The sequence below is a fragment of the Flavitalea sp. genome (assembly GCF_035489435.1).
In the GTDB taxonomy this organism is placed as follows: Bacteria; Bacteroidota; Bacteroidia; order Chitinophagales; family Chitinophagaceae; genus DATHKG01.
On sequence record NZ_DATHKG010000005.1, the window covers coordinates 1 to 57,671 of the forward strand.

43 protein-coding genes (1 of these 43 running past the window's edge) are annotated in these 57,671 nt (G+C 42.3%); 23 read left to right on the forward strand and 20 right to left on the reverse strand.

Annotated features, from left to right (window positions below; genetic code table 11):
- The 10 genes from vgrG to VK664_RS00140 form a co-directional block, all read right to left on the reverse strand.
- On the reverse strand, positions 1-1,505 hold a 1,505-nt coding region (vgrG, locus tag VK664_RS00095), incomplete at its 3' end, for a type VI secretion system tip protein VgrG (protein WP_461396547.1).
- Positions 1,505-2,245: a CIS tube protein gene (locus tag VK664_RS00100; protein WP_461396548.1), complete on the reverse strand. Its 741-nt coding sequence runs from the start codon at positions 2,243-2,245 to the stop codon at positions 1,505-1,507. The genes vgrG and VK664_RS00100, both read right to left, overlap by 1 nt.
- Positions 2,246-2,419, reverse strand: coding sequence for a DUF5908 family protein (locus VK664_RS00105; RefSeq protein ID WP_461396549.1), 174 nt, complete (start codon positions 2,417-2,419; stop codon positions 2,246-2,248).
- Between the two features lie 3 nt (positions 2,420-2,422).
- A complete protein-coding gene (locus tag VK664_RS00110; RefSeq protein ID WP_461396550.1) occupies positions 2,423-2,896 on the reverse strand; it encodes a phage tail protein in 474 nt (157 codons plus the stop codon).
- Between the two features lie 10 nt (positions 2,897-2,906).
- A complete protein-coding gene (locus VK664_RS00115) occupies positions 2,907-3,389 on the reverse strand; it encodes a phage tail protein (RefSeq protein ID WP_461396551.1) in 483 nt (160 codons plus the stop codon).
- A gap of 32 nt (positions 3,390-3,421) precedes the next feature.
- On the reverse strand, positions 3,422-4,495 hold the full coding sequence (locus tag VK664_RS00120) for a hypothetical protein (protein WP_461396552.1): 1,074 nt from the start codon (positions 4,493-4,495) through the stop codon (positions 3,422-3,424).
- Positions 4,496-4,536: 41 nt separating this feature from the next.
- A complete protein-coding gene (locus tag VK664_RS00125; protein WP_461396553.1) occupies positions 4,537-5,565 on the reverse strand; it encodes a hypothetical protein in 1,029 nt (342 codons plus the stop codon).
- A 39-nt stretch (positions 5,566-5,604) separates the two neighbouring features.
- Entirely contained in the window at positions 5,605-6,999 is a 1,395-nt protein-coding gene (locus VK664_RS00130) for a phage tail sheath family protein (RefSeq protein WP_461396554.1), read from the reverse strand.
- A 53-nt stretch (positions 7,000-7,052) separates the two neighbouring features.
- On the reverse strand, positions 7,053-8,366 hold the full coding sequence (locus VK664_RS00135) for a hypothetical protein (protein ID WP_461396555.1): 1,314 nt from the start codon (positions 8,364-8,366) through the stop codon (positions 7,053-7,055).
- Between the two features lie 2 nt (positions 8,367-8,368).
- The gene (locus VK664_RS00140; protein WP_461396556.1) at positions 8,369-9,001 is read right to left on the reverse strand and encodes a Pvc16 family protein; all 633 of its coding nucleotides are present in this window, start codon (positions 8,999-9,001) and stop codon (positions 8,369-8,371) included.
- A gap of 425 nt (positions 9,002-9,426) precedes the next feature.
- Here VK664_RS00140 and VK664_RS00145 point away from each other — a divergent pair, with 425 nt between their 5' ends.
- The 4 genes from VK664_RS00145 to VK664_RS00160 all read left to right on the forward strand — a co-directional run bounded on the left by VK664_RS00145 (position 9,427) and on the right by VK664_RS00160 (position 16,265).
- Complete coding sequence (locus VK664_RS00145; protein WP_461396557.1) at positions 9,427-9,711, forward strand: hypothetical protein; 285 nt, start codon at positions 9,427-9,429, stop codon at positions 9,709-9,711.
- 5 nt (positions 9,712-9,716) lie between these two features.
- Positions 9,717-9,947, forward strand: a complete 231-nt coding sequence (locus VK664_RS00150) for a hypothetical protein (RefSeq protein ID WP_461396558.1) — start codon at positions 9,717-9,719, stop codon at positions 9,945-9,947.
- Positions 9,908-10,309 (forward strand): hypothetical protein, encoded by a 402-nt coding sequence (locus VK664_RS00155; RefSeq protein ID WP_461396559.1) that lies wholly within the window; start codon positions 9,908-9,910, stop codon positions 10,307-10,309. The genes VK664_RS00150 and VK664_RS00155 overlap by 40 nt, the downstream gene beginning before the upstream one ends.
- A 571-nt stretch (positions 10,310-10,880) precedes the next feature.
- Positions 10,881-16,265: a DUF7379 domain-containing protein gene (locus tag VK664_RS00160; RefSeq protein WP_461396560.1), complete on the forward strand. Its 5,385-nt coding sequence runs from the start codon at positions 10,881-10,883 to the stop codon at positions 16,263-16,265.
- A gap of 131 nt (positions 16,266-16,396) precedes the next feature.
- Here VK664_RS00160 and VK664_RS00165 read toward each other — a convergent pair whose 3' ends face one another.
- The 6 genes from VK664_RS00165 to VK664_RS00190 all read right to left on the reverse strand — a co-directional run bounded on the left by VK664_RS00165 (position 16,397) and on the right by VK664_RS00190 (position 27,916).
- Positions 16,397-17,710 (reverse strand): pentapeptide repeat-containing protein, encoded by a 1,314-nt coding sequence (locus VK664_RS00165; RefSeq protein ID WP_461396561.1) that lies wholly within the window; start codon positions 17,708-17,710, stop codon positions 16,397-16,399.
- 601 nt (positions 17,711-18,311) lie between these two features.
- Entirely contained in the window at positions 18,312-23,504 is a 5,193-nt protein-coding gene (locus VK664_RS00170) for a DNA repair ATPase (RefSeq protein WP_461396562.1), read from the reverse strand.
- 277 nt (positions 23,505-23,781) lie between these two features.
- Entirely contained in the window at positions 23,782-25,824 is a 2,043-nt protein-coding gene (locus VK664_RS00175) for a flotillin family protein (protein WP_461396563.1), read from the reverse strand.
- A 195-nt stretch (positions 25,825-26,019) separates the two neighbouring features.
- Complete coding sequence (locus VK664_RS00180; RefSeq protein WP_461396564.1) at positions 26,020-26,700, reverse strand: hypothetical protein; 681 nt, start codon at positions 26,698-26,700, stop codon at positions 26,020-26,022.
- Between the two features lie 111 nt (positions 26,701-26,811).
- A complete protein-coding gene (locus tag VK664_RS00185) occupies positions 26,812-27,528 on the reverse strand; it encodes a PspA/IM30 family protein (protein ID WP_461396565.1) in 717 nt (238 codons plus the stop codon).
- A 4-nt stretch (positions 27,529-27,532) separates the two neighbouring features.
- Positions 27,533-27,916 (reverse strand): YbjN domain-containing protein, encoded by a 384-nt coding sequence (locus VK664_RS00190; protein ID WP_461396566.1) that lies wholly within the window; start codon positions 27,914-27,916, stop codon positions 27,533-27,535.
- Between the two features lie 108 nt (positions 27,917-28,024).
- Here VK664_RS00190 and VK664_RS00195 point away from each other — a divergent pair, with 108 nt between their 5' ends.
- Positions 28,025-28,711 carry a helix-turn-helix domain-containing protein gene (locus VK664_RS00195; protein WP_461396567.1) on the forward strand — a complete coding sequence of 229 codons (687 nt, stop codon included), beginning with the start codon at positions 28,025-28,027 and terminating at the stop codon, positions 28,709-28,711.
- Between the two features lie 287 nt (positions 28,712-28,998).
- On the opposite strand, the gene VK664_RS00200 is transcribed toward VK664_RS00195, so the two are convergent.
- Positions 28,999-29,871, reverse strand: a complete 873-nt coding sequence (locus VK664_RS00200) for an AraC family transcriptional regulator (protein WP_461396568.1) — start codon at positions 29,869-29,871, stop codon at positions 28,999-29,001.
- A gap of 204 nt (positions 29,872-30,075) precedes the next feature.
- On the opposite strand from VK664_RS00200, the gene VK664_RS00205 reads away from it, so the two are divergent.
- The 18 genes from VK664_RS00205 (at position 30,076) to VK664_RS00290 (ending at position 53,816) form a co-directional block, all read left to right on the forward strand.
- The gene (locus VK664_RS00205; protein ID WP_461396569.1) at positions 30,076-33,171 is read left to right on the forward strand and encodes a SusC/RagA family TonB-linked outer membrane protein; all 3,096 of its coding nucleotides are present in this window, start codon (positions 30,076-30,078) and stop codon (positions 33,169-33,171) included.
- A gap of 21 nt (positions 33,172-33,192) precedes the next feature.
- Positions 33,193-34,836, forward strand: coding sequence for a RagB/SusD family nutrient uptake outer membrane protein (locus tag VK664_RS00210; RefSeq protein ID WP_461396570.1), 1,644 nt, complete (start codon positions 33,193-33,195; stop codon positions 34,834-34,836).
- A 131-nt stretch (positions 34,837-34,967) separates the two neighbouring features.
- Positions 34,968-37,781, forward strand: a complete 2,814-nt coding sequence (locus VK664_RS00215; protein WP_461396571.1) for a hypothetical protein — start codon at positions 34,968-34,970, stop codon at positions 37,779-37,781.
- Positions 37,782-37,831: 50 nt separating this feature from the next.
- Positions 37,832-39,214 (forward strand): GH39 family glycosyl hydrolase, encoded by a 1,383-nt coding sequence (locus VK664_RS00220; RefSeq protein WP_461396572.1) that lies wholly within the window; start codon positions 37,832-37,834, stop codon positions 39,212-39,214.
- 29 nt (positions 39,215-39,243) lie between these two features.
- The gene (locus VK664_RS00225; RefSeq protein ID WP_461396573.1) at positions 39,244-40,107 is read left to right on the forward strand and encodes an amidohydrolase family protein; all 864 of its coding nucleotides are present in this window, start codon (positions 39,244-39,246) and stop codon (positions 40,105-40,107) included.
- Entirely contained in the window at positions 40,104-41,096 is a 993-nt protein-coding gene (locus VK664_RS00230) for a zinc-dependent alcohol dehydrogenase (RefSeq protein ID WP_461396574.1), read from the forward strand. The genes VK664_RS00225 and VK664_RS00230 overlap by 4 nt, the downstream gene beginning before the upstream one ends.
- Positions 41,097-41,162: 66 nt before the next feature.
- Positions 41,163-42,314, forward strand: coding sequence for a mandelate racemase/muconate lactonizing enzyme family protein (locus VK664_RS00235; RefSeq protein ID WP_461396575.1), 1,152 nt, complete (start codon positions 41,163-41,165; stop codon positions 42,312-42,314).
- Between the two features lie 22 nt (positions 42,315-42,336).
- The gene (locus VK664_RS00240; protein ID WP_461396576.1) at positions 42,337-43,095 is read left to right on the forward strand and encodes an MBL fold metallo-hydrolase; all 759 of its coding nucleotides are present in this window, start codon (positions 42,337-42,339) and stop codon (positions 43,093-43,095) included.
- 84 nt (positions 43,096-43,179) lie between these two features.
- On the forward strand, positions 43,180-43,857 hold the full coding sequence (locus tag VK664_RS00245; protein WP_461396577.1) for an RraA family protein: 678 nt from the start codon (positions 43,180-43,182) through the stop codon (positions 43,855-43,857).
- 12 nt (positions 43,858-43,869) lie between these two features.
- Positions 43,870-44,577 carry a PIG-L deacetylase family protein gene (locus VK664_RS00250; protein WP_461396578.1) on the forward strand — a complete coding sequence of 236 codons (708 nt, stop codon included), beginning with the start codon at positions 43,870-43,872 and terminating at the stop codon, positions 44,575-44,577.
- Positions 44,574-45,377 (forward strand): hypothetical protein, encoded by an 804-nt coding sequence (locus VK664_RS00255; RefSeq protein WP_461396579.1) that lies wholly within the window; start codon positions 44,574-44,576, stop codon positions 45,375-45,377. Before VK664_RS00250 ends, VK664_RS00255 begins: the two co-directional genes overlap by 4 nt.
- A gap of 25 nt (positions 45,378-45,402) precedes the next feature.
- Entirely contained in the window at positions 45,403-47,007 is a 1,605-nt protein-coding gene (locus VK664_RS00260; protein WP_461396580.1) for a sodium:solute symporter family transporter, read from the forward strand.
- A gap of 35 nt (positions 47,008-47,042) precedes the next feature.
- Positions 47,043-49,439 (forward strand): alpha-L-rhamnosidase-related protein, encoded by a 2,397-nt coding sequence (locus VK664_RS00265; RefSeq protein ID WP_461396581.1) that lies wholly within the window; start codon positions 47,043-47,045, stop codon positions 49,437-49,439.
- A gap of 267 nt (positions 49,440-49,706) precedes the next feature.
- Entirely contained in the window at positions 49,707-51,320 is a 1,614-nt protein-coding gene (locus tag VK664_RS00270; RefSeq protein ID WP_461396582.1) for a hypothetical protein, read from the forward strand.
- Between the two features lie 5 nt (positions 51,321-51,325).
- A complete protein-coding gene (locus VK664_RS00275; RefSeq protein WP_461396583.1) occupies positions 51,326-51,892 on the forward strand; it encodes a toll/interleukin-1 receptor domain-containing protein in 567 nt (188 codons plus the stop codon).
- A 55-nt stretch (positions 51,893-51,947) separates the two neighbouring features.
- Positions 51,948-52,271 (forward strand): DUF4143 domain-containing protein, encoded by a 324-nt coding sequence (locus tag VK664_RS00280; RefSeq protein ID WP_461396610.1) that lies wholly within the window; start codon positions 51,948-51,950, stop codon positions 52,269-52,271.
- Positions 52,272-52,476: 205 nt separating this feature from the next.
- On the forward strand, positions 52,477-53,094 hold the full coding sequence (locus VK664_RS00285) for a response regulator transcription factor (RefSeq protein ID WP_461396584.1): 618 nt from the start codon (positions 52,477-52,479) through the stop codon (positions 53,092-53,094).
- Positions 53,091-53,816, forward strand: a complete 726-nt coding sequence (locus VK664_RS00290; RefSeq protein ID WP_461396585.1) for a helix-turn-helix domain-containing protein — start codon at positions 53,091-53,093, stop codon at positions 53,814-53,816. Before VK664_RS00285 ends, VK664_RS00290 begins: the two co-directional genes overlap by 4 nt.
- 10 nt (positions 53,817-53,826) lie before the next feature.
- Here VK664_RS00290 and VK664_RS00295 read toward each other — a convergent pair whose 3' ends face one another.
- From VK664_RS00295 to VK664_RS00305, 3 genes are all read right to left on the reverse strand, one after another.
- Positions 53,827-55,830: a hypothetical protein gene (locus tag VK664_RS00295; protein WP_461396586.1), complete on the reverse strand. Its 2,004-nt coding sequence runs from the start codon at positions 55,828-55,830 to the stop codon at positions 53,827-53,829.
- Positions 55,831-56,087: 257 nt separating this feature from the next.
- Entirely contained in the window at positions 56,088-57,011 is a 924-nt protein-coding gene (locus tag VK664_RS00300; RefSeq protein ID WP_461396587.1) for a PLP-dependent cysteine synthase family protein, read from the reverse strand.
- 43 nt (positions 57,012-57,054) lie between these two features.
- A protein-coding gene (locus VK664_RS00305) for a HipA domain-containing protein (protein ID WP_461396588.1) crosses the window boundary here: on the reverse strand, positions 57,055-57,671 show its 3' portion. It continues 289 nt past the right edge of the window; only the last 617 of its 906 coding nucleotides appear in the window; its start codon lies beyond the right edge, outside the window — the gene reads right to left on this strand; it ends in the stop codon at positions 57,055-57,057.

The following is a 57,671-nucleotide window of genomic DNA, read 5'->3' on the forward strand; positions in this document are numbered from 1 at the left end:
ATCTTATTGCCTCCAGGTGTATCAATGGTGATTGTTTTAGTATCATCTTTAAAACTTATGTGCATTTTACTTCGTGTAGTAAATCCCTTCTCATGATTCGTGTCCTTTGCTTTTATGGGAGCAGGTTTTGCACTACTGTGCAACATTCCCAGTACAACAGCATCACGCGGATCATCATTGATGAATCCAACGATAACCTCATCGCCTATCTCCGGACGAAAAAAAGCACCGCGATCGGATCCCGCATCGAGGCTTGCAACCCTGGTCCAGATTCCCTGCGCGGTATTATCTATGATCGGGATTTTTACCAATATCCTGTCTTCACCATCCGGATCATTCTCCAATTGCACCACCTTTCCCGTATGCAATCCATGGATACCGCCGGAAAGTCCAGCGGCAAGTCCATCATTCAAATCGTCGTGCTCAAATACATAACGCGCCGGATCCAAACCGAACTGGATATGTGAATCCCACATTCCGTTACCCATTTCATGTCTAACAGCAGTAACGAATGCTTTCCCTTTGAAACGATCACCAACTCCTTCGAGAGTAACAAGATCTCCTGGCTTTACTCCAGAAAAACCGGTGAATTTAGCCCGGCCCCGGATCTTCGCCATCCTGCTTCTCAACATCACACTATCCGCCCATTCCTTTAATTCCTGTTCGAGCACATGTCCGCTATGCCGGATCTCAAATTTTTCGAGGTCTATAGTGTTTGCCAGTTCGGTTGCTGTTAAGTTCCCATGCTCACCAAAAGGAGCTTTTGAAGACTCAGCATCAAAAAGATCCTGATTTTTATAGTCCCATGAATAAGCCTGCACATTTTTCCATTGCGTACGCGCATCCATCTCTGCTTCAAATTCCAGAATCGAGGACCCATAATTCAGATTCAGGACGGCGTTAGCGGAACTATCCGGCTTTGCTATTTTAATAACACCATCACTAACGTTCACCAACATACTATTTGCCTCAGCCCGGAGCAACATGAAATCCCAATCGCTGATATGATGCTGTACCAGTTCTTTATGTTTCGTTTTTGTAGATGACACGTCAGCCTTAAGAGAATACTTCGCATACTTCTTTATCAATTCATCAAAAACATCGCTGTCTTTTACATTTTCGAAATAATGGCTATGACGTCCCACCGCCATCCTGATAGAATCATCCCTGCATTCGATCACCAGTTCGCCATTGCCATTTTCTTTCACTTTGATCGCATGCTTTATGATGATTCCTTTGAACAGCTGCGCGTTCTCCCCATCAAGACCGATTTTGATCATGATCTTTTTACCCGGAATGAATTCGTCTGTATTGCTTAATTCAAAAGTTCTCTCGGATGCTTCGCCATCACGGAAAACGATTCTTGCCGAAGGGATTCGATTGATCTCCTTTGTAACAAGAATGGATAGAACCTGGTAAGCAGGGCTGACAGCTTTATCATTGATCATGATCGTGTAAGTGACCATGTCATGACGCGAAGTATTTGGTATCAGTAAATCTCCCATTATATTTCTTTTTGATCAAAGGGTGGAAAATAGAGATCGCTGCCAGACCTGATCCGCCGAATAGTTGTCAAATGATTTACCTTGCCGACCTGGAGCAGGTATTTCGGATCGTTATAGATACGGTAAGTCAGGTAATCCAGACGGTCGCCTTCTTTAACCCGCCGGTAATGCGTTAGATCCGGTGAACTGGGTTTATCTTCAGCAATCCTTTGTTCCCGCGTTTTATAATCAACAAAAGTGCAACTAAGCTTTGCCCGCAGCGGCTTGCCATCAGGGTTGAACAATGTATAGTTGATATCGAGGCTGGACAATACACACCTGAATCGTATTTCAGAGCCCCAAATGAGCAGTAAGAATTTCGGACGATGGATCTTCTTCGACATCTTGTATACACAGTCCAGGAAATTCTTCAACTGTTGTTCAACAGGCAATACTTCATTGACGATCTTTCTGTCTTCCAGTTTCGCTTCGACATTGACCCGCCGGTATCCTTCCATTGTTGCGGTGCCATCGAGAATAAAATCCAGTTTTAATTCTTCAGGTGCAACAGATTTGAACCGTACATCCGTCCCCCGGCCACCGTGCCCTCTCCGAACATCCACATCGATCTTGAGGGTCTTGGTGAACGATTCCGGATTGATCGGAGTAACGAATGTAGGTGTCTTCTTATCCAACTCTTCTCCCGGATCTGTAAACTCCTTATCCTCGAAGGAATATATCCTTACTTTTTGTAATTCCATTTAGCGTTCGTTTTTATCTTTCAGAATTTCCATAATCCGTTGAATGCATATGTTGACAATTTCTTCGTTTGGTGATACTGAGTTATTCTCTGCGCCCGCAGGCGTCGCTCCTCCGGCAGCATCATCCTGAACTACCGTGGCTTTAATAATGAGTTCACGAATTTCAATAGGCATAGTTTATCTGTTTACAAAAGAGATATAATTGTAATTCAGTTCGAGTGTTTCGATCAATACCTCACCGCGTTCAGCATTCAATTCACCGATCTTCCAACTCCTCGGCCATACATTATTCACTGTCCATTGTAAAAGCGGATTGTGTTCCTCATCAAGTAATTGTATATCCACGATTCCAATTGGAATTACGATCTGATCCTGGAATGCAAGATTCAGCCATTTCGTCACACCCGATTCCGAAGAAAGCAGTACACCTCTCTTAAGGATTAATGGTCCATACTTTCTTCTTACCGGGATAACATGCTCAAAACGATTTTCACCTCCCTCCTTGACCGTCTCTGTTTCGATCGTCGAATCGAGGCCGGTTACAGATTGAAAACGTGTATCGAAAGACTCCGTATCATCCGGAGAAAAGCAAACCCTGAAATGAAAACCGGGTAGCTGGTAAAACTCGTCCTGACTTTTACGTTTTTCCATTTACTCAGTTTTATTTTAATAGGATATCCAATCCCTCGTGCACGAGTTCCATAGTTTCAATCGCCACCTCATTCGCATCCGCTTTCAGATCGGTTGATTGAATTTTTGAGGGCCATGCATTTTGAAGCGTCCAGGTTATGATCGCATTGTGTTCTTCATTCAGCAATTTGATTGTAACAGGCCGCCTGAATTTCGATCCTGTTTTATTTCCTTCCTGGAAATAATAGGTTTTCTTCCATTCATTGAAGTAGGCGAAGTCCCCTTCGAATGTGCCTCGCTTCAGCGTGACGTTGGCGAATTTGGTCAATCCAGGTTGTTTGGTCTTATTGTATTTTTTACTGTTGCCTTCACGATACTCAATAACTTCTGTTTCAAAATCCAATCCACTGACTTCAGTAAATCCGATCCGATACTCTTTTTCATCGGGTTTAATACTTGCCCATTCAACCTGGAAATGGAATTTTGGAATGGGATAATCTCCTTTCGCTGGCATATGAATTGTTTTAATGATGATTATAAAATTGATTATTTACACCTGTCTTTTGGATTAACCTCTTTGATTGCATTTTCGAGACTTACCTTACAAGCAGTAAGCAATTCTTTTTCTTTTTTTGCGTCATTCAGTTTTTTCGAAAGTTCAGGCACACACTTCTCGTCCTTGTCAAGCATTTTTTTGATCTTTCCTTTATAACCATCCCTGCAAATAGGAAAACCAATTGTTGGCGTTAAATCGCATTTTTCCTGCTCACATGGATCATTCGATGGTTTCTGCTCCTGCTGTCCATAGCCCTGCTGCTTTACAGGTGGTTTTGTTTCATCCTCATCCTTGCAGTCGACATTCGCATCTTTGCAATCGTCCCAACACTCAAATGCACAATACCATTCACAGATTATGGTTTTGAATCCGTACCGCGGTTTTGCCTCATTACAATCACAGGGTTTTCTGTTTGGATCACAGGGATTATAGGAATCATCATCGCGTGGACAACTCTGTGTAGAAATATTATTCCGGATAAGCTGGGCGAGTCGGATCGCCTCAACAATAGCGGTTATCAGTGCTGCCCTGGTTTTAATAACTTCCTCCAGCTTTTTGTAATACTCACCAAGGCATTTCAGGATTCCCTGGTCCCTGACCAACGACGGATCATTATTGCTATTGATGCAATTTTGCAGGAAGTCATACCGGATTTTAATCTGATCGACCTGGAAATAAAAATCCCTGATCATGCAAAAAAGAATTTCTATCGCCTCAGTTGCTTTGCAGGAGTTATACCAGATCTTTTCTGATTGACTGGCGAGAATATCAAGTTGATGACAAATCAAACGCGCTTTGTCCTCGGCGTCTATCAGTTCATCGATCCATTTCCTATACCGGTTACGCCTGTCCATGATAACACTCAATTGCTTTTCCATTTGAAGCACTTCCTCTACTTTGCTGGTGTAACGGCAGGTTACTTCTTTCAATTCATCTCTCCAATCATCATAGCAGCAATCCGTACATTTTGGATCATCCGGTGGATCTTTCCGGCAGCAGTCGAATAGCTGACTACCTTCGCCGATATTTTTATCTGAGGGTTGATAATTATGCTGTGTTAACATAATATTTCATTTACTGGTTAAATACAATTATTGATAACTTTTTAGTCTGCGTAGTGATTTTGAGTTGTCGCCGGAGGTTTGGTTGTTTCAGTGCAGCAAAACGTGACCTTTACTTCACCACATATTTCGCAGATACATTCCTCGCTTCCTTTAAGGCGCGGCTCACAAATCTTATCGTCCGGCTGTTTGAGGCAACGGCATTTTGGACAGCAGAGGAATTTTGCCGCGTCGTAATACCCTTCGAAAGTAGCACGGGCATTATTCCTATCGATTGCAGCTTTAGTAATATCCTGCACAGACTTAACAAGATCTTCCTGTAGTTTTTTCAGATCCGTTTCGCGGGCCTTCACTATGTCTCCGATCAGCGTCTTGAACGATTTTGATTTTTCATCCAGTAATTTCTGCTGTGGCTCAAGCGTATCAATGTTTGAAAATACCTGTATCCCAACTACGTCGTGTGCAGACTTGAAAATGGAATCAATATCTGTTGCAAGTGCCTTTGGCATGCAAATCAGTTCTTTTATCCAATTGTCCGAACCGTTGCATGCGTCCGGGATCTTTGGTTGATCTTTGCAATCCTCGGTTGTTTTACCAGTTAATGCCCTTCGTTGGGTACTATTGCAACTGTCCTTAAAGCAACTGTCAAGATCACAGGCCGCTTTTTTAAGGTCGCTGAATTTACCCTTAGCTTCTTTTACACCCTTTGCGATTTCTTTGAGTTTGTCGGAAAGTTTTTTATTCCAGTCTTTCAACTGCGTCACATTCGCTTTTAGCGACTCATTGGTCTGTGAAAGTTCAGTTCCTATTGTGATGTCGAAATTGCGAAAGCGTCTATAGTTTTCCTCGGAGTACCGGAACAGGCATTTCTTATCGTTGTACACCAGGTTTTCGCCATCAAACTTTTTTTCCTGCTTGTTTTTCTCACCATCCCATTCATAAAGTTTATCACAAATACCTTTCCGATCGAAATTGATCGCAGCCTGCGTCGGCAGGTCCTTCTCCTCACAGTCCTTACAGTCCTTATCCCGGTCATCCGGCCGGGGAGGATATTTTCGTTGATCATTTGCCATTTTGATATGATTTAACGGTTAATGGAATTTATAAGGCGACTATTCAGATAACATTTTATGCATGAATTTCAAGATGATGAATTCAGCCGGCCGAACAACAGCCATTCCTATTTCGACGATCATTCGTCCCTCCCATATGTCTACTTCAGTCATCGTCTCACCCAGTCCAACCTTTATGAAGAATGCTTCTGCTGTTGTTGTGCCCTGAAGTGCGCCTGCTTTCCATTGTTGTGTGAGATAATTTGAGATCATGGATTTCACCCGGATCCAGGTATTAAGATCATTGGGCTCAAATACAAATTGTTCCGTTGCATTTTTTGTTGATTCTTCCACCATGTTGAAGAAGCGTCGGACAGGAATATATCGCCATTCATTGTCGTTGCCGGCAAGCGTTCTCGCCCCCCAGACCACGGCAGCACCGCGACCGGTAAATGTTCGGATGACATTGATGGATTTTCCCGCTACGTTATCCACGTTCAGGTCTTCCTGCTCCTTATGCGTGACCAGGAATTCCGGGCTGTCAACAAAGTCGAGATTAACATTTGCCGGCGCTTTCCAAACTCCCCTGGAATTATCCACCTCTGCATACTTACCAACAACCGAAGATGAAGCCGGAAGCAAAACCTCTATATCGTCAATTGCAGCCTTAGCCATAAAGTAGAAGGAATTATTCTTTGTCTTCAATTCTGCCAGAGTGCCTGTGAGTGTTGCATCTCCTTTCCCGATGATGTTCACCGTTTCATCACCGCCATATTTGTATTCAATCTGTGAGTTAATGCGCGGATAATAAATGGCTCCGTATTTCAAACGATCTGTATCACCTGAAATTCGCAACCTTGCTTCCGCAATATTTTCAGACTTCAGGAATTCGGGATTGATATAAACATCTCCCACCGCAAACCTGTCCTTAAGATCTTTACATTGATCGAGCGCCTCAACGAAAAGAGAGTAATAGCTGGCGGCCTCCGTGATGTTCAGGCCATCAGGAAAAACGATAAGCGTTACTTCATTGATCTTTGCAACTTCATCCAATCCGGACTTCAGCGTTGCCTGGCCGATGACTCCTCCACCGGTGTAATCGCCCACAGAAACGATATAGCAGGGTCCTCCTCCATTAATGAAGAACATTTGGAGTGAATAAAACATCAGGTAGTTTGACCTGTTCTCGACCTTACCCTGTACTTCCACTCTTGTACCGCTTGTATCGATGGTGACGATGATACCTGCTTCCGGCTGCGGGCCGCCGAAATAGAGTTCGTAGTCAAGCATTGAAGTAATCCGGAATGGAACGTTTCGCAAATCATCGTCCTCTTTGCGTTTTGCTTTTTCGGTATAACCAATAAATGCTGGTATCGCGGTTTCAACTGAGGCGATGGAGGGTGGAAGCCTCCTGATTTCCTCAATATAGACACCTGGCGTTTTGTATTCTGGCATATAAAATTGTTTTATTTGTGAAGAATATTGTCCGGTTAGATGATACCGTTAGGTCAGGGCCCTTTTGAAAAAATTCCGGCGACCGGCACAACGATATCAGCAAACAGGCGCTGTTGCTCACCAACTGTGATAACCGTTGACTCGGGATGAGGGAGATAATCAGGCGGTGTGGACCCGTTTCTTTTGAAAGGAAAGGCAGTGAAAGACGAGGAACGGGGAGCTTTTGATATCAGTTTTCCATTTTCATCATCAAGGTGGAATTGCAGAATCTCTGGCGCAGGCTTGAGTTTTTTGTCGTCCTTACTGAAGTAACGGAAATAAACAATCCTGCTCTTGAATCTCAGTTCATATTTAGTATGAGGCACCTTTGTGCCATCGGCAAGAATATGCGTTGTAAGAGTTCCGTCACCCCGCAATAACGCGAAGGTGTTACCTGTTTTGCTGATCTTTATTCCGATAACAGCGAGATTGTCTCCACTGTATATTGTTTTATCGAGATAAAAACTCCTGGTGTCAGTGAAATTGTTATTACCGATCACTTCCAGTTCATAGCGCCCCGCTTGTAGTTCCTGATTATTTTCATCTCTCGAAAAATTCAGGGCGGCTGTGGCTATTCGCCCGGTTTGGCTAAAATCAATATTTTTAACAAGATCACCATCAGATTTTTTAAGTGAGAAACTGCATTGAGTAACATTGGAATCAGGTGGAAAATAATAAGTAAAGGCTGGCGGCAATAAGGTCCTGTCGGCGCTGGTAACAAATCCCGTACCTTCAACTTTCCTCCATTGGTCTGCTGGCGCAGTGTTTTTCTTGTTCATAAATTCAAAGATTCCCTGGCCCGTCTCTATTGCCAGCTCGCCCTGCTCATATTTTTTAGTGGTGTTGATTGGATCTATCGGTTTAGATAACGAAGGGAAGATCTTATCATTCACTGAGTTGTCGTTATCAAAATAATAAATCGATTTTGTTGTCGATTGAAAGGGGAAGTTACCAAGTTGATTGCCGTCGGAATTATGGGCGCGAATGCTGAAAAATATCATTGAATCTTCTTTGGGAGTTACAAAGGGGGTATAAGTAACAGACCCGTCGGGAAGCGTTTGCTTTTTAACCTCAATGGCTACCCTAAAGCCAGTGATGGTCGGCAGAAGACGCATTCGCCATCCCTTTAAGAGTGCTTCAGAACTTTCCAACACCTTAATTTCCCAGTCAGATTGCAGCCGGTAAAAATTGTCTTTAATTTTTTCCTGCAACAGCTTTTCTCTCGACTGAGCATCAGTGATATTGAAATAGGATTCACCTTTACTGTTGATCAGGTAATATTCATGCAATAGCATGACTTCAAACAATATCTTATAAACAACAGACATGATTAATGATTGTCAGTAATTTTTACAATATTGGTCGTAACTTCTTCGATAAGAGGAACAATCTTCTGAACGCTTTTATCCGTGATCATTACAAGGCGCATTTTGTACATCGCAAACGGAATCTGTCTTCCACCCAATGATCCCCACAAGTGATTGATCTGTTCGAACGTCAGCGTATATAGTTCAGCGATAATCTTCAAATTTGCTATTTCCGGCTTGCTGAGGTCGCCCAGGTCGCCGGGCAGAATCACGGGGGAAGTAGCTGGTGTAAATGTGTTCTTTCCCTGGAAAAACCTGATCACAAGTGAAAGCCTTTTCAGCGCTTGTACATAGGCGTTATTTGGGGGAACGCCACCTGTAAAATTGGAAGTAAAGAGTACATACAGATTGAGGAATACCGGCCGATTTTCATATCTCGCGGTGCCATCACCGAGCTTTGTAAACAGATTGCCGTTTTTCAGCGTACTTTCCTCTTCGATGTTTACAACGGAAATCACGAGGCTATTTTCAAGATTCTGCCCTTCGTCTGTATCGAAGAGACCGATATTCTCGATTACGACATTGGCAGGATCACCTTGTGCTACCATATAGGCAGACAATTCCTCCCGCAATAATATCATTGCGTTTCCAATCACTTGTGGTTTTTTAGGAGACAATAAAATTAACTACGCAACCGTAGGTCGCGTTCATACTAATCAGTAGATCATGTATCCAGAAGGGAACGGTTTTGGTGAAAGAACTCACCAGCCAAAATACTTTACAAAGTTGCGAGACAAAATTTCACTAATAATCAGGAGCTATAAGAAGAGTTAATTCGGTTTGGGATATGAATATAGGAGATTTTTGGAATTCCACCGAAAATGGTTTTCAAATTTAAAAAGTAGAGCCGTACATAAATGGCTGGTCGGTACACCCGTTAACATACATGCTACTAAAAGAACTTATTAAGCAAAAATTTTTGACCCGGGAGCCCCCGATTTTTATGCAATGTTCAGCGCCTGTCAGCTTGGCCTCTTGATATTAAACCTTGCCATCATAACCTTAAGACAATTAATTTTCTATGAAACAAAAACCCGCAGAAAGAAAAGAGTCGAAGGTTGATTCTTATATGGAAGAAACCACTTTTATAAAATCTGAAGCGACTATTTTTATTAACTACCGCAGGGACGACAGTAAAGACGAAGCGGCATATCTGAGAGCAATAATAGCTAACCAGTTCGGGAGTGAAAAAATATTTCGCGATCTGGATTCAATAAAGCTTGGCGCTAATTTCCCGGAAGTGATCAAACGCTTCATTCTCCTTTCGGAAATGCTAACCCAAATGGCGGCAGAGTGGTTATTTTAACAGCTATGGAATATTCTTTACAGAGATTGGGCAAAAAAATCCTACTTGATGCAAAAGACTTTCATGATATTTTTGATCAGTTCCAGGATGCTGAAATAACGAAATATGGCGCCTTTTACTTTGATGATATGATTTATGTGGTGGACTTTGTCGGGATCAAAGCAAGAAGAGGAAAAAAAGATATGTTGCTCGTTCAATGCCACTACAAGGAATTAGTGATGTGCCTGCGCAATTAGCTTTAAAGCGGCCGGTTATTTGTAGCTTTAAATATGACGAATACTGGTTTGATAAAAAAGTTTCAAAAACGGGACTGATTGATTTTGTCATGACTAAAGGGGCCATGCCAGGCGAAACAGTAGGAGTGATAATAAGCTGGAACCCTGTGAATGAACAAATCAAATTACTTACTCCCTGGGTTAAATGGGGAAACAAAGGAGTAGCGGTGATAACTAAAGACGCCATGGAACATGTACGGCCCCGTAATCTGCGTGTAATCGAAGCTGTTGAAAAACCTTCTCCATATAGCAAGCCCTTATTGGACCTGTCAAATAAAATGGCTGCAGAAAATCGAAAAAAGCCGCGAAAAGTAAAAGCATAGCAATTTAGAAGATGGCTTCACCGTTTTATAGTCCTTAATGTTATGTATTCTTTGTGCATTCACTCGTTGTTGTAAACCTTCATACAATAATCAATAATCGACTAACCCTTCAATGGCTCCAGCATTTTTGTTCGCTGAGGGTCTTCAATCACAGTATGAGGGAATGGATATAATGCTATGTTTTTTAGAATCATTTTTTAAATTAAAAAGAAGGTCGCTGAGTACAAAAAAATGAAAAGCAATTAAGAACTTCACTAACTTTAAATATCACTAATCTAATATCCCATAATCTCTGCTGCGTAGTATTATCCTGGAAAACCGGGGTTGATTAACATCCCAGAATGATGGGTCGACGTTAATAAAATTTACATTTGATTGCAGACCGGTTATCCCTCTGATAGTTAAAGCAAAGCATTAGTAGCCGACGAGGGCTAATTCTTAAAAAATAATTTTATTTATCGATTTCCTGATAAGAGAGCTTTTGTATTAGTACGAACAGAACATAACTTTTCCCTCTGCATAAAGATTATGCACGGGGCCTTGTCTATAATAAAACCCCCTGACAAATTTTATGGCAGAATTTACTTTTAAGTTTTATGGTTCGCCTGTTGAAATACCTTCAGAAACCAACCTGCAACTCAGGAGCATACAGCCGGATTTAATCATAACCGAGTACAGAGCCATCACAGTTCGTTCAGCTGAATCCAAACCGGAAATAATAACAGTCTCAGAAGACACTATTGTGGCCCTTGAGATGAGCAACGATGTTGAATGGCATTACAATAAAGAAGAATTTGAAGAGTTTCTAGAAAAACAACCTGGTACCCGAAGTGCTGATAATATCCCCGAAGTACCAGGCTTTTTCAGTTCGACGACCAATACCCGGGGATTCGAAGATATAATTGTGACAAAAGCCTTAAAGGTAATTACTGGCCTGGCAGCAAAGCATACTGCAGAACTCCTGGTAGAAAAAATGGAAGCCAAGCTTGAGATAGGCTTACACAGGTTGGATGATAATTTCAAATTTATAAAATTTGATAAGGCAAACATCGAAAACAGCAAACCATACTTGCTGTTTATCCACGGTACTAACTCTAACACGAGCGGCGCTTTTAGTGGTTTGAAAAAAAACAAAGCCTTTGATAAGCTATATAAATTCTATGAAGGACGGGTATTGGCATTTGAACACAAAACCCTTTCAGAGAGCCCGCTGAAGAATGCCACCGATTTATTAACTGCATTGCCGGATCAAATAACACTCGATATTGTTTCTCATTCAAGGGGAGGGCTGATTGCGGACCTGCTTGCCCGGTGTAGTAAATCAGGACTCCCATTTGACGACGCCGAACTTAAAATCATCAATGCGAACATGGATTTTCTGCCGCTAAAAAAGGAAGTAGAAGCAGCTAATCATGCAGCAACTAATAAAAATATCACAGTTCCCAAGATAGTGAGGGTAGCGGCCCCTTCGGCCGGAACGGTGTTGATTGACTCGCGGCTTGATAATCTCGTAAATGTATTTTGCAACCTTATAAAACTTATTCCTGGCGCAGCGGCCTGTATGCCTCTGGGACTATTCCTTGATTTTGCCAGGGCTGTGGTCCGTGAAAGAACGGATATCAATGTATTTCCGGGAGTTGCTGCGCAAATACCCGGTTCGCCGCTTATCAGGCTACTAAATAATCCCAACAGGGAAATAGAATCTCAATTATTTGTTATTTCAGGCGATGTGGAAGCGAGTGGTATTGTAAAAACCTTGCAGGTAATGTCCACCAACCTTTATTTTGGTGAAGCGCATGACCTGGTAGTAAACAGCAATTCCATGTTTAAAGGCACTTACAGAAAGACCAATGTTCTTGAACATTTTGAACAGGATCCAGCAGTCAATCATTTTAATTACTTTATCAATACCTCCAGCCAGGACGCATTGATTGAGGCTCTTACCGAACCTTCAAAGATCGGAAGCAGCTATCAGAGTCTGGGCATTTCAAAAACGATTTCAGTTTTTCATGAACGTGGTATAACCGGTAAAAAGCCCCTGGTGTATATCATACCTGGCATTACAAACACCGAGCTGGAATCTACTATTACTGATGAAGTTGGCAATACAAGGAATGAAAGATTGTGGATCAATTTTCTTGGAATTGCAACGGGGGCCATTTCCAAACTCAAAGCCGGTAAAGCCGGTATTAAACCCACTGCAGTGCAGCAGCAGGTATATGGTGAATTGATGAATTATCTGAATACTGATTTTGATGTAAAGCCTTTTCCGTACGACTGGCGACTCGATCTCGCTGACGCTGGCAATAAGTTGGCTGAGGATATTCAACAGGTGCTTGACAGTAATGAAAGAACCAACAAAGAATTTCACTTTATTACACATTCAATGGGTGGCCTGGTTCTTAGAGCCATGATTAGTCTACACAACGATCTTTGGAAAACAATCACCGTAAATAAAAAAACAAAAGTGTTGATGCTTGGTGTGCCCAATGATGGATCTTATTCGATCATAAGACTCCTCCTGGGAAAGGACGCAGTGATTAAAAAGCTGGCATTGCTTGATTTTGTGCATTCCAAAACTGAGCTGCTGGAGATTTTTAAGAACTTCACAGGTTTGTTGCAGCTACTGCCCAAAAACGATTCGCGCATATTTGGTGAAGCTTTATGGAAAGAGATGGTTTCAGCCAATAACAATGCAGGCGCAGTGCCGTCCGCAGAACAATTAAAAATGGCCGAGGATTTTTTTAACATAATAAAAGATACCGAATTCGACAATGAAATATTCAGGTATGTTGCAGGTCAGGCTGACGATACCCCGATAGGTTATACTATTGATAAAATGGAAAACAGAATTTCTTTTATCGGTAGCGCTGAAGGGGACGGAAGGGTTTTATGGAGCACCATACCGGACGCATTAAAATCAGAAAATGTTTATTACGTCAATACAGACCACGGTAGTATTCCCCAATATGAACAGGGATTTGAAGGTTTCAGGGATTTGCTACTTAGAGGCAAAACCGATGCGCCGGCATTGTCAAAACAGAGGCCTGTCAATCGGAGCCCTATGGGACCAAAGCAAATGCCCGACAGTGATTATGTTACCATCCCCAGCGAGTTTGAGTTTACAAATCATCTGCTTAGCAATACAGAACCCGTCAGAAAATCGGTCCCCAAAGATCCCATAGGTGTAAGCGTTATGAATGGAGACCTGGTGCATTCGAAGTATCCGGTGGTAGTGGGCCATTTTAAAGGAGATGGGATTGTAAACGCAGAAAAGTACCTCGACCAGGCCCTGGGTTTCAGGTTAAGCGAATATCATTTCATGAATAATTATCCTGGAGAAATCGGAACGCACCTTGTTATCCTGGATGACAACAAAGAAAAAAAGGGCACCATGACCTGCGAAGGAGTTGTAGTGGGCCTGGGTGAGTTTGGCGCACTTACAGAAGGCAGGCTCCTGGTCTCTTTAACACAGGCGTTTCTTACACTTGCTATCAGGTTCAATGAATTATTGAAGAATAAACAAAATGATCCAAACGATGTGGTCGAGTTTGGTATTTCTGCGCTCACTGTCGGAAGTGATTTTGCCGGTTTGCGGATAACTACCTCCGTAAAAACAATTTTTCTGGCAGTGCTGCAGGCAAATGAAAAGCTGGATACGATGAGCAGGCGTGAAAGCGCGAAGTTTAATTATAAGAAAATCAACCACATTGAAGTGGTTGAAATATACCAGCACAAATCCGTCCAGGTGGGCAGGATCATTGGCGATCTGCTTGTTCAGGACGGGTTTAATAATTTCCGTTTTGTGCCACCAGAGATACGCCTGGGATCAGGCGCACTCAGCAGGATTGCAAATGAAAACGTAATGGAAAACTGGCACCGGCTGGAAGTGACCGTGACTGATAAAAATGATTTCACCAATACCAATAAAAACGATGATGACGATACAGAGAAAAATAGAAAAAGTCCTGCAGGAAATACCTTACCCATCCGCTTTACCGCACTCACCGATAAGGCCCATGCGGATGAAAATCTATTACCTGCTAACAGGTTGATAGTAGATACACTCATGGAAAGACTTTCAAAACATTCTAAATGGGACAAAGCATTTTCCCAAACTTTGTATGAATTGCTGATTCCCAATAACTTTAAAGGTTTTGGCTCCAGTTTACATAACCTGGTGCTTATTGTAGATAAGCATACTGCACGTTACCCCTGGGAATTGCTCCACGATGCTAACGGCATATCAGATAAACCAATGGTGATAAATACCGGTATTGTTCGCCAATTGAAATCTGGTGAACAACGTGAGAATATTATTATAAACAGTAGTAACCGGGCGTTGGTAATTGGCAACCCTTTTACTGATGGCAGATACCCTTCTCTACCTGCTGCAGAAATGGAAGCAAAGGCCGTACAGCAAATTTTACTGGACAACGGGCTGGAAACGACACCCAGCATAGCCGAACAGGATATTTACATTATACAGAAATTGTTAACCAGGAGTTATAAGATCATTCACATAGCCTCACATGGAATTGTGGGCAAAACCGCCGAAGAAGCTACAGGCGTCATATTTGGCAAGGAAATCATTTTTACTGCCGGTGATTTTGACCAGATAAGGGTTGTACCTGAATTTGTATTTATTAACTGTTGCTCATCTGATAAGTACGACCCTGCCATTGCAGAACAGATGCAACAGAAGTACCGACTGGCTGCGAGTGTGGGTACTCAATTAATCCAGATGGGCGTAAAAGCTGCGATTGTTACCGGCTGGGAAATTGACGATTCAGCCGCAAAAACATTTTCTTCATGCTTTTATAAATACATGTTTGAAGGTTATAATTTCGGTGATTCCGTAAGGGAAGCACGTTCGAAAACCTACAGCAAACACCCACTTACCAATACCTGGGGCGCTTATCAATGCTACGGAGACCCTTTTTATGCTTTCAAGAATAGCAGCAGTATAAGGAAATTAAAATACAATTTTGTGTCCCCCATTGAAGTCATTGCTGAAATGGATAATCTGATTGGAGAGATGACCAGCGGATTAAAAAGAAAAGAAAAAAAAGAATGGCAGAAAAAAATTGAAGACATCATTGATGGCCTGTATTTTTCGTGGCGCCAGAATGCGACAATAATGGAAAAGATTGCATCTGCCTACAGAACGATTGGCTTCTACCAAGATGCCATCAAGTACTACGAACAAATTTTTGATCTTGAAAACGCTGTCTATACTGTTAAATCCCTCGAACAGTACTACAATGTAAAAATCCGTTTTGCAATAGATCAATGGAAGAATAAAAAAATAAATAGTGAGGACGCGTCAAAAATATTTGATAATGCTATTGAGGGATTAAAAAAGTTGAACGGAAACACCCTGGAAAGATATAGCCTGATTGCAGCCAGTTACCGTCGTTTTTCTGAAATCAGTAACGACGATATCGCTCACCTGATTGAAGCCGCCAGGTATTATCACCTGGCTTACCAGCATGGGCTAAAAACAACTGGTTATATCGAGTCTTATCCTTATTTTAACTGGCTGCATTTTGCCATATTACTTGATGGTTACGGCGACGGCGATGATTTCCTCAAAATACCTGGAAAAAGGGAAGAGCTGGACAAGAAAGCGCTGGACTACGCAAAAAAATCCGATTTGCAAGAACCTAATTTTTCCAAAAAAACAGCAGGTTCTTCCCATTACATTGCCCTTCTGTTATTAGCCAGCAACGCAGAGGAGATAGACAAATTTTCAACACTAATTATAAATAATTTCGAAGGGGCGTGGAAAAAGGAAGGCGATGAGAATTCCAGGGATTCTTTTACCAGCTATTTAAGTTCGATCGTTGGGTTAATAAGAAAGCTTAATCCCAAAGAGATGTTGCTCAAAGAAGAAAAAATGGAATCACTGGAAGCAGTCAAACGCAAGATAGAAACACAATCGCACACCGGCTGATAAATTAATCGAGTGTGCTAGAAATCCAACCTGGCAGGTTAATTTATTATTCAGAGTTTTTACTCAAATGTCCTATTAATGCAATAGTTGTTAAAAGTCTCATGAAAGTAGCAATCACTGTCCAGTCGATACTATAGTTTATCGATCGAAATGCTGTAAACATTTTTTTTCCTGTTATTGGTTTGTGTATAAAATGCTTCTGCCTCACAAATGAGTTTGTCGAAATGACAGTAGAAATTTTCTTTTGAACTATATTCTATGATCGAGTGAACCCATCCATATTTATAATAGTCTACGAACAAGCTAAACGGCTTCGTTTTGCTTTTTTCAGAGCTCTCAATTATCGGAATAACAGGTATCTGAAATTCACCAACAAAAGCATGTAACTCCTGGGCAATTGATGACGGATCTGTTAGGTCTGCAATGATAAAGCGGGACATGCCCGCTAATACAGTAATGACTTGTGTGAAGTCTTGGTTCTCACTTTTTTCGAAATCAAAAATTATCGGAATGTATTTTGTCCCGTTTATCTTTTTATTCGCAAGTTTGTCACGAATATTGTTCAAAAACTCCTTTCTATCATCTCTAAAACGTCCCAATATTAAGACAATTGAAGAATGGGTAGATTTAAAAACATTAGTGAGGTTTTTATTATTTAAGATAAAAAAAAGAAATTGTGCCATACTTAGATCATCCACAGATAAAGTGGTTAACTCCTCATTTTCACTCATTTTGTAAACTATCTTTAGTTCTTTCTGATCTGCTTGATCCAAATCTTTTATATCCCAGGCTGAGCTCCCGTAAACCTTGCAATTTTTGATTTGAGTTTTCTGGTCCTGGTCTTTCGTAAACTCCGTCCCAGCGATTTGGCTTCCTTGAAGGTTTGCTCCTGAAAGATTTGCTCCCCAAAGCTTAGTTTTGTAAAAATCCGTTCTGCAGAAATTTGCTTCTACTAGAGTTGCTTTCATAAGTTTTGCCTCTCCAAGGTTTGCCTCATGAAAGTTTGCCTTTGTAAGATCAACACCCACTAGATTGGATTGAATGAGATTTGCATTGCTAAAATTAATGCCTTGTAACCCGTTGGATTTAATGCCCTGGTTTTTTTCTTTAATTTTGTCAAAGTTTAGCTCATATAGAATTGGTCTGATATGAGGATGGTTTACCCGCCATTCGTTCCACGATTGCACACCTCGTGCTAGTTCCTTGATGTGCTTGCGTCGCTTTTTTGCAAACAAACATTTTGTGGGATGATTTTTAATGATCTCAATTCCTAAATTGTTGAGGGTTATTCCATGTAAGCCTTTACAAAAATCCTTTTTACCGTCTGCATGAGCATAATCATAATAGTATTCCCCATGTTCTTTTATATATGGATATCGTTCCCCTTCGATTTTGATAAAGTTATCATCAAGATCGATAGTTTTTCCTTTATAATATTCTGCCATTTTAAATAATTTTATTATCAATACTGCCGATATTTAGATAATCATATATTGCATAGGGCTTTGCAATGTCTAATCAGTGATAAAAGTCTTTGTAGTAAGTATAAGAACCCAAACTCCTGATAGATCATTATTAATCAGAACCTATTGCTATGCTCTTCTAAATTCTCAAACGTTTCAAGAAGCTGGCAGAGCGTTGCATCCATTGCAGTCATTTGATCAGTGGCGGATGTCTCAGAAACCTGGCTCTTTTTTGGATACAGAGGGTCGGATTTTTTTCAATCAGATAAATCCTACTTTGCAAACAGCGGTATTCGGAAAAATACTTTTTATACACGCTGCCCCTGATATTTAATCAAGCGATCAAAATTCTGTGTCATTTGTTGAAAAATAATCATGGTCGAAGGCAAGGACAACGCTATATAATCACAAAGAGGGACGATTATCTTTCGCATATTTGCGGCGGGATAGCGATTTTTCATTTAGGTCATATTCATCATTTTTGGTATAAGAGGCATCTTTTCATAGTCAACTACCAGATTGTAAAAATTTATTTGATGTCATGCATTTGCTTCCGCGATCAGTCTATTTTTCTGTTTAGTGTTTATGTGCCGTTGCTAATCGCCTTCGCAATAGCTTCCAAATGCTCGTTAAAGCTACTCAATTGAATAAGCATTTGACCAGAAGTATCATTCTGATCCAACCCCCCAAACTTGTTGTTCTTTCGAAAAACTGTTTTGATTTGTTCCCAGCGTTCGAGTTCAGGTGCGGTAATATAACCGCCAAGTTCTTTTAGCTTAAGCAGGTTTGCCTCAGCATCCGAGGTTAATGTTTGTGATTCACTTTCGTAGTGGGAGAGGATCAGTGTTCGAACCTCTTCGATGTTCATCAATGGTACAACTTTGCCGACCATCTTGTTCATGTTCCGATAAGACCCCTGCAATTTAAAAGAGGGCTCTGTGCGATAAGCATCTTTCATGGCAGCGCTTGCGATGTATTGCTGGTTCACGCGGATCACAATGTCGCGAATCATTAAGATGGACCGAAGAACAGCGAGCGCATCATCGACTTCCTGGCCCTGGTAATTGCCTTCAAGAGCGGGCAGCATTTCCGCGGATGTTTCAATGTAGTTGATGAGTTTATGAAGATCCTCAAAGCTTCGGTTTGAGATTTTTTGCAGGTAACGGTTTTCGGCAACGGCGTTTTCAATTAAGCTAAGGTTGAATAGATGATCGGAAGTGCCAATTACATCACCAAGGTTATAAACATCAGCCCGGTTTGCAAGCATGTCGGGAATCTTGAATTGCTCACCGCTTTCTGTGTAGGGGTTACCCGCCATTACCACGCAAAAACGTTTTCCGCGCAAATCATAAGTCTTGCTATCACCTTCGAAGATACCATCCATCTTGCGCTGACCATCGGCCAGGGAGATAAACTTTTGCAGGAACTCGGGACTGCAATGCTGGATATCATCCAGGTAAAGCATAACGTTATCGGCCATCTCAAAAGCCAGGTTGATCTTTTTGAGTTCTTCACGGGCACCGGAAGTGGTTGCTTCGACGGGATCGATAGATGTGATACGATGACCAATGCTTGGCCCATTGATTTTCACGAAATGCAGACCCATCGTTTTGGAGAGGTACTCCATCAAGGTGGTTTTACCATAACCTGGAGGGGAGATCAGGAGTAGCATACCCATACGGGCTGTGCGTTTATCATCACCAGCTGCACCGATCTGCTTTGCGAGATTTGAACCGATCAAAGGAAAATATATTTCATTGATCAGGCGGTTTCGTACAAATGAACTCAAGACGCGCGGTTCAAACTCACCGATCTTCAAAGCATGTTTGTAGCTTTTTGTAAGGTCGCTCTTGACTTTGTTGAAGGCTTCAAAAGCGGGAACAACGGTCGAGGTGTAGTTCTCCATCTTTGAAAGGAAAGAATGGAAGTTCAGGTTGTATTGCTGCCCTGAAATGACAGCATGCGTGCCCTTCAATCCATTAATCTGGCTTGAGTCTGAAGTGGCGCGCTCTTTATAAGGATGGCTCTTGAATAGAAGTAGACAGGCGGCTTCATCAATATAGGTTGCATCATACCCGCCTTGCTGCAAAAATGCCTGCAGCCAATTCTTTATAATCTGGAACCGGTCTTCAACACTGAATCCTGCATTTTCTGTATCCTTTGCAAAAACATCAAAACGTTTTTGCGCTTGGAGGAATTCATTAAATCCTTTTTTGATGTGGATGGCCTGCTCACTGGCAGTGAAACTTAGGTTTGATGCAAATTCCTCATAAAGATATTGTGCAACATCATTAATGTGTGCAATGACGTATGTATCGTTAGCTCCGTTAGCTCCGTGAGCGCCGGTAACTCCGGCAACTCCGGCAAGCCCTATGGCACCTGCAGTATTTGAAGCATTGAACGTATTTTTGCCATTACCATTATGTGTATTAGTAGAAATGGCATTAACGGTGTTGGATGTAATGGAAGTGCTTGCAGAATTGCTTCCGTTTGTGTTATTTGAAGCGCTGGTAGTGTCGCCAGTGTTAAGACCTACATAAAGCCTGTACTTATTTACAATCTCATTTACCACATAAGCGGACTGCCTGCTTCCTGGAAAACTTTTCTCAATAGAATGAGCTGCAGATATTAACTGCGACAATTTATTTGTAGCTGCTTCATCTATCTGTAACCAAAATAGCTGGGCGGCTACGCGAACTGAAGGCGGATAATTCAGGATACCCAGGCCTTCCCGAAGAGAACGAAGTTGCTCAAATATCAGGATCGCATCAGTATTATGAACACCTTTTAAATAAGCGGCTGCGTAATCACGCTCGACTTTGTCATTGATATAGCTGATATGATCAAAATTATTTTGACCTGCAGTACCGATAGCGCCTGCAGTCCCTGCAGTCCCTGCAGTGCCCGCAGTACCTGAAGTGTCATTGGCACCACCTGTACCATTTGTAACAACTGCGGCATCTGTACTTCGGTGAATAGTAGATGCCACGCCTGTCAAGGAATTTTCATAAGCCTGATAAGCCTGGTATGCCAGATATTCACCACGGTATACCGACGTGTTCTCCGAAATCAACTCCTGCTCCCAGATAAAACGATATTGATATAATGCCTCGGCTTTAACCTCCTTATAAAAACTCGTACCGATCAAATGGAAAAACAGCTTCTCATCTCTCCGGACTATGCTTAAGTCAAGCACCTGTTTATTCACTACGAACTTATAATCACCTAGTGCAATGATGTTCTGGCCATCCACGAACAAATCGGTCTTGTCTTTTAAGTTGCGAAGTGCATCTTCCTGTGCAACCTTTAATAAGTTCTCAAGATTTTCGGCTTTTGCAACATCGCCCAGCGCAGCAAGGTCAGCGACAAGACCGCGTATTTTGCCAATCATTAAATCAGCTGAGAAAAACGCATATATGCTTTCCTTGCTATCAAACGATCGCGCCTTGTTTTCGACGTTCTTCAGAACACGTAATCCGATTTGTTCCAATGAAGCAGAACGTTTGTTGATCTGCGCGATCAACATTTCCTTCTTGCCATTAAAGGCCTTGATCACTTCGTCACGCTTATCTGCAATCTTCAAAACAAAATCAGAAAAATCAGCAAACTTGCTTTCAAGCTCTTCCACCTGCACACTCACCTTGGTGAAATAATCCTCGCATTTTTCAGGAGAGGTAGAGAGATCAAGGAAGGAAACTATGCCCTGTTCAAGTAAAGTTAGTTGTGCGTAGAACTCGCCGGTTGCTTCCTTGCTTCGCAATGAGTTCAGCGTTCGGGCCAGGTCGGCCTTCACCTCGTTCAGCGATGCAAAGATCAGGGAGATCTTTTCAATGATTCGAGTGCTCTGCGTTGTGTCTTCTATTTTCAGGCTGTTCAGGATATCAATCAACATCTCCAGTTCGCCCGCAATACCTTTTACCGCGGCTTCTATGGCTAAAGCATCAATGGCCTTGGTAACACCGGTAACAGCTGCCTTTTGGGCGACAACCTTCTGCTCGTATGGTTCCAGTGCCTTGTCTTTTAGCAAAAAGTTTATGGTGTCTTGGGAAAGTGTCGTGTTATAACCATCGAGCACTTTCTGCAGTTCCTCAACCTTATCGAGCGCAACATATTTTACGTTTCGCAGATCAATCACCGCACCCTGCATGTTGCGGGTGTTTGCAAGCATCTGCACCAGTTGATCAAGGGAGGTCACCACATTGTTCTTGATATCAATCACCAGCTGATCAACGCGTTTCTGCATTGTCGCCAATGTCTCGCGTGCATGTTGGCGCTGTGCCTGCACTTTTGCAAATTCATCAATAGCGGTATTCGCAATGTCTTTTATCGAAGACAACGGTGTAGCTAAATCAAAAGTCGCCGGATCACGTATCCAGAAATAAGAATCGATAACATCATTCGCTTTTTTCTGGATGTCTTCATAAAGCCGCGAATAAGAATCCTCCTTGCTCAACAACTGGATGATCTCCTGGCTCTCAGACATCGCACTCACAATATCCTTGTTCCCGATCTTATACAGCACATTGTCGTGCATGCCATCGTTTTCCTTCAACACAGCTGTATAAGGTGTTTGCCAGATCTGCACCTGGTGATGACGCACAGCTTCTGCTTCGGTCCGGAAATAAATGAGCTTGCCATCATTAAAAACTGTAAAGCCATTACAGATGATCGGGGTTTCAACCTGCTGTACAATGATGTTATAAGACATCAGCACATAAGTGTTACTCCGAACCTGGTAAAATATGTAAAGGATGTCTTCACCATTCGGGGAAGCCACACTGCGGATAAATTCGAGGCCAGTCAGATCGGATTCAAACAATTTATAATCGCCGTTCTGGAGATAATATCCGTTTGGAAAGATTACACCCTGGTTATCCGGCAACAAAATACCCGCATCAAGCAACATTTTGATTGGCTTCACTTCCCGGGTGCGTGCATTAAATATATAGGAACGCGCCTCTTCCTGGTAAGGCTTTATCTTCAACGCCACCAGGTTACCAAGATCAGCATAATAATATTCGGCATCATCGAGCTGCTGATCCTTGTTCAACACCGGTTCATGATAGATACCGCGACCGGATGCGGTATTGTTTTCAACTTTAAAGGTTATATCACCTCCAATGGCTTCAATAAACACCTTGTCGAGAATCGAGATATGCGGGTAAGCACCCAGGCGACGATCTTCCAAATTTGTTTTGATCCAACGGAAATCATGCTGTGGTGCGCGTTGCACCTCATGGATAGACCGGTCATCTACGTAAGTAAGCTGGTTGTTTTTGATCAGCCATTTAAACGCCTTTCGATCATCGACCGTTTTCCCGGTCTGAAAAATCATATACAGGTAGTTCCCGCTTTGGAAAAACCTGGCGAACAATGAATCGCGGTAATATTTATAGAGATTGGTAAAGTCAGTAACAAAAGCTGCATCATCAATCAGCGTTAAAGGCTGCGGTTCAAAATGATCATTGGCGAACTTATAGATACTGAACACATCGCTCAGCTTGATATCTTCCTTCAGACCAAACTGCACATTGTACCCGAATATACAAAGATCGCCCAGGGCAATAATGCCCCGCGATTCCCCATGATTTTCAGTTGTGATCCTTTGGTTAGCGATCAGCTCAAATCCATCAGAACTGAATACCTCATGCCTGGCTACATTTAGCTTGGCCAGTCTCGCGGCAAGTTCGATGCGCTGCTCGTTCAGCCTGTTCCGGATAATCTCGTAAGTTCCGGAATCAAGTGCAGATCCCGTCTTTTGCTCTGTTACTGCCATATTAAACCGAGATAAGGAAATTGATATAAATCCGTGATTGGCGGATTCAATATTGATTCATTAAAAAACGATGCCAGATGATTTTTTTTGGAATGAATGATTTATTGAATGTTACTATTGAACGGTCTTGTTGAATCCTGAATAATTCATTGAATGATACAATTGAATGATCTTATAAATCCTGAATGACCTTATTGAATCCGCAAAAATTATAGAACAAACTAAACAGTAGCTGCACTCATAAAAAGCTGCAGCTACTGTTACTATTTAGAATCTCTTATGCACCCAACTTTTTATTCGACAAACCAAGACTCTGCGCCAATTTTCCAAGATCCATGATCGCCGGCAGATCGGTGTCCGAACTATTCGCCTGCATCTTCATCAACACTGCAGAGATAGTCAGGTTCTTCAGATCATTGGTCGAGATATTGTATTTTGAAGCAAAGGAGCGGATACGTTCCAGCAATTTCCCGTCCCCGTTACCATTGCCATCACCTATCAAAGCGTTTTTGATATCAGTAGCATGTTCGCTTTCATTGATCAAACGATCGAAGCCCCTGGCATTTGAGATCTGGTTAACAATATTCTGGAAGAACATGGTCTCACCACCAACGATATCGATCCTCGCACTCTTAAGCGCCTCGCCCAAAACGCCAGCCTGGGCCATAGCGATATCTTTATGTATGTTGATACCAGCAAGTGCAATGTCGCGATCCTTCGCCAATAACAACTTGAACTCTTCGTGATCCTTACCAACACCATCCAGCTTTTTCATCGCTTCAGCCTTATGTTCAATACCCGCAGCTTCAGCAAAAGCTTTTTCCCTGGTGACCTCAGCCTCAGCAAGACCTTGCTTACGACGTGCATCGGCCATTTTTTCAACGATACCGGCATCGGCCGTACCCTGGCGCTCGGAAGCTTCAGCCTTTGCAATCATTACTTCAGCTTCAGACAAACCAAGCGTTGCATCTTCACGAGCCTGGGCTTCAGCCAGTATCTTACGGGCTTCGGCTTCCTTAACTGAAGCTTCTTTTTTCGCTTCAGCATCAATGATGGTTTGTTTACCGCGTTCTTCAGCGGCTTTTTTATCAGCTTCAGCAGCTTTAACAGTATAGATCAGTTTTTCTTCAGCCATGCGTGTAGCATTGGTAATACCCACACTTTTCTGGCGTTCAACTTCACGGAAAGATTCGATGTCTTTCATATTCTGTTGTTCTTCCACCACGCCTTTTTCAAGCTTAACCCTTTCGCGGATCACATCCTGGATGTTCTTCTTTTCAACTTCAATATTACGGTCGCGCTCGATCTGGGCAAGGGTTACGATTTTTTCTCTTTCGGTTGCTTCCAATGCACGATCTTTCTCTACTCTTTCCGTTTCAACCGCATTTGTACGTTCTTTATTTTTTGCAGCAATGATGATCTGGCGAAGTTTGTTTTCTTCCTGTATGGCCAGGCTTTCATCGGTCTTTATCCGCACTGTTTCTGATTTCAGTCTTTCTTCTTCACGAACCTTCAGGATCTCTGCCTGTTCGCGTGACTTTACATTATCAATCTCACGTTTTTGTTTTTCTTCTTTTTCGGCTTGTTGTCTTTCCAGTTCAAGAATGGCTTCACGTGCCTCCACGTTTTGTTTTTTGATCACCTTTTCCTCATCACGACGGATCAGGTTTGCGTGGATATTCTGTGCGGCAGTGAGTTCAGTAATCTTGCGGATACCCTGTGAATCAAGGATATTACCGGGGCTGAGGAACTTCATTTCAGTTTGTTCGAGATAGTCAATGGCACAGTCGTCCAGGATATAACCATTCAGATCTGTACCAATGATACCTAGTATCTCGTCCCTGAATTCACGACGGGCTTCATACAAGGAGATAAAATCAAACTTCTTACCAACTGTTTTCAAGGCTTCTGAGAACTTTGCTTCAAACAAATTGGTCAGCGTATCCGTATCAGAAGCACGTTCGGTGCCGATGATCTGTGCAACGTTTAATACGTCTTCCACATTTTTATTTACGCGAACGAAAAACGCGACCTTGATGTCTGCCCGGATATTATCCTTGCATATCAGTCCTTCGAATTCCAGGCGGTCGATTTGTAACTTCTTAACAGAGATGTCCATGATCTCCATTTTATGAAGAATCGGGATCACATACATACCCTGGTTAAATGCTACTTTACCACCGCCAACACCGGTTCTCACGATGGCCTTGCCTTGCGGGATCTTTTTATAGAAGCTGGCAAAGGCAGCAAGTAAAATGAAGAGTAAAAACGCGATACCACCAACGATGAGGAGAGTGATTCCGCCAAGAGATTCTAGCATGGTTAAGAGTTAAGAGGGTGAGTGTTTAGTTATGAGTTATGAGTTAGGAGTGATGAGTGAGTTATGAGTTCTTTGAGGATGAGTTTGTGTTTTATTTGGGATAAGGTTGAATGAAAAAATATAATTATGCGATGATGATAGGAATTAGACGTGATTATGGTTAAAAGGATATCAATTGTAGAGGGAAATCATGGGTTATACGATGTTATTTAGGGTTATTTCGGGAACCACATAATAAAACCTCCCATCTTTTGATTCATCAGCGATCATAACGTCGGCGTTGTAATTGATTGTATCGCCGGATTTGGATTTTACGTTTAGGCGGATCACGTCATTGTTGATTACAAGTTCTGCGGCGCCGATCTTGTCGCCGGTTACTGAGGAGCGCATTTTTGCTATGCGTCCCAGAAGGTCCAGTGATTCATCTCCGTTATATCCCATGGCTTTATAAACTTTTACTAATGGTTTGGTAACAAAACGGGTTACAAAAAACGCGAGAGCGAAAACAGGTATTAAGATCAGGGCTGATTTCCAGCCCCAGCTTGCCATTCCGAGAAACACAGAACTAACGAGGGTGATAATCCAGGCGATAAATTTAAAGGTTGAATATACTACCATGAATGGCACTTTGCCGACATTCACATAGTCCATCGCTTTTGAAAACCATCCTTGCTCAGCGCTGACTTCACCATCCACATCAACATCGGTATCAGGACTAACATCAACACCGGTATCAACCTCCGGTGCAAAGTCAAGGTCGCCCAGGAAATCACCGGCTATAAGGGTAAACACCCAGTATAGTGCAGTGATGCCCGTTAGTACGGTCATTATGCCATTTGAAAGCGGGTGAAACAGGAGGTTAAAGAAGTCTGACATGACAGGTTAAGGTTAATGTTGTTGTCTAAGTAATCGGCAAATGTTTGACTAAGTGATCGGTAAATGTTTGTCCAAGTGATTGGCCAAGGGCATAAGGTAATAACTGTTTTTCTAATTTTCCGGGTTTTGACCCATGCCTAATTTGTTTTTAATGGCGATCAGGTCTGATTCGATGGATAACGTATCATCTTTCAAAATCTTGTTTAATTCGTCTTTAAGATCGTTTTTTGAATGAGCGATTTCTCCATAGGCTTTTGACAGTGCTTCCTGGTCTTCGACTTTGTCTTTCATACGTTCCAGCATCGCGATGGTGCCGTTGGTATCGAGTTGAGCCAGTTGTTTATTCACCTGTTGTGTTGCCTTGCTCACTTTTACACGTGCCTTGAGGGTTTTCAGTTCTTTTTCCCATTTGCCCATGTTTTCTTTCAGGATCTCGATGTTCCTGAGCATGTCCTGCGAACTCTGGTGATGCGTGAGCGCCTGTGAACGCAGGTCCTCGGCATCAGCATAATATCTGCGACGTAAAGAAAGTGCTTCGCGGGCCAGTTGTTCGGCTTTATTGAGCTCGACGTCACCTTTTTGAGCCTTCTGCATAATCAGGATGGCTTTTTCGGCATAATTCAATGATTCTTTCTGGCAGGTGGCTTCGTCATTTTCCGTCCGGATAGCGAGGGCTTTCACTTTGGCATATGCTTCGGTGGCTTCGGCGAGGTCGTCGCGGAGTTCGCGCAGGCCTTGTTCGGTCATCTTAATGGGGTCTTCCATTTTTTCGACAGCAGCATGAATTTCTGCCTGTCCGATCCTGAAAATTCTTTTAAATAGGTTCATAACATTACAGTTTTGAAAAGCTGATGATTTGTTGATAGTATTCGCTGAGCAGGAGCCCGAGTGAATTGATGGCTCCATCAAATTCGTTGAGATCGATATTGTCAATCTGCATCGTGTACCTGAAAAGCACCTTGTTTCCTTCTTCGTTTATTACAAAGGCACCGTGGATCATGTCGCGGTTTTTCTGGAGCAGTTGTTTGAACATGCCGACATTATCTTTTTTAAACGAAAACAGGAAATGTTCCATGATCAGGATAGGGGGTGCGATACCGATGATCAGGTTATGAATGCCATCCTCCTCGTTGTCGATTTTCAGGATGCCGTCTTTTTCATTTTTGTAAACGATGCGGCAACCGGAGCTGGTGGCGAAATCTTGAATTGTGGACATGAAATCCATCATTTGGCTTTTGTTTGTCTGATAAAGCTAAAAAATATTTTGTTAAAATGCAAAAAATATTTGCATATTTGTTAAAATATTTTGCTTTATATTTGATCTATGCTCAAAATCGGAACCAACATAAAAAAAATAAGGACCGCCAAAAACCTGAGCCAGCAAGCATTTGCGGATCTTTTTGAATTAACCAGGGGAAATATCTCGTCTTACGAGGAAAGTCGCGCGGAACCAAAACTGGAATCTGTAATCAAAATTGCAAATTATTTTAGCATTCCGCTAAATAAATTTGTATCCGAGGTTTTGACAGTAAATGAGATTCTGCAATACAATGGCGATTCCCTGTTAACCGACGAAAACCGGATCACCAACCTGCAGCTTCGCGAGGTGCCTTTTATAAGTGATGCGATATATATGCGTTGTAGTCATAAGGAGTTAGCCTTTAATGACTGGGCTTCTTTTCCAAAACTCGTTTTGCCCGAAACCAGTAGCAATAACCTGCTTGCGCTCTCTTTTAATAACAATATCCCGCATCACCAGGCTTTGCCGGATTACCGGATGAATGATGTGTTGGTGTTTGAAGAACTTACTCGTGAGAATGTGCATTTGTGTGATGGGAAGGCTGGCTTTTTTACGGGCGCTTCAGAAATCATGATCGGGCAGTATCGGTTGTCCGGCAGCGTTATAGAGTTGGTGTTGAATGATTTTAAGAAATATTCATTTGAGTTTAAGGAAGAAAAGCAGTTCTGGAAGTTGTTCGCGGTTTATGAGCACCTCTACAATAAACAATAACAATTAACAAGTCTACAATTAACAACACCAATTAACAAGCTAAACCTACTACGATGATTATCCAGCATTTATTATTGTTTGTTTTTCTTGCTTTCCTTCTCGGTAGAAAACCTAAGCCGAATTATAGAACCCGTTCGCGCGATTATGATGCAGCGTATCGCAGGCCTGCAGAACGAATGTTGGGATCGGATACAATAATCGTAAATAAACGGGATGGTCTATACTTTATGCATGTCGCTAAATAGTCATAATATGACGGTGTATTTTTTTAGCTGTAACTGCATTTTTTACTCCACCACTTCTAACACAGACACCTGCTGATAATTCTGCCGGTAATTTTTTGGCTGGCAGTTCTTAAACTTTTTAAACTGACGGTAAAAAAACGGAATGCTTTCAAAGCCTGCCTGGTAACACACCTCGCTAACTTGTTTGTCGGTTTCAAGTAACAACTTGCAGGCCTTATTTATTTTAAACTCATTCAGAAATTCGAAAAAAGGTTTTTTCATTGTTTTGCTGAAGAATCTTGAAAAATATTCTTCACTCATATTAAGCCTGGACGCAATATCGGCAAGTGTAATTTGCTTCAGATAATTTTGTTGTATATAATCATATACCATGTTTATCCGGCCCTTATCCGTATAATTCAAATCGCAGGCAAAACCTTGCTCGCATAAATACCTGGCTGACATATTATATGAAAGATCCTGCAGTATCTGCAACAGGATCATCAGTTTCTCAAAAGGTGATGCCTTTAACAAAGCAAAAAAGCTGCTTTTCAATCCCCGCGCAACATTGTCGTCAACCTTGATACCTTTACTCATATTGGTCAGCAGCTTCCTGATGGATTCGAACTCAATGCTCTGTACCCAGGTCGGATCAAAAAACTCCTCCTTCAAATAAATCACGATAGCAGTCACAGGCTCATCCTTGTTAGTGCTCTGCCAGGAGTGTGGTAAATTCGAACCAAGCAACACAAGATCATCTGCGTAAAAATTCTCAATTGAGTTACCAACATACCTCACTCCTTTTCCACTAAGTATAAAAGCCAGCTCCAATTCAGGATGATAATGCCAGGGATAATAAAACTCTTTACTGGTTTCCTGAAACTCAACCTTAAATAATTTCGACTCCGATGGTATCGGTTTAAAATGCGGTTTCATATTCTAAATATAAGGTAAAACTATTTTTAGATGATTTTATACCAGCGTTTTTCTAAACGTACGACCACCTGTAAATCCAAGAAATACAAAATAGGATAAAGAATGAGCAAGATTGTGTACTAAACCTGTCCGCCTAACTAATAGTTTTGGAATGTTAGTTTTTCACTGCTTAACTGCCACTCATACAACCAAAACAAAGAAGCTATGAACTTAAAATCACTAAAACTCTTATTTCGCGCAAAAATCTTTCTGCTGCAAGGCGTGTTCCTTCTTTTTGCAGCTGACCTTTTTGGCCAGGCAGCATCTACTGTTACCGGTAAGGTAAGTGATGCAACGGGTCCGCTGCCCAATGTTTCTGTAATTGTAAAAGAAACCCAACTTGGTACACAAACCGACGAGAAAGGGGTTTTCTCTATCGAAGTCACGTCAGGTCAAACGCTTGTAGTTTCTCACGAAGGTTTTAGTGAGCAAGTCATCAAAGTGGGTGCGCAGAAAGCTTTCGATATCGTGCTTCAGACTTCGGTTTCGGGTACACTTAATGATGTTGTGGTTATCGGTTACGGGGTCAAAAGAAAAACATCAGTTACGGCGGCTGTATCAACGTTAAAAGGAAAAGAAATTGCATCACTTCCAATTTCAAATCTTAGCAATGGCCTCGGAGGCCGGGTTTCAGGGGTGATTGTAAAACAAGGTTCTGGCGAACCCGGAAGAGACGGATCAAGCATCTTTATACGGGGGATCTCATCAACAGGCGCTAATCAACCACTGGTGATAGTTGATGGTATTCCAAGAAGCTTTCAACAACTTGATCCAAATTCTATAGAATCGTTTTCCGTTTTGAAGGATGCGGCCGCAGTGGCGCCTTATGGAGTTGCCGGCGCTAATGGCGTTATCTTAGTGACAACAAAAAAAGGTAAATCGGGTGCACCAACACTTACCTATAATGGATATGTCGGCTTTCAGAATCCGGTAGTGTTGCCCGATTTTGTAAACTCATTTGAATATGCAACGCTCAGAAATGCAGCAGCAGTTAATGAAGGCGTTTCTCAACCTTATTCTGCAGAAGATCTCCGCAAGTTCCAGGATGGCTCAGACCCCGATGCTTATCCAACTTTCAAAGATATCTGGGGCGATATAACCAACAAGAACGCAATTCTTACCAATCACAATATAGAAGTAACTGGTGGCGGCGAAAAAGTAAAATATTATGCCGGTCTTGGTTATCAATTCCAGGAAGGTATGTGGCCCGCTACCAACTCAAGAAGATATAATTTAACACTTAGTCTTGATGCGCAGGTTACCAAAACCACAACGGTTGCTATAAACATTAACGGCAGGAATCAGAAAGATCAGTACCCCGCAGTCTCTACAGGACGTATCTTTGAACTGATCGGTTATTTGCATCCGTTATATGGGCCACTCAGATTCAGTAACGGTATGCCGGGAACATTCCTCACCGGTAGCCTTTTCAACAGCGGTTATCAAAACAATAATAATACTTCACTTTATTCGCAGATCTCTATTGAGCAAATCATTCCGTTTGTCCCGGGATTGAAAGCTAAGGGAACAGTTGCCTACGATCCTTCTTATGCAATGATAAAAAACTGGACATTGCCGGTGCACAAAGCAAGTCTTGACAAATCCACAACTCCATATACTATCAACGACGGAATCTGGGGACAAACAAAACCATCTCTTTCCCAGAGTACTGATAATGCGCACCAGCTTACATACCAGGCAGGGCTCAACTATGATCGTACTTTCGGAAGGCATGGACTCAGCGTGCTTGGACTGTTTGAAGCAAAAAGCAATTCCCTTGTTAGTCTGGCTGCATCAAGAAGAAATTTTAACCTTGCTATCGACGAGATAAACATGGGTAGCTCCAGCCAGGCAGATATGAGTACAGGTGGCGCTTCAACGCTTGCCCGCCAGATGGGCCTGGTATATCGTGTGGCTTATGATTTCGATAAAAAATACATGATCGAAGCGAGTGGTCGATACGACGGCAGTTATTACTTCGCTCCGGATGATAGGTTTGGCTTTTTCCCTGCATTCTCAGCAGGCTGGCGCTTATCTGAAGAAAAATTTATGAAGAATAGGTTCAGCTGGTTAAACAATCTGAAGTTAAGAGCATCCTATGGCGAGGTAGGTGCACTTGCAGGTAGTCCGTTCCAGTATATGAATACATATAATGTATTGGGCACTAACTATGTGTTGGGTGGAAATGCTGTGCAGGGGATCACTGCAAGGGCAGAACCAAATCCAAATATTACCTGGGAACGTGCAAAGAAAACTGATGTAGGTCTTGAAGTAAATTTATGGAATGGTCTGTTCAATTTTGAAATAGATTATTTCTATGAAAAACGTTCAAACATGCTGGTCAATCCTGATGTGATTGTGCCTTCAGAATACGGTATTGGGTTAAGCCAGGTCAATGACGGAATCATGGAGAACCGCGGTTTCGATTTTTCTGCAACTTCTAATTATAACTTTACAAAAGATCTCCAGGTATCATTGGGCGCTACAATGACCTATGCAAAAAATAAACTGCTCCAGGTTTTTGAAGGGCCAACTACTAAAAACAATCCTAATCGCAGAATCACGGGAAGATCGCTGGGAACGCAGTTTGGATACCAATCGCTTGGCTATTTCCAGGCTAGTGATTTTGAATCGGGCGGCGGTCTTAAATCGGGCATTGCTACACAGCCATGGGGCGCAGTTCAGCCTGGCGACATTCGTTATAATGACATGAACGGCGATGGCAAAATCAATGACAATGATCTCACTGTTATAGGCGAGCCCGTTGCAGCACCACGCATCATCTATGGATTTTCTCCATCAATTCGTTACAAAGGAATTGGGTTAGATCTTTTGTTCCAGGGTGCTGCCAAAGCAAGCTGGTATTATCATGGTTCAGCAGTGATGCCGTTCTGGGAAACAATGCTTCCTTACAGACAGAACTTTGATTACTGGACGCCTCAGAATACAAACGCACCATATCCAAGACTTACATCTTCACCAACAGTGAACAACTCACAGGTTTCGTCTTTCTGGGTTGGTGATGCAAGCTACCTGCGTTTGAAAAGTGCCACTCTTTCTTACACAATTCCTTCAGCCGTTATGCAAAAAGTAAGGATTCAGAGTGCCAGGATTTTCCTTTCAGGTCAGAACATTTTTACCTGGACCAAGCTGATCAATTATGATCCTGAAATTGGACAAAATAACTCATGGATACCAAACGGAAGCTGGGGTTATCCTAATCAAAAGGCAATTTCTGTCGGAGCTAATGTCACTTTTTAATTATTGCTAAAACAACTGGTCATGAATATTAAATCATTGAAAATAAAATTTTACAGTGCTATAGTACTGTTGGTCTTTTCAGTCTCATTTTCTTCCTGTAAAAAGTTCCTGGAAGTAACACCGAAAGACCAGGTGACTGATGCCACACTTTGGTCAAACACCGAAAATGCAGGATTGTTTTTGAATAACATCTATGCCGCGATACCGTCCATGGAAACCAGTGATCCATGGGATAATTTTTCTGATAACTCACTTAATGGCCAGGCCGGTAGAGTAAGCACAAATATTTATGGCCCCGGTCTCTATACCGCAAGCAATGCACCGAATGTGTGGGGACAATACACCAATATCCGTAAATGCAACCTGTTTATACAAAATGTCGCTGCATCTGATTTGTCTGCCAACTGGAAAAAAATTGCCCTGGCAGAAGCCCGTTATCTCCGCGCATATTTTTATTCTTTGTTATGGAATTTTCATGGTGGAGTTCCAATTATCACAGAAGTGCTGAATCAAACTGAGCAAGGTGATGAAATTTTCAGGGCAAAAAGCACTTCAGAAGAAACCTTTGCTTTTATACAAAAAGAGCTCACGGAGATTGAAGCAGATCTGCCGGTGTCTGCCGAAACAGGCCGGGCCACAAAAGGTGCGGCGCTGACATTGAAAGGGTCCTGCGAATTGTTTAACGCAAGTCCATTAAAGAATACCAGCAATGATAAAACAAAATGGGCAACTGCAGCAGCTACCTTTAAGAAGGTAATCGATCTGAATAAATACAGCCTTTTCTCTGATTATAACGCTATGTTTTTTGAAGCGAATAACAACAATGTTGAAGTTATCTTCAGCCGCCAGCACCTGGGAGGAACATCCCTGGCAAATTTCAGGGATGGACAGCTGGGGCCGCGTTTTGTCAGAGGTTCGCTGACAGGCTGGGGTCATCAGAATCCTACACAGGATATAGTGGATGAATATTCAATGGCCAATGGTTTGCCTATCACTGATCCTGCTTCGGGTTACGATCCGCAGAAGCCTTATCTCAACAGGGAGAAAAGATTTTATGAGTCGATCGTATATGATGAATCTGTATGGCTCGATGATATATTTGTTATGAAACAGGGCGTTGGTAGCTTAAATGCGACGGATCTTAATAACAGTAGTATATCAACCCGTACTGGTTATTATTTACGTAAAGGTGTGAATCCGCAATATGCAAGCGCGCAGAACAATGGTAACAGTGCAAACTGGATCATTTTCAGATATGCCGAAGTTTTGTTGAGTTATGCTGAAGCACAAAACGAAGCGGTGGGTCCCGATGCATCTGTAATCGATGCAGTGAACCAGGTCCGTGATAGATCCGATCTTCCCGATCTTCCTACAGGTTTGTCACAGGCAAATATGAGAATAGCTATTCAAAGAGAAAGAAGAGTTGAACTCGCATTTGAAGAAAAGCGGTTGCCTGATTTGCTAAGACTTAAACTTGCTGAAGTGAAGCTTAACGGTACAGTACATGCGATGAAGATAGAGAAGGTAGGGAATGTCTGGGTTTACACAGTGGTGCCTGCAGGTGGGGGTAACAAAAAGTTTGATCCTGCAAAAAATTATCTATTGCCGATACCACAGTCGGCTATCGATAAAAATCCTCAACTTGTTCAGAATCCGAATTACTAGGGGTTTATAAGATGAAAGAGAAAGTTATGAACAAATCCAGGGTGAATAATGCCATGAGAAGCTTCCTGAAAAACACAGCCTTCGCAGCCGCGGGACGGTTTTGAATCGCAATAATGAAACTATTAATAAACATGTTTAATTTAAAAGAACTTTCAGGAATAATATCAGCAGGTCTTTTGATATTTGTGTCACAGTCAGCCTATGCACAGAACGCGGGGCGGCTTGAGGCGGATATACAAATTTCATTTGGTCATACTGCACCAAAAAAAACTTCCAGATCAATACAATTAAAGGGCTCAACAACTCTTAGCATCTCCAATATTAAAGGAAGCAAGCTCGAAAGAAATGATAAGGCCGGTGAGCAATCCGCATTTAATTGCGGCGCAGGCGATGTTGATGAGCTGATTACTCATGTAGCCTGGACAACACCCTCAGCAACACCATTAAAAGTAGCACAACACAAGGATGACTATTCAATCAACGGTGATGGCATGTGGGGTTATCTTTTAGAAAAGGGATCACCGGGCCAGATAGCTCGCCTGCAGCAGGATCAATGGAATCAGCCGGATGCGCCAATGTTTACCATACAATTGAATGCAGAAGGCACTGAAGGATTTTCTGTGTCAATGGAAAATCTCTTAAAATACGGCGCCATGTGGCTGCCGGAGCATGATGTGTTTATTGCTATAGCAGGTAAGGGAACAGATTTTAAAAAGCACCTCGCATCCTTGAAAGGCCAACGTACGCTCGATGTTGTCCGCAGTTCGCCTGAAGCTTCGCTTGATCAATTCAAAAAACGCTGGGCAGACTTCGGGAATCCAAACGACTGGAAAGCTTCATGGCAAACAAGATACATGGGTACAACGGGTCATCTTACAGTTACCGCCGCCACACATGGCTCGATCTATAAGTTTGCAGTTGACCGATGGGCGAACCTGAGACCAGATTTTGCATCACCACATCGATTCAGGTTAGACTTCCTGCTGCCCGGCAGCGAATGGAAAGGTCAGAAGATTCAAAACGGATTGCCTGTAGTTGTTACCAATCTTCAAAAAAATGAACAGCAGTTTGAGGTTGAACAATTCGCATCAACCTTCGGTGATGTATCAGCAGCAATAAGCGGCTATGTACGCAGCGTAATGCTTACCAGGGTGAAGGTTTCCGGTAAAGCCGGCAATTTGAACTTTGGATTTAGTTTTAACAATGAACAGAAGGATCGTAAGCTTTCAGTTGCTAACCTCAACGGTAAGTGGAACCTGAAAGATGATTATACAAATGAAACTTTGCTTTCAGTTGAAGGACCGGGCCTGACAGTTACGACGACACAAAATGGTTTGATAGAAAAAGGACAACAGGTAACTTTTAATATAACTGGAAACCTGGCGAATGGAGAAACTAAAGAGGTTGTTTTAAAACTGCCTGCTCCCGCGGTTTCTGCACAGGCAACTGCAGTGCTGAATGGATTGAAATATGACGCTGAAAAAACAAGAACCATTGCGTATTGGGAACAATGGCTCACCGCCGGTGCGCAGTTTATAGTGCCGGAACAAAAAGTGAACGAGTTATATCGCGCCAGCCTTTGGCATTCACTGATACTGCCCCGTCATACTATCAATGATAACAACCAACAACACATGGACCTGCCTTATGCAAACACAGCATATGGACAAAAAAAGGCGGACTGGCCAATCAACCAGGCTGTTTATGTTGATTACATGATTTATGGTTTAAGAGGTTATGAAAAAGTTGCCGAAAACGAACTGAAAGCAATGTTTCAAAGTCAGCAACAGCCCGATGGACGAATCGGTGGGTTTGCTAACTGGGGCGTTTACTCTCCCGGTCACCTGTACACGATAGCGCAGAATTATCTGCTCTCAGGGAATAAAGAAGAGTTTGGCCGATTGCTACCACAATCATTAAAAGCACTTGACTGGTGCCTTCGCCAGATTAATAAATCCGATTCTCAAACCAACAGAACAGGACTGATCTTAGGTGCACTGAACGATCTGACGCATGCTGAACGCGAATGGGCTTTTACCCAGGCTTATTATGTAGCGGGGCTTGAACAGTTTGCCCGGGCTCTTTCAAGATATGGTCATCAACGCGCGGATGAAGTAAAGCAGGTAGCTGCAAAAATGAAAAAAGATGTAGTCACAGCCTTTGCAGGCAGTAGTGTAAAATCACCTGTAGTGCAACTGGCTGATGGAAGCTGGACCAATTATGTTCCTACAGATGCAATGACGCCGAGACGCATGATGGAGCAATGGTATCCTACCGATGTCGATTGCGGACCCCTACACCTGTCTCGCCTTGGTGTGTTTGAACCATACAGCTGGATGACAACAGCTATGTTGAATGATCATGAAGACAATCTTTTCCTGCTGAATAACGGGGCAGCAAATGAGCCGGTCTACGTACAACAGGGAAATACTTATTTGCTGCGCGATGATCCCAAAGGAGTAATACGTTCATTCTATAGTATGATGGCTTGCGCTTTCTCTCATGAGCAACTTACTTCACTTGAACATCGATGGGCCTGGGGACAATATTACGGTCCGCCCAGCACTGATGGGGCCTGGTTTGAATTATACCGGAGGATGCTGATCAATGAATTCGGAGATGATACGCTGATGATAGGACAGGCTGTTCCGCGGGAATGGTTAAAGACGGGCAAACAGATCGAGGTTAAAAACGCACCCACTAATTTTGGACCGCTTTCATTAAGCTTCAGGGTTGAAAATGCAAATGAAATTAAAGCAGAAGTCAACCTTTCAGATCGTAATCCTCCAAAACAATTATTGATCAGATTTCGTCATCAACAGGAAAAATCCATTCGTTCTGTGACGGTGAATGGGAAACCCTGGAGAAACTTCGATTCAAAAAAAGAGTTTGTAATCATCCCGGAGCCATCTGAAAAGAACTATGTAATATTAGCAAAGTTCTAGCCCGGCATCGTTGTAATAGCAAGTCTTTTCACCTGCAAAACTTATTTATTTTGAAGCTAAAAGGTTTTTTCTTTTTTTCCCTGCTTATCCTTTCAGGAGTTGCTTCTGCCCAGGAAACAAATCTTGAAGTTGATTTTTCAAAAGATCTTGGACCAATGCGAATGGAACAGATGGCACTGGGACAGGGTGGTCTCTCTGAAGAGCCAATGCTTGCGAACCGTACAACCGAAATAAAAGCTTTGCATCCTGCAATAATAAGGCTGTTCGTTAGTGAATATTATGAAGTGCTTCCGCAAAAAGGGAAGTATCATTTTAAAACACTGGATAGCATGGTGAACAATATCCTGGCAACAGGTGCAAAACCCTTTATGAGCTTTTGCTTAAAGCCAAAGGTTTTTTTTCCGGTGATAGACCATGATATTGTTGAGCCAAACGACTATAAAGGCTGGGAAGAGTTTGTATTTAATGTTGTTAAACATTACCTGAATAAAGGGGCGGGCATAAAGTTTTGGGAAGTTGGTAATGAAGTTGATATCGGCGAAGATGGCGGAACACCATATCGCTTTAAGCCAGAAAACTATGCCAGATATTATAAACATACGGTAGCCGCCATCCGACGCGCAGATCCTACTGCAAAAGTTGGCGGTCCCGCACTGGCCTGGTTTAAATCACCCATTTTGCCGGAGCTGCTGCGTGTTTGTTCACTGGAAAAAATACCTTTGGATTTTGTATCCTTTCACAATTATAATAACAGTCCGACCGCGATAAGGGGCCAGATTCAATACGTAAAAGATCTGTTGGCAAAATATCCGGATCTTCGTGCGGAGACAATCATGAATGAATGGAACGTTGACCTGTTTAACCCCATTCTTGATCCGCGTTTTCAACCCTGCTATGTTGCCGAAACCATCTGGCAAATGAAAGATGTCGGACTCGACTGGTCGTGTTACTATCATATCCGCGATTGGTATGTGTCTTATGAAACATTTGCAAAAGTGTTTTCGCCGCAGGGTACAGCATTCATGACCCGTTGGTGGAACCGCCAGGCTCAGTTCAGTGGATTAATTGATTATCAGAATAATCTAAGACCAGCATATTTTACGTTCAAACTGCTGTCGAGAATGGCAGGAAATAAATTGAAGGTAAGTTCTGAAAGCGACAAGGTGCACGGATTTGCGAGTCATGATCCCAGGCTGAATATGCACAACATGATGGTTTGGAATTTTTCAGACACAGCGAAAAAGGTAAAGATTAGCCTGAAAGATCTACCCAAAAAAATGCGTATCCGTCATATGATTTTGGATGCTACATCCGGCGCACAGGACGAAAATCAACGGCTTCGTCCGGATCCTTTTATCAATCTTGAAAAAGGAACAAGGGAAATTTCTTTAACACTTGAACCATGGGCAGTACATTACTGGTCATTTGAATGATAATGCTGACCCTAAAATGAGTTATTGATATGATTGTTGACATTCACACACATGTGTTCAGGCCGGAACTGGATTTTGGCCCAAAGTTGCAAGCTGATTTGAAGCGGTGTGGAGTAGATCAAACAGTTTGGGGCGATGTTGAGAAAAGACACCTGGAAGAAACGCAGGCCGCGGATGTAGCCGTCGTGTTTGGGCTCCAGGCTTCACAAACTGATTGGAACATACCGAATGAAATCGTTGCAGCACATGTTGCAAAGGCACCTGAACGATTATTGTTTTTTGCTTCTATCGATCCGGCTAAGAAAAACTTTATGGATGAGCTGGAAAAATGTCACCAGGATCTTGGGGCAGTGGGAGTGAAAATGTCTCCGCTCTACCAGAATGTTCATCCCGCAGATCCGAGATGTTATGATATCTATAGTTATTGTATAAAACATGGGTTACCCGTACTTTTCCATGCGGGCACTTCATTCGTAAGTGGCACACCGCTTGACTATTCAAGGCCCGTTCATTTTGATGCGGTTGCAGTAGATTTTCCGGACCTGCATATGGTGCTGGCGCATCTTGGTCATCCATGGGAGGGGGAAACGATTGCGGTGATACGCCGGCATGCAAATGTTTATGCTGATCTTTCTGCATTGTACTACCGGCCCTGGCAGTTTTATAATTCAATGCGTTTACTGGTAGAATATGGTGCTTATGCAAAAGTGCTTTTTGGGTCAGACTTCCCTTTTACTACAACACGTAGTTCATTGGAAGGGGTGAGAAATATCAATCATATCATCGCTAACAGTGGCTTGCCCGGTATCCCTTCAAATGTTATTGAAGGGATTATCAACCGTGATACGTTGACGCTTCTTCAATTACCTAATCCAATGCTTGTAGGCAGATGAAAGAGATACCGCTGAATATGCAGGCATTGCAGCTCCAGGCACTCAATAAACTGGTAAGAGTAACATTGCCGGTGCCAAAGCCAGGCGCTAACGAAGTTTTGATTCGCACTGCCGCCGCAACTATATGCACATCAGATCTGCATGATATCAGCAGTAATCCTTTTGGCATCGTCTTGCCCCGCGTATTGGGTCATGAGGCATCGGGTGTGATCGTGGAATGTGGAGCGGAAGTAAAACATTTATCACCAGGTACCAGGGTAGCAGAACATCCTGTTATACCATGCAAGGAATGTGTTGAATGCAAAAGAGGGTTTGAACATGTATGTGCCAACATGGGTCATCTTGGATATGATCGTAACGGAACCTTTGCAGGGTATTTTGTACAGCGAGCGGACCGGGTAATGGCTTTACCTGACAATTTAACGGCTGCTGAAGGCTCATTACTTGAGCCGGTCGCAGTCTGTCTGCAGGCAATTGCAAGGGCGGGAAATATTAAAGATCGCACAGTGTTGATTGTGGGAGATGGCCCCTTTGGAAATATTATAGCAAGGCTGGCTATACGCGCCGGTGCGGGCAAAGTAATTGTTTCGGGTAAAGAACCTTTCAGGCTTTCGATGATTCCGGGGGTTACTATTGCAACTGAATTGCCTGTTAAGTCGGTAGATGTTGCCATACTCGCTGTTAGTTCAGCTGAAGCAGCCAGGGATTGTATCGCAGCGCTGAGACCACGTGGCAGGATGGTTATATTCAGTGGCCTTAAAGAGCCGGTTGCTATTGATTTATTTACTATTCATCTGTCTGAACTGGAAATTGTCGGTGCATGCAATGATGAGGATAGAATGCAGGAGTCGCTTGAATGTTTAACCGATCCTTCGCTGGCGCTTCATGAAATTATAACACACAAGCTGCCTTTTGAAAACTGGGAGCAGGCTTTTGATCTTGCACGTAACGGTCATGATAAAGCGCTGAAGGTTTCGATTATTTTTTAAATTGGAAACTTCAGTTGATTTCAAATCATAAAATAATAAAAGGGCAATGACCTCTAAAAGATAGAAATGAAAATAACAAACGTTGAAGCATTCATATTAGAATCACCCTTTGAAATTCGTCCCCCTGAAGGAAGCGATGAAGCACGTGGCGTAAAACATTGCCTGCTGATTAAAGTAAGCACTGACGAAGGTATTATTGGATGGGCAGATGTAGAAACTGCCCCTCACGTAGGTGCAGCGGCGGTTAACGCCCCTGAAAGCGGTATGGGTGTTTTTGAAGGTCTTAAATCATTGGTTATCGGCGAGGACCCTTTCGACGTTGAACGTCTTTGGGATAAGATTTATCGGGGTAGCATTTATTATGGCCGCAGGGGCGTAGCGATCCAGGTGCTCTCGGGTTTTGATATAGCCTGTCATGATATCATGGGCAAGGCTATCGGCATGCCGGTGCATAAATTATTAGGGGGCGGAAGACGCAATCGCGTCAGGGCCTATGCATCCACGCTGTTCAGGCCAACACCTGAAGCTATGCGTGATGCCTGTGCATTTTATGTGCAACGCGGATTTACAGCTGTAAAATTTGGCTGGGGAGTTTTTGGGCAGGATAAGAAAAAAGATATTAAACTGGTAGAAGCCGCCCGTGATGCACTGGGTCCGGATGTTGAACTGATGGTTGATGCAGGCTGGATGGTTGACAGAAGTGCTTATGACGCCATCGAACTTTGCCGCGCACTTGAACCTTACAATATATTCTGGCTCGAAGATTTTCTTCATCCTGAAAATTATGAAGGCTATGCAAAAGTAAAAGCTGCTGGTGTTAAAACCCGTATTGCTGCCGGTGAACAGGAAGCAACTGCCTGGGGTTTCCGCGAGTTGATAGTTCGTGGTGGTGTTGACGTAGCACAACCGGATCTTTCGCGCTGCGGAGGTTTTTCACAAGCACGAAAAATCTTGTGGGAAGCGGAACATGCGGGTATTGATGTATGTCCTCATGCCTGGCTCACTGATTTGCTGACAGCTGCAAGTCTTCACCTGAATGCAGTACTGCCAAGATCATTGTTCCTGGAATACAATGTTTGCGATAACCCAATGTTAAGGGAAGTGATAGAAAACCCGGTTCAGATGGACGCTGATGGTTATATAGCAGTGCCTGGAGGACCGGGCCTGGGAATTAATATAAATGAAAAAGCAGTTAAACGTTTTTGTGTAAATCTGTAGTTGTCGAAATTAAATTGAACTGATGAAAACTATACTTGAACATAAGCTGACTGAAGCCGAGGCCGCATTGTGGTGGCTGGGCCAGGCGGGTTATGTGTTGAAGGTTACCGGGCTTACCATTGTGATAGATCCGTATTTATCTGATTCTGCAGCAAATGGCGCTCCTGAATTTTCGCGATTGTATCCACCGCCCATAAGCCCCGATGAATTAAAAGCGGATATAATCATCATCACACATAATCATGCTGATCACCTGGATCCTGAAACGCTTTCGCAATACAGGTATAAAAACGAAACATGGTTTGTTGCACCCTGGCTAACAGCTGCAGCCCTTGTTAAGGTTGGCATTCCTGCGGAGCGCGTGGTGGTAGTTAATGCAGGACAAACGCATAGATTCGGCCAGGCAGAGATTACCGGTGTTTTTGCCTTACCAACAGGAGCTGATGTTTTAGACACCACGGGCTACCTGGTAAGATTTGAAAATGGCAGAAGTATTTATCATACATCGGACACTCAATTTCATCCCCTTGTTGTTGATGCGGCACCAGCAAAACCAGATATTATGTTAGTGCCTATCAACGGTAAATGGGGTAACCCGGGGCCGGAGCAGGCAGCATTTTTTGCCGGTGAAGTGAAACCAAGATTTGTTTTTCCAAATCATTATGATACGATGGCTTTGAATGCTGAAAATCCCGAAGTCTTCAAATGGTTTTGTGAAAACAAGGACCTCGGGGCAAAATGCATAATATCTGAAAGGATGAAGTCATTTGTGTGGGAATAACAACAATGCAAACCCTTATTGTCATATGCGAATTAACCAACGATATGTTTATCAAAAATAATTTCTGAACAAATAATTACTGATATGGAGACAACTGAAATGTTGACCGACGAACAAAAATTTAAGTGGATCAAAGAAAACCTTTATGTAGCGCTGGTATGCGATGTCCTCGATAATCTTGGATACCGCAACCAGGCCATGCATCAACGCCTGCGGCCACTGGATCCCCAAAACAGTACTATGGTTGGTAGGGCAAAAACATTGCGATGGATGGAAACAGATTATATTGAGGACGATGCTTATACCCTGGAAATAGAAGCGGTCGATTCATTAACTACAGGTGATGTGGTTGTTCATTCTACCGACTTTGCCGGCACAAATGCTCCCTGGGGTGAATTGATGAGCACGATCGCCAAAAGAAACGGTGCTGTTGGTTGTATCTGCGACAGCATGATAAGAGACTGCCGGAAAATCATGGCGATGCAGTTCCCCGTGTTTTATGGCGGCATAAGGCCCCTGGATAGTTTGGGTAGGGGGAAGGTAATGGCTTATGATGTGCCGGTAAGATGCGGTGATGTAGTTGTGAATCCTGGCGAACTCATCTTCAGTGATTTTGATGGTATAGTTGTGATCCCACGCGAGGTTGAAGACAAGGTGCTTGAACTGGCATTTGAAAAAGGACATAAAGAAAATCAATCCCGTAATGATCTGCTTAATGGGGATTCACTTAAAATAGTGTTTGACCGTTATGGCGTACTTTAATTATTCTGTACTATGAACATACTATGTGTGGCCGCCCATCCTGATGACATTGAAATTCTTTGTGCGGGCACTTTGATAAAATATGCCAAACAGGGTCACCAGGTTACGATGGCTGTTTTTACGACAGGTAATATGGGCGACACTCATATAAAACCACAGGAGCTTGCTGCAATAAGGGAAAAAGAAACACGTGCTGCTGCGGCGATTATTGATGCAAAGCTAATCTGGGCGGGAGTGGATGACGAACATGTATTTCCAAATGAAAATCAACGCCGGATCATGATCGATGTTTTGCGCGAAGCTGACCCGGACTTAATATTTACCCATTCACCAAATGATTATCATCCCGATCACAGGTATGTGAGCCAACTTGTATTTGATTCTTATTTTCAAAAAGGACTGCCTTTTATTCCCGGTCAATCTTTCCCGGCCTGTCGTTTCGGGCAGGCCCAGCTATATTATATGGATAATCTTGGTGGGATAGGGTTTCTGCCAACTGAATATGTTGACATCAGCAATGAATTCGAGGTGAAAAAACAAATGTTGTCCTGCCACGAGAGCCAGGTTGTGGCTATGAAAGAGCTTGCGTTCACGGATATGATTGAAATGATTGAAGTGCAGGCGCGTTTCCGGGGACTAGGTGCCGGCTGCCGGTTTGCAGAAGGATTTACAAGGCTCGAAGCTTATCAACGGGGCCTTACCAAACGTGTGCTTCCATGAACCTGAACTACGTAACGTGGAAAAATTGCAAGGCTGCCAGAATTACCACCACCCATTGTGAACTAATTATCGGCCTTTCCGCAGGTCCAAGAATTCTATCCCTCACATATAACGGCGGAGCCAACTTATTATATGAAGATGCTACCGGCTTTGGTGTAGGAGAGTGGCGGCTATATGGCGGTCATCGTTTCACTATTGCGCCTGAAAACGATAGCAGTTATTACCCGGATAACGAAACCTGTTCCGTAAATATAGCGGGAGAACTGGCGATTATATCCGCACCTATCCGAACCGATGAATTGCGTTTGTCCATTAAGGTTAGTGTGCTGGCTGGTGGTTCGGGGTTTGAACTTGTTCATATACTTGAAAACTACGGGAGCATAGCATGGTCCGGGGCTCTTTGGGCCATCACCTGCATACCGGGATCAGCTAATATCACAGCTTCCTGTTCTACAGAAAATATCGTTTACTGGCCGGGAACGGAAAGCAGGAACTGGCCTTCTTCAGACGGGTTTATGGTTGTAAAACCAGGTGATTTCCGGGGTAAAGCAGGATGGCATGAAAGCCAGGGTTGGCTATCCGCCGGGCAGGATGGTGGGAAATTAATTATTCAACACCAGGAAAAGACTGAACCGGCGGATTGTGTGGATAACGGTTGTAACCTGGAAATTTTTGCCTGCAAAGATTGGATAGAACTAGAAACGCTTGGCGCTATGGTTTCAGTTGCCTCAGGCGGTTTTACGCAGCATGCTCAACACTGGCTTGTTTCGGATAACCGAAGTATAGCGCAACTTATTTAATACTCTAAAAACCAGGAACCAGTTTATGGATAAATTCCATCTTTCCGTACTTGATATTATAATAATTGTTGCCGAAACCTTGCTGGTGGTTGTGATAGGCCTTATGGCAGCAAGAAAAGTGAAACGGACAGCAGAAGGTTATTTTCTTGCTTCGGGCAATATGCCATGGTACCTGATCGGTGCCGCTTTTGTTTCAACCAGTGTTTCAAGTGAACAGATTGTTGGTACCATTGGTGCTACCTACAAAGGCGGAATGGCTATAGCAAACTGGGAGTGGTGGGCGCTGCCTACTTATCTCCTGATGATGGTCTTTTTTATTCCCTTATACCTTCGGAACAAAATCATGACGGTACCGGAATTATTAAACCGTCGTTTCGGACCTGCCTGTGGTGCTATTTACAGCGTTGTAATATTAGTCGGTTACCTCTTCGTGTTTTTGCCACCTGTTATTTACGGCGGCAGTATTACTCTTAGTGAATTAACTGGATGGCCCCAGGGTTATGTTATGGCAGGCATTGTGCTGGTAACAGCAAGTTATACGCTTGTCGGTGGTTTGAGTTCTGTAATGTGGACCGATGCCATTCAATGCGTAATGCTCATTGGTGGTGGTGTGATATTCTTTTTTGTGGCGCTCGACAAAATACCCGGTGGCTGGGATGCAATGGTATCTGCCAGGCCGGAAAGATTTCATTTATATCGGCCGCCTTCTGATCCGGAAGCGCCTTTTGCAGGACTGATACTGGCTTCATTTGGTGTGTTTTTATTTTACCAGTCATCTAACCAGGTAATGATACAGCGTATACTGTCTGCCAGGAGTACCTGGGATGGTATGATGGGTTTGATTTTCTCCGGCTTTATTAATATCATCAGGCCACTAGTAACTTGTTTATTGGGTCTTGTGGTTTATCATTGGTTGGATGTGATGCATAAGGGGCCTTCACTACTTCCGGATAACCAGGATAGCACTTTCCCGCTGGCACTTCAACTGTTTGCGCCATCAGGACTAAAGGGGGTGATACTCGCTGGTTTTTTTGCAGCGGTGATGTCGACTGTTAGTGCCCTGGCGAATTCGATAGCCACTATATTTTCCCTTGATGTCTATAAAAAATATTTTCGCAAGGCAGCTGGTGACCGGGAGTTGATCATCACAGGCCAGGTTTCCGGTGGTGCGGCATTGTTGTTTTCTTCATTGATCGCCCCACTGGTTGGCAGCGTTGGTTTATTTAAATATTTTCAGACAGGTGTAACCTATATGGCAACACCGTTTATTTCTGTTTTGCTACTTGGTGTTTTGTGGAAGAGAACCAGTTATGCGGGAGCTATAGCCGGATTGATTGGTGGTGTGGTAATACAGGTAGCCTTAGCCGTTATTTTATTTTCACTTGATATTACGCTGCACTGGCTATATGTGGGTGCGATTGCGCAGGCATTGACCATGATATTGATTGTCCTGGTCTCGCTATATTCTACTCCGCCTTCCGAGGAGCAGGCAAAGCCGTTCACCTGGCGTTTATCCTGGCTGAAGAGCCTTGAAGATAAAGGTGTAAAGCACCCCTGGTATAAAAGCATTGCATTTTGGCTGACCTTGTATGCATTTGCCTGGTGTTATATTTATTGGAGGTTTTGGTAATGGATAAAAAAAAGTTCTGTCGTAATTCATAACATATGAAAAATATTTTAATCACCTGCATTCTTTTGATCTTCATAAATTTGCTTACGGCACAGCAGCTGTTTGTTTCAAACACAAATTCAGGTGTTAACCCGAATCTGTTGCGTAAGCAATGGGCATCAAAATGGATCACCTCCCCGGATAATGACCCAAGAGCTTATGGTGTTTATCACTTCAGGAATACTATCACTCTCAACACCAGGCCTGCAAAGTTTATCATCCATTTATCGGCCGATAACCGCTATCGGTTTTTTGTAAATGGTGTGCCGGTTTGCAGTGGACCGGCAAGAGGTGACCTGTATAACTGGTACTTCGAAACGATGGATATTGCTTCTTATCTAAAGCCTGGCGCCAATACCCTGGCTGCATTGGTCTGGAACATGGGTACGCTGGCCCCGGTAGCACAGATTTCTAACCAGACTGCTTTCGTAATACAGGGTGATGGTGATGCCGAAAAAATGGTTAACTCGGGATCTAACTGGAAAGTGATAACAAGTAAAGCTTATGAACCATGTTCAATGGATAACATGGCGCGCATGAAAGCGTATATGGTGATTGGACCGGGAGATAAGGTAGATGCATCAAAATATCTCTGGGGATGGGAACAGCCGGGTTTTAATGACAAATCATGGAAGCCGGCTATCACGGTGGCAACTCCTTCACCATCCGGAACAGGTACCGATAATCAATGGACTCTCACTCCCCGCAATATTCCATTGATGGAAGAGACGTTGCAACGCATCAACGTTATTCGACGCTCTAAAGGTGCTAATGTTTCACAGGAGTTCTTATCCGGCAAAAAAGCGTTAACCATATCGCCAAATAAAAAGGTTACCATCTTACTTGACCAGGAGTTTAACACGGTGGCCTATCCCGAATTGTTGGTAAGTGGTGGCAAGGGATCTTCGGTGAAGCTCACCTATGCCGAGGCTTTGTTCAACAGTAAGCGGGAAAAAGGAAATCGCAACGAGGTCGACCAAAAAGAAATCATTGGTAACTACGATATTTTTCTGCCTGATGGCGGCAATAGCCGTTTGTTCAGGCCACTTTGGCTAAGAACATATCGTTATCTGCAGCTGGATATCAGTACCGCCGACGAAGCATTAACCATAAACGACCTCTATGGTATGTTCAGCACTTATCCTTTCGAAGTAAAAGCGTCGTTTGCAAGCAACGACACCAGTATGAAGTCGTTATGGGACGTGAGCTGGCGCACAGCCAGGCTTTGTGCGGGTGAAACATATTTTGATTGTCCTTATTATGAGCAATTGCAGTATGAAGGCGACACCCGCATCCAGGCGCTTATCTCTTTGTATGTAACCGGCGATGACCGGCTGATGCGTAAAGCAATCATCGATTTTAATAATTCGCGCGTGCCTGAAGGACTTACCCAGGGCCGCTATCCAAGTAGCAGGCTGCAGCTGATTCCGCCTTATTCCCTTATTTGGGTATCTATGGTTTATGATTATTGGATGCACCGGAAAGATGATGCATTTCTGAAACAATTCCTGGTCCCCATTGCGGGTGTATTGAACTGGTACGAGCAAAAAATAGACATGGATAAAAAAATGCTTGGACCAATGAACTGGTGGAACTTCGTTGACTACACCAAAGCTTTCAACGATGGTGTTCCTGAGGGTGCAGTAGATGGAAATTCTTCGGTTATTACGCTTCAATACATTTATGCACTGAAACATGCTGCAGCTTTATTCAATGCTTTCGATAAAAAATATGAAGCTGCACATTATACTCAGCTGGCAGACCTGTTGAACACAAATACATATAATAATTGCTTCGATAAAAGCAGGGGTTTAATGGCAAATACACCGGATAAGAAGGTTTTCAGTCAACATGCGAGTTTACTGGGCGTACTTACCGGGGCAATTCCCGAACAAGATGAAAAGGATGTAATGACAAAAGTGCTGAGCGATCAAAAGATCGGACCGGTTACTTTTTATTTCCGCTTTTACCTGAACCAGGCTCTGAAAAAAGCGGGCATGGGCAATCTATATTATCAGCAGCTTACTCCATGGCGCCAAATGCTAAAAGTTGGCCTGACCACTTTTGCTGAAATGCCCGAACCTGCAAGATCCGATTGTCATGCCTGGAGCGCAAGTCCCAACTATGATTTCCTGGCAACCATTTGCGGAGTAGTTCCTGGTAGTCCTGGCTTTTCGACTGTCGTTATCGCTCCTTCACTGGGTGAATTGACAGAAGTAAACGCTACTGTTCCGCATCCGGAAGGGTCAATAGCGGTGGCGCTTAAACGAACTGGTGAAAAAGGCGTAAGCGGAACAGTTTCTTTGCCATCAAACATTACCGGGAAGTTTGTGTGGAATGGAAAAGAGATTGTTTTGAAAGCAGGTGCTCAAACAATATCAATATCAGAATAAATAGTGCAAAAGCTTTTTTGTATCATATATATTTTATATCTTAATTTTTACAATCCCACTCTGGAAAATTATTCTTTCAATATTGACTGACGCCCTACCAAAACTATTTAGTAATCCCATTTCACCATTTATTGCAATATGCCAGGCTAAAATTAGCGAGCTGCAAAAAATCAGATCCATAAAATCGAAAGTCAAAGCACAAATTTTATGGACAATGAAGGAATGTATTACTGCAAATATATACCCGACAAATAAACCTATACCTATATGCTAAGTTCTGCCGAATTACTAATTGAGGTGGAGGTAGAAAACTTCTCAACCATTAAAGATGGTATGACCATCCTTGCGACAAATAATGTTGCAGCCTCTTTTATTGCGGATCAGGATTTTCCAAAATCGCATACCCTTCCAAAATTTACACCGCTGCCTTTTAACAACTTTGGCCATTTTTATCTATTCGACCACCAAAAGTTTCTAAAAATCATCTATCAAACTATCAAAGAACTAAAGCACTGTAATAATAAAAACGGCCAGGACATTAAATGGGTTTGGGGGATCGGGACGGTTTTGCTATTTAGCGTTATAATTGTGACTGTAGTGGGGATGGAAAATCTAATCCCAATGCATTTCGCTATTCCTGCCATCATAGGGGCTCTTGCATATTTTATTTCTGTGAATATTTACAATCAAAAAATCAATAAACAAATTGCTGCAAAAAAGGCAGAAGTCCTGGAAAAACTATTGTGCAATACGTTTGAGGAGAAACAAGATTTTCCGTTTCCCGACCAGCTTAAAAGCTTACTTGCGCTTAGTGGCCAGGGACAAGCAACTAAGGAAACATTCCCTGTACTCGTTGCTTTTAAAGAGGACCATCCCTTTCCTGGTTTTGGAAGATTACAACTCGAGAATAAATTTTTCTGCCCACCTAAAAACCTGGATAACGTTGTACCTAAAGAGGAGGAGTATCTAATGCAAACGGTCATTTCCAAACTACAAAATTCATTGCAGGCAGGAGGAATAGAAAACATTGGTTTTGGGAAAGTTATTGTTTTAAACCGCGAAAGCCTGGATATTGATAGTCCATGGCTTGACGCTAATAAATGCCCGCTTCTTGAGAAAGACATTTACAATTTACAATCCGTTTATGCCGTTGATGAAAATGCCTCTGTCAGGCTCTTTTTTATGGTAGAAGTTCTGTTCCCAAAATATGATTCAGCAGCATGTTTCTTTATTCGCATGTTCAGAGCAGGGAACTCTGCCGGCTGCCAGATAGCATTAACAACTATTGGCCCTCCAAAGCTTGGTAAACCCTACATAAAAAACAGATTGATGAAGTTCAAAATGGGAGAAACTGTCGATGGATTTACTGTCAATAATATTTTGGAATCTGATAAAAATGAACAGCTTCTAAAGGAAATCCGGGAAAAGTTCAAGGAGAAATTCCACCACGACATCACAGTTGACCAATTAGTTGGATTAGACCCACTGAACGAAAAAGGTGAAAATGAAAAAAGTGTTACCTCAAAAAAGGAAGAGATCATCAGCCATGAAACTTCCTGGCCTGGCCGATACTATTACTACCCATACAATTTACGAGAAGAACAATCCCTGACATTTGGTGGCGACTTCTTTGGTTATCCTGAATTGGTCGGCACTATTTCCGTAGCCTACGAACAAATCTCTAAGTTGGTACTTGAGTGTATTGAAAGTCATGGATATGATATTTCTAAATACAAAGACAAAGAAGGTAAATATTCAATCAATGCCGAAAAAATTGAAAAGCTAATTGTTGGAGAAGTAATTCACATGAAAGAGGATAAGAAAGAGGCAGTTGGATCAAACAATAAGACAGCGAACGATAACAAAAAGGTTAGTGTATAAGAAATATGAAAGTAACAATCAATGCCAAAACTGTAGGTCAGTTAATTAACGGAGATACTGTAAACCTGTATGCTGAGAATAAAGAAATTGTTCAAACTATCAGGAAAGTAGAGGCCGAAGCCTTAAAAATTTTCATCTCCTATAGTCACAAGGATAACGAAATCAAAGACAAGTTGATTACCCATTTGGCACCGCTTTATCGAAGTGGAAGTATCATTGCATGGAGTGACAGCAATATTTTACCTGGTGAGGAATGGGATTTTAAAATCAGGAAGTCGCTTGATGAGTCATCAATTATTTTACTTCTGCTTAGTGCAGATTTTATTATATCCGAATACATATGGAAATCCGAAGTCTTGCCGGCAATCGAAAAATATGAAAAGAAAGAAGCAGTTGTAATACCAATTATGTGTCGAGCCTGTATGTTTGATGAAATGCCTTACGCAAAATTTCAGGGCCTTCCTAAAAATATGATCCCTATTGCTGATCATGCAAATATTGACCAGGTATTAACAGAGATTGTGAAGTCAATAAAAATCATAACCAATCAACTAATCCTTCGACAAGCTTAGTATTTTTCGATGTTCGGCAACACTAAAACAATAAGTCCCCTAATTTTTTTGAAATATTCTAACTACTTATTCTTCACTAAGTAATTTCAGTTCGCTTCAAAACCGCAATGATGTCGGACAGTTATGGGAACAATATTTTTTATCAGAAAGAATAAAATTCAATAGTTACCGCGGTTACCATCCGCAATATTATTTCTGGCGGACATATGACCAGCAGGAACTGGACCTGATTGAAGTAAACAATAACCAGGAGATGGCAGCTTTTGAATGTAAATGGAAACAAGAAAAAATCAAAATTCCTGTTGGGTTTGCAAAAGCATATCCTGATGCGGGATTTACGGGAATCACTTCATCCAATTACCTGGCTTTCATCACTTAAATAATTACGACTTCAGCGACCGAAAGCGAAAGGCAAAACCATAAATTGTTTTACTTCAAGGGAAAAACCGTAGTAATACTGAGGTTTACTTCGTCAGTTTCCCGTATTTTTCTACGAAAAAATTAGATGGATTCCAGTGTGGGAATCTGTTGAGGAAGTTCATCGACAGAAAACTCCTAAATAAAACCTTAACTCTTCAATATAGATGATCTCCATCGACGCATTTTCTACGCTCCCTGATCAGATTAAAGTTTATAATCTAAAAAGTTTACGAAATAGAATCTCCGGTTCTCACACGAACCTGCTTCACAGGAATTTCAGTGCGATACCTATTGACGACCAATTGAACGAATTGTTGGTTCAGATTGCAGATTATTTAAAAGCTCTTGAACCTGGATCCGTTTATAGTTTTTTTTCACGTTACGCTCTCAAAGTTACATCTCAATGGAGCTGGTTACTGTCTTCGGCCCACTTACATATCCCCAAAGATTCGGGGGAAGAAGAAATCGTGGTTTTTACATATGATCTTGATTCATTAGGAGACATCAAACCAAGGCTTTACAACGCACTTGAGTCTCAGATTTATTTTCAGGAAAATTTTAATAATGTTTCCAGTCTCACAAGAAAAGAAAGAGAGATTGTTGGTTTACTGGCAAGCGGTTTAAACAGCCGGGAAATCGCTCAAAAGATTTACATATCAGTTCATACCGTTAATACACATCGTAAGCGGATAATCGAAAAATTAGGTATCAAAGACCATGTCGGTTTGTTAAAGTATGCCGAGGCTTTTGGATTAAGTCATCAATCAACAACCACACCATGAGCCGCTATATAACAAGCACCGAAATTCAAAAGGCAAACCGCCAGCAGGTATATACCCTCGAAAGAAAAATTTATAATGGTGCCCTTTCTCTTGATGCAATTGGTGATTATCTGCCCGGGAACGTGCTCGTAACGGATCTAGGGCGCATGGCAACCGTGTATATGAATAAGAATGGTTGCAACCGCTTAAAGCATAGTATAGAAGAGTTGGAAGAGAAAGGGCCTCTATATTTCCAACAATTTTTTGTACCGGCAGAAACGGAGATTATTGTGAATACTTATCTCAAAATGCAGCAGGTTCAGGATCCATCCAAAATTTTCACCTTTGCACACAGGGCTAAAGCTCTCCATGAAAAATCCTTCAAATGGTATTTCGCTTCAGCCAAACTTATGTATACTCCTGGTCAACAGGTCTCGGACAAAATATTACTTATAGTGAACGAAGTCAATTCGACCGGACAAATAGCTAACAAGATCAACAGTGTACTGGAAGAAACGGACTGGATGAAGAAAAACTTTCGAAAGTTCTGTCTACTCACACCACGGGAGAAAATAATAATTTCAATGGTCATCAGTGGCAAAAACAGCTGTCAAATAGCTGACGAGTTACAAGTCTCCTCACTCACAATTAATACTCATCGCCGAAACATAAATGTTAAACTCGAAACCAGGAGTATTGCCGCGCTATATAAATTTTCCGTTGCATTTGGGTTGCATAAATAAACTCCCATTATCACTGAAATTGATAATCAAAATCTTCTTCTACATCGGGATCTGCATCAGTGTGTAGATGTAACCGATCTTTTCTTATCGATAAAATTGAAAAGACTACCTCTTTTCCTGTCGGAATCTCCCAAAAATCGACAGGAAATTTTACATCTATTGATTTCGTTTGGCTGTTATATCTCCAGTTAAATGAAACGGTGGCATAATCTGGCCTGGAATAATTGGTGAGCTTACAATTAAATTCATCTGTTATTTCAGTCCCCCAGTCTACCTGCCAGCGTTGAAAAATACCAGTTCCATCTGCTTTGAAGGTGATGTGTAGGCTATCCTGAATGTCCCAGTGATATGTTGTCATTTTGCAACGGGGATATTCGTTGGTGTAGTATGCGGAATCATTAAATATACCACCATCGTCGTCAGTTCCTGCGAAAGCCTTCCAGGTGCCGTGATTTATAATCATGTTCACTGTATCGTTCCCTTGTAGCTTTGCCTGAAATGTAACAATTCCAATCATAGAACCATCTCCCTTCCTTAATACTGCTTCTACGAGTTGATCTTCTTCTTCCTTATTACCTAATATCCAGTTTACTTCCGCCAGGCCCTGGGGATCGGTCATTACAAATTTTGAACTTAAAGTGCCGCCACCACTTTTAACCCTGAAATTCACATTAACACCACCCTGCGGCGAAAGCACTATGTCGTTTACTTTTACAACAAGCGGTTTTTGAAGCTGTTTATCTTTTATACCATCCTGTTCATCACCTGATACTTTTTCGATTTTGACAGGTGTAGAATAAATCAGGCGTTCTGTATCCCAGGTTTTCGAAGTCTCTACCAACTTCTTCCCGAACACACCAGCATGAGCTCCTATATTTGTCTGCAACCAGGCTGCGGCGGAAATATCCCAGACCGTACCAGTTTCGGGTTTATCACTACCCGCAACTTTCAATTCCTCCATAAGCGCCAACGAAGCATTTATACCAACCATACCATTCAGGGTGACTGTGATAACCGGACTTATTGACATATTCAGGGTTCCGTTTGCCAGGCTCTCTTTACCTCCAGCTCTCACTGATCCCTCCAACTTCCCATCATAGATTGGCGAGATTGAACCTTTTTCGTATTTGATGCCGAAATCCACTGTACTTGCAGCTTCTGTGTGAAGCGACCTGCTAATTTTGGCGTTAGCCGAACCGTAAACATTGTATTGTAGATCGATTGTAATCGTTGTAATCAGCGGTACCGGCACAACGCCAACAAATACTACCCGGGGATATATTTTTTTATATTTTGCGAGCGAACCCTTGATTGCCGGGAGATTTACATTCTTTTCCAGTATAACTTCAAAATCGGCTGTAGCTTTTATGCCAGCATCCTCGCAGGCAGCCAGGAGATAGCTTAAACTACCGGCCGAAAACTCGTGGTCAAATTTCCAGGTGGCATCGAGATTAACCATTCCTTGATTAAGTTTGATGATCGCACCACCTTCGTTATAAAGAATTTTTTCTTGAATGGGAAGATCAACACTATTCATTACTTTCTCATCCTGATCAATACCCTTTTCAGCATCAGGCTGTTTGGGCAACTTTTTATTATTAGGAATCAGTTCGCTTAAATCAAATTCGTACGAGAATTTCCCCTGGCTAAAAACCTCGTCAAGGGCAGCAGGTTCCGTCTTAAACGTTACCTTGTTTCCCTGTGCAACTACGCTCCTGACTCTTCTTATATAACCTTCTCCGGTCGAGCCCACGATAATATCACCGGCTTTAATTGTTATTAAGTTTTCTGAATGCGTAAATTCATAGTCTCCTTGCTTCAGTAAATTCGTATCGTTGGATAGAATAAATTTTGTAGAATCAATAATTCTTACGTCCCGATGCAGTGCCATTGTAGTATCCGAGGTGCCTGGAACTTCATTTTCATCATTTTCGGGACCATTTTTCCGGCAATTGGACATGACGATGGTAATGGCGATCAATGCCAGTAAAGCTGCAGTTTTGGTAGAATTCATTTAAGGAGTGTCTTAATTTTAATCGAAATTTTCTACGGTCAATCATAGTGCTTTGAAGCATCAAAGCTATGCGAACCATGCATTGACACCTATACCTACTTGTAGGTAGTTTTAATTCCGCAAAAATGCAGGATTTTTCCTACGGAGCAGTGAAGGCAATTGTTGATTTTGATGAGATGGAACCGCCGTATACCAAACGTAAGGTAGTGTGAGAGGACAGTCTGAAAATAACCCGCCGTATGATTGAAAGGCTCATATTAGTCAAACAGCCCTGTGTTAATATATTTCATTCCTGAATCGCAGGCAACGGTTAGCACGTTTTTCCCTTTTCCTAATTTTTTTGCAAGCCGTAATGCCGCCGCAACATTCAGTCCGGTAGAGGTACCAGCAAATATTCCCTCTTCTTTAGCCAGTCGTTTGGCTATTAATCTTGCTTCTGACTCCTCAATCAGGAGCACTTCATTATACGTTGAATTACTAAGTAAAGGAGGAACAAATCCGACGCTAATTCCATCAATAGAGTGTGTACCCTTAATCCCTTTTGCAATTAGCGGTGAGGATGAAGGCTCAACTATAAATGTCAGTATATTCTCATTTGCTTCGCGAAGGATCTTCGTCATTCCCACGTACATTCCGGCAGTACCCACCGAAGCGCAAAAAGCGTCAACTCTTCCGGAAAACTGCTTAGTGATTTCAGCGCCCATCACCTCATAGCCACTCAAAGCATCAATGTTTTCAAACTGCCTGGTCCAGTAATATTGCTGTGACAAACTTAAGTCCTGTACTTTTTTCATCATTTGGGGGATAAGATCTGGTGTGATCTTTCCTCCGGGAGCAGATACGATTTCCAGCACTGCCCCAAAGACCTTCATCGCGCGAAGTTTCTCAGGAGCAAACGCATCACTGGTTATTATTTTTAATGGATATCCTTTCAAGGCACATACGAAGGCAAGAGAGGTACCAGTGCTTCCTGCTGTGCATTCTATTACAGTCATTCCGCTGCGAAGATCCCCGCGATTCTCTGCTCCGTGAATTATGGCATCTGCCATCCGGTCTTTGTAAGATCCGGTTGGGTTTAAATATTCAAGTTTAATATAGATGTCAGCATTTTCTGAAGAACCAAGTTTGCTTAGTTTCACAAGCGGCGTATTGCCTATGCATTCGAGGAGCTTCTCAGCCATATTTGAAGTTAATAATAAATGTCAAGAGTGGTTATGGCCCTTTTTACAATCTAACTCTTTCGGTAATCAAATTTTTGTATTCAATTTTTCTTTCCTCACTTAAAAAAGAAATATCAATTAGCTCAATTGCCTTAGACAACCACTTGTCAATTCTTTTATACACGGTTTGCACCTGTTTTTCATTTAACCTCAGTGAGGTAGCAAAGCGCGTAAAATAGGCTCTATTAAAATTAAATTTTTTACCCCCAAGCAGTAATGCCATTTCTTCCTTGTCTTTCGGCAAAATCATTTTCACATTAAGTAAATCATATGCCGGAGATAAAACCCATCCCATGGGTAATAGAAACATTGAAAAATTCTTAAGATGCATATCATTGTTGCCAATGAGATAATTGAAAATAGTTAGTTCAAAAAAGCGCAGCTTGTCCAATAAAGTATTGGCTGAAAGTTCTCCAATCCTTTTTCCTAATTTTTCCATAGTCCCTTTGTATTTATCTTCCAGTTCCAGGATTTGCAGAAAGTCTATCATATGGTTTTTGCTGCCATCGTTATTTCGGTCTATTCGTTTGGTAATAAAGCATAATTCACCTGAAGCCAGGCGAATCATATTCACCGGCACAATATCAATACCAAATAAGGCTGCCAGTTTCATCGACAAAT

Bases quoted from the DNA above. Each gene is read 5' to 3' on its own strand.
- VK664_RS00180 (WP_461396564.1), bottom strand. From the start codon at position 26,700: ATGTCAGACTTCTTTAACCTCCTGTTTCACCCGCTTTCAAATGGCATA.
- VK664_RS00290 (WP_461396585.1), top strand. From the start codon at position 53,091: ATGAGCCGCTATATAACAAGCACCGAAATTCAAAAGGCAAACCGCCAG.
- VK664_RS00275 (WP_461396583.1), top strand. From the start codon at position 51,326: ATGAAAGTAACAATCAATGCCAAAACTGTAGGTCAGTTAATTAACGGA.
- VK664_RS00250 (WP_461396578.1), top strand. From the start codon at position 43,870: ATGAACATACTATGTGTGGCCGCCCATCCTGATGACATTGAAATTCTT.
- VK664_RS00170 (WP_461396562.1), bottom strand. From the start codon at position 23,504: ATGGCAGTAACAGAGCAAAAGACGGGATCTGCACTTGATTCCGGAACT.
- VK664_RS00100 (WP_461396548.1), bottom strand. From the start codon at position 2,245: ATGGAATTACAAAAAGTAAGGATATATTCCTTCGAGGATAAGGAGTTT.
- VK664_RS00215 (WP_461396571.1), top strand. From the start codon at position 34,968: ATGTTTAATTTAAAAGAACTTTCAGGAATAATATCAGCAGGTCTTTTG.
- VK664_RS00110 (WP_461396550.1), bottom strand. From the start codon at position 2,896: ATGGAAAAACGTAAAAGTCAGGACGAGTTTTACCAGCTACCCGGTTTT.
- VK664_RS00190 (WP_461396566.1), bottom strand. From the start codon at position 27,916: ATGTCCACAATTCAAGATTTCGCCACCAGCTCCGGTTGCCGCATCGTT.
- VK664_RS00200 (WP_461396568.1), bottom strand. From the start codon at position 29,871: ATGAAACCGCATTTTAAACCGATACCATCGGAGTCGAAATTATTTAAG.
- VK664_RS00285 (WP_461396584.1), top strand. From the start codon at position 52,477: ATGATCTCCATCGACGCATTTTCTACGCTCCCTGATCAGATTAAAGTT.
- VK664_RS00130 (WP_461396554.1), bottom strand. From the start codon at position 6,999: ATGCCAGAATACAAAACGCCAGGTGTCTATATTGAGGAAATCAGGAGG.
- VK664_RS00260 (WP_461396580.1), top strand. From the start codon at position 45,403: ATGGATAAATTCCATCTTTCCGTACTTGATATTATAATAATTGTTGCC.
- VK664_RS00120 (WP_461396552.1), bottom strand. From the start codon at position 4,495: ATGTTAACACAGCATAATTATCAACCCTCAGATAAAAATATCGGCGAA.
- VK664_RS00240 (WP_461396576.1), top strand. From the start codon at position 42,337: ATGAAAACTATACTTGAACATAAGCTGACTGAAGCCGAGGCCGCATTG.
- VK664_RS00235 (WP_461396575.1), top strand. From the start codon at position 41,163: ATGAAAATAACAAACGTTGAAGCATTCATATTAGAATCACCCTTTGAA.
- VK664_RS00165 (WP_461396561.1), bottom strand. From the start codon at position 17,710: ATGGCAGAATATTATAAAGGAAAAACTATCGATCTTGATGATAACTTT.
- VK664_RS00300 (WP_461396587.1), bottom strand. From the start codon at position 57,011: ATGGCTGAGAAGCTCCTCGAATGCATAGGCAATACGCCGCTTGTGAAA.
- VK664_RS00155 (WP_461396559.1), top strand. From the start codon at position 9,908: ATGCCACTACAAGGAATTAGTGATGTGCCTGCGCAATTAGCTTTAAAG.
- VK664_RS00225 (WP_461396573.1), top strand. From the start codon at position 39,244: ATGATTGTTGACATTCACACACATGTGTTCAGGCCGGAACTGGATTTT.
- VK664_RS00255 (WP_461396579.1), top strand. From the start codon at position 44,574: ATGAACCTGAACTACGTAACGTGGAAAAATTGCAAGGCTGCCAGAATT.
- VK664_RS00150 (WP_461396558.1), top strand. From the start codon at position 9,717: ATGGAATATTCTTTACAGAGATTGGGCAAAAAAATCCTACTTGATGCA.
- VK664_RS00115 (WP_461396551.1), bottom strand. From the start codon at position 3,389: ATGCCAGCGAAAGGAGATTATCCCATTCCAAAATTCCATTTCCAGGTT.
- VK664_RS00265 (WP_461396581.1), top strand. From the start codon at position 47,043: ATGAAAAATATTTTAATCACCTGCATTCTTTTGATCTTCATAAATTTG.
- VK664_RS00230 (WP_461396574.1), top strand. From the start codon at position 40,104: ATGAAAGAGATACCGCTGAATATGCAGGCATTGCAGCTCCAGGCACTC.
- VK664_RS00175 (WP_461396563.1), bottom strand. From the start codon at position 25,824: ATGCTAGAATCTCTTGGCGGAATCACTCTCCTCATCGTTGGTGGTATC.
- VK664_RS00295 (WP_461396586.1), bottom strand. From the start codon at position 55,830: ATGAATTCTACCAAAACTGCAGCTTTACTGGCATTGATCGCCATTACC.
- VK664_RS00270 (WP_461396582.1), top strand. From the start codon at position 49,707: ATGCTAAGTTCTGCCGAATTACTAATTGAGGTGGAGGTAGAAAACTTC.
- VK664_RS00105 (WP_461396549.1), bottom strand. From the start codon at position 2,419: ATGCCTATTGAAATTCGTGAACTCATTATTAAAGCCACGGTAGTTCAG.
- VK664_RS00245 (WP_461396577.1), top strand. From the start codon at position 43,180: ATGGAGACAACTGAAATGTTGACCGACGAACAAAAATTTAAGTGGATC.
- VK664_RS00185 (WP_461396565.1), bottom strand. From the start codon at position 27,528: ATGAACCTATTTAAAAGAATTTTCAGGATCGGACAGGCAGAAATTCAT.
- VK664_RS00125 (WP_461396553.1), bottom strand. From the start codon at position 5,565: ATGGCAAATGATCAACGAAAATATCCTCCCCGGCCGGATGACCGGGAT.
- VK664_RS00160 (WP_461396560.1), top strand. From the start codon at position 10,881: ATGGCAGAATTTACTTTTAAGTTTTATGGTTCGCCTGTTGAAATACCT.
- VK664_RS00195 (WP_461396567.1), top strand. From the start codon at position 28,025: ATGCTCAAAATCGGAACCAACATAAAAAAAATAAGGACCGCCAAAAAC.
- VK664_RS00205 (WP_461396569.1), top strand. From the start codon at position 30,076: ATGAACTTAAAATCACTAAAACTCTTATTTCGCGCAAAAATCTTTCTG.
- VK664_RS00210 (WP_461396570.1), top strand. From the start codon at position 33,193: ATGAATATTAAATCATTGAAAATAAAATTTTACAGTGCTATAGTACTG.
- VK664_RS00145 (WP_461396557.1), top strand. From the start codon at position 9,427: ATGAAACAAAAACCCGCAGAAAGAAAAGAGTCGAAGGTTGATTCTTAT.
- VK664_RS00135 (WP_461396555.1), bottom strand. From the start codon at position 8,366: ATGTCTGTTGTTTATAAGATATTGTTTGAAGTCATGCTATTGCATGAA.